The sequence below is a fragment of the Amycolatopsis sp. WAC 01375 genome, assembly GCF_003947325.1.
In the GTDB taxonomy this organism is placed as follows: Bacteria; Actinomycetota; Actinomycetes; order Mycobacteriales; family Pseudonocardiaceae; genus Amycolatopsis.
The window spans coordinates 1-56812 of record NZ_QHHW01000017.1 but is presented as its reverse complement, the minus strand read 5'-3'; the positions used below and the strand labels follow the sequence as shown (position 1 = coordinate 56812).

Here is a 56812-nt window from a genome sequence, read left to right as displayed (position 1 = left end):
GCGTAGACGATCTCGTCGTGCTCAGGCCACCACACCTGATGGTAGGTGGCCTCCGTGACCATCCGGATGACTTCGTGGGAGATGGAGCCACGGAGGGCGGTGTGCAGGTGTGGCGCCGCCCGCCGTTGGGGTTCCACGGTGGCGAAGTACTGCACATCCCAGCCGACCACGCGCCGCAGGTTCTGCCACCACCTGTCCACCAGCGCCGAGAAGTGCACCGCGTCCCGAGCCGCCCGCCGGTAGTCATACGTCGACGGGTTCACCGGCGAGCCGTCCGACCGCACCGGGCCGTAGGTGTCGCAGGTGAGCGTGACGAACATCGACGGCCGGAACTTTCCCGCGTACTCGCGGCCCACGGTGGTCTTGGTGACCTTGCGGCGTGGCAGGTTCGGCGCGTCCTGCCGCCGTTTGGTCGACCGCTTCACCGGACGCTTCTCCGGGACGTCGAGGGCAGGCAGGCGACCTGTCATCCCGGACGCCCGCAGCTCCTCGTCCACCGAGGCGACCTCCGCGCGCAGCTCCTCAGCCTCGACCTCGTCACCGGCCGCTGTCACGTCCCGGTACTGCGCCGCCAGATCAGCCCGGAACGTCAGCAACTCCGTTTGAGTCTCGGACGGGGTTTCCCGTTCGAGGACGGGTTCCTCGGTCAGGTGCCAGCCCTCACGGCATTGCGCCTGCCGTAGCGCCTTTGCCTTGCGGGCACAGGAAAGGCAGACCGATTCCACTGTGGACCCACAGGGCACGGGGACGTAGCGGATCTCGCCGGTTTCGGTGTCGCCAACCTCCATCGTGAACGGCCGGACACAGACGCCGTGCTTCTCCGCGGTGGCCTTCACGACCTCCGCCGACAGCGCCCCGCGGATTCGTCCATTCGTGGCCGGCGGGGCGACCGCACCTGCTTCTACCTGGGGATCTGCCGTGTTCGACTCGGCCATCACGCCGCCACCTCCCCGGTTGCGGCCCAGCCGCGCAAAACGGCGATGGGCAGATCCTGACGGACGCGCGCCGGGAGATCCAGGAACACGTCAGGGTCGTATTCCGCGACGCCGTACACCTTCACCGGGACACCACATGGGGTCCGGCCCGCCACCGACAGCACGACACTGTCACCGGGTGCGCGCACGATCGATCCGGTCACGGTGTCCAACGTGGACACCCACCGCAGCAACGCCGACGCCACCGCGTCCAGCTTGGTCACGTCGAGCTGTACCGAGATCGGATCGAGGTGCGAAGACACCGACACCAGCGCCGCCGGAGGCAGCACGTGTTCGTCCAGGTGGTCCCGGATCGCGTCCAGGAAAACCAACAGCCGATTCATGCCGTCCCCCTCTCGCCGCCACGTCGGTCGGAAAGGTGGATCACCGACGCGCCGCCGTTGGTGACGTAGTGCTCCAGGGCCTTGACCGTCGCGTCCGACACCCAGCCCGCCCGGACGCGCAGCGGTTCGCGGATGCCTTCACCCCACACGTAGCCGACACCGGCCGAGCCCTCAGGGACTCGGTTCGCCCACGCACCGCGTTCGTAGGCGCCCTCTCCGAGGACCATCGGGACCTGAGTTTTCGACGTCAGCCGCAGCGCCACCCGCCGGGGAAGCAGCTCCCGCACGGGAACGGTGTCCTTCGTCGGCTCCTGCACATACCCGCGCACCGTGAACAGCAGCGCCCGCCCTTGCGTGGCCAGGACCGCCACCCGCTCCACAATGGCCTCACGGGTCTTGCGGTCGGTGTAGCGGGTCAGAGCGCCGATCTCGTCGAACTCCAGTAGCTCCAACGGAAACTCCGTCGAGAGCGGTACCTCACGGGTGCGTCCGGCGAAGACGCGCTTACGGTTCTCCAGCTCATCGATCAGCGCGTCAAGGATCTCCAGGGCCTCCTTGCCCGACTGGCCGTAGCGGGTGAAGATCCCGCGCCCATAGGACAGTTCCATCGCTTTCGGGTCGATCCCCGACATGCGCACCAGACCGGCGCGGATGGCCGGGGCAGCAGACACCAGCGGGGACCACATCACCGACCCCTTACCGGCACCCGTCGCACCAGCCACCAACGTGTGTGCGCCACGGCCCATGAGCGGCACCGTCCAGGGCGTGCCGTACTCGGTCGACCCCGCATAAACCGCCCGCAGATCCACCCCAGTGCCGTCCACGGACACCATCTCCGGTACCGGCAGGCACGTCACCGCCGAGTCGAGCAAGTCACGGCACATGAAGTCGATGGACACCACATTGGGCTCCAGCTCCCGCACCTGGCACCGCTGGACCTTGCGCGCTACCGCCAGCTCCCGCGCGACCTCGTCGAAGTCTTCCGGCTTCTGGCCCGGAACCAGCCGCACGCGGACCTCGTCCCACGACGGGCCGGAGCGGACCGACAGCAGTTTCGGCACCGCCACCCCAGACTCCTGACGGGCCTTCGCGACCGCCTCACGCTTGCGCCGCCGAGAAACCAGGTTCACCGTCACGTCGACCGGGATCGCGTCATCCCGCACCGTCAGCCCGCAGGCGTGCAGCCAACCGGCGAGCTTGCGCCCGTAGAGCGCCCAGCGCAGCCACCACGCCCGCAGCCACCGCCCGCACCACTGGTCATAGCCGACCTCGTCCAGCCGCCACCACACCAGCAGCACCGCCGCCAGCACGCCGACCGTGACGACGAGGGATACCCAGCCCAACAGCGTGCACCAGGCCCACAACGCCACCAGGGCGAGGCAGGTACGCCAGTGCGTGACCAGTTGCCGAATAATCCAGCCGACCGCCCGCAGCAGGCCCCACAGCGCTACGCCGAGGACCGCCAACGCGGCCAGCGCCTCGAACACACTTGCCAGCACACGGCCGACCTTGGCCAGCACCCACAACACCACCGCCAGACCACCGCCGACCGCGAGCGTGGTCATGATCTCCTGGGTGTTCATCGCCGATCACCCCGCTCACCAGCAGCGGGAACCACTATCGGCAGCGGCAGCATCCCCAAGCACGGGGAGCACTTCTCCTCACCCGGCAGCAACCGAGCGAACCGCTTGCATTCCGTACAGCGCGTTCGGGTGACCCCCGTTGACGCGCACTGTGTGCCGTCATTTATCTTCGTCATTGTTCACTGCTCCAGTGGACAGGCGCAGAACCGGTTTAGGTTGGTAGCCAGACGGCCGGTTCTGCGTTTTATAGGGACATTTTTAGCCACGTGGGGACGTGTTTATCCACCACACGTCCCCACGTGTGGAAATTGTCGATATTCAGTTTTCTTCTAAATAATCAGCTACGTGGGCGCGCACGCTCCGGGCGCGCGGACGCGTACTTCGCGTATCGACTGCTCGCGGTTTCGACGTGACGGGCAGACCACTCGAAGAGCTGCACTCGCGGAATGTCCAGCGCGTCCGCGAGACGCAGAATCATCGGAACGCGCTCGATGCCGTAGATTCCTCGTTCGATCGCGGACACGGTCTGCGCCTTCATGCCAGCCCGGTCCGCTACCACGACCTGCGATAGACCGCGCAGAGCCCGAACCCGAGCCAGCAACGCCCCAAGGGGCACATACTTTCCGGCCTCTACATCCGGAAAGGTCACCCACTTCGGGGTCGCGTCGCCGTTCTTCACGTTAATTCCCACCACTTTCCAGCCTTGCATCCGAGCCACTTAGATCCTTTTTCAGTTCACTGATCTTCGCCGCCAGCGCCTCCGCTTCGTTGTCCTCACGTGAGGCCCAGTATCGAATCTCGTGATGATGGAACCTGTCCACATCGGACAACACGTGGTACATCTTCGCGTTGGCCCGACGCCATTTCAGCCAGGTCGCGAGGTTCGCACCCGGCAGCGGGCGAGTAGTCGCCGCGACATGGTGCGCATCTTTCAATGTCTGCGGCTCATTCCTGCCGGGAGTTGTCATCACAAGCCCCGTTCGCCGCGCGGCTTTCGAGCAGTGCGGCCAGTTCGTCCGCGCAATCGCGGAGTCGGCGAAGGAAGACGGCCCGATCCGGCCAGGTGCCCCGATTGTCCGGCGGCCTGATCATCAGCAGGCCAGCGGTGCCCGACAGGACCAGCGCCGGGGGTGCCCCCGGACTCGAACCAGTCTCCTCCACCGTCACCTCGTCCCACGGGCTGATCACCCATGTCGGACCGAGTCGCTCCCGCATGCTCGTCACCTCCCGCCCTGCGTTCCCACTCCCGTGCTTGTTCCTCGAAGGCTTGCGCAGCCGAGCCCACGGCAGCGACCACCCACCACGGCTGACCACGGTCACCGGCCAGAGCGCGCCAGGCCTGCGCGACCGACCGCGACGCCGCCGCCATCTCCCGCGCAACTTCCGGGTTCGCGCCCCGCGACCGAGCCACCGCGTCCGACGCGTCCCGATAGGCGCGGTACGCCGCCTCCCACGCCGACACCTGCTTGTTCGGCATCACGACACCGCTTCCCCGTAGAAGTCAGTGCCGTCACGCGGCCTTGGCCGAGGACTCACCAGCCGTCGACCGAGGCGCCTTCCCGCCCGAGGCCGAGCCCGTGCCACTCGCCGCCGCCTTGAACCCCGTCGCACGGAACACGTAGGACAAGTACTTGAACTCACCCTGCCCGGTCACCTTCGGCTCAGCGGTCAAACCGTCCAGCCCCACCGGCCGCATTCCCGGCATCACTTCCGCCGTCGTCGGCACCGGCTGCACATCAGCCAACAGCGTGATCTCAAACGATGCCCGCTTCGCTTTCGTCTCACCAAGATCGGTCGCCGTGAACTTCCACTGCCGCTTTCCGGTCGCCTCGTCGATCCGCTGCCTCGTCGGCCGCCCCTGCGCCCGCTCCTCACGCGATTGGTATTCGTTGTCCGGCGACACTTCGCCCACCATCACGAGTCCCTGCGGAAACGCATCGTCGTGCTCAACGCTGAATCGGATGCCCTTTTCGATCGCCATGTCGTGTTGAACCTTCCCGCTTGTCGGATACGCCTTTACCGGCGTACCTACAACAATCGGCCAAATGAGTGTCCCGTCACGACACCGTCTCGGTCTCGCCTCACAGCGTCTCGCACTCACCTTGTCTCGTCTTGTCTCGTCTCGCGTGCTACGTTGGTCTCATGAGCCCCGACACCGCAGCTCAGGCAGCCCGGCCGATCGTCCTCAAAGTCCTGCTTCGGGGACGGCACTTGCAGAGCTACCGCGCGTTCTGTCGCGAATACGACAAGGTGGCCGAGAAGGTCGACAAGGGACTCAGGGGCACCTATCCCAGCAAAGCGCAGTTCTACCGATGGCTCTCCGGCGAACTCGTCGGCCTGCCCTATGCCGACCACTGCCGAATCCTTGAAGCGATGCTTCCGGGATGGCAGGCCGAACAACTCTTTGAGCTACACGATGGCGGGATCGAGTTCGTACCCGAGCCTCATACGTCTCCGGCGACCGAAGCCGCGACCCCGCCAAGCTCCGCAATGGAGCCGAACAGCAACCCGGAAGTCGTCGAAGTCTTCCCGCACCGCAGTGCAATCCCGGCCGACCTATGGACTCGACTACTAGACGACTGCGGTGAACGCGTCGACATTCTGTGCCTAGCCGCCCTGTTCCTCGTCGAGCGACCCACTTTTGCCAAGCAGATCAAGCAGAAAGCCAGCGATGGAGCCAAGATTCGGCTCCTATTCGGCGATCCCGAAGCGGACGAGGCCACGAAACGCAGCAAAGAGGAACAGCTTGACGCGCGCACCGTGTCCGCCCGCATCCGCAACGCCCTAGCGTTCCTGCGTCCGCTCGATGGCGTGCCCGGCGTAGAGGCACGGCTGCACACGACCACGCTGTACAACTCGGTGTTCCGGTTCGACGACGAAATGGTCATCAACACCCACGTGTACGGGCTCCCCGGCGCGCATGCCCCCGCGCTGCACGTCCGACACACGCCGAAGGGCGACATGTTCGAGACCTACATGGAGAGCTTCGAGACCGTCTGGACTGCCGCCACACCGCTGACCTGGTAAGCAAGGAGCTATGGCACGCCGAGACCACTACCACAAACCGAACGCGCCCAAAGCGAACTCCCTACGGGTCGCCGTCAGCGCGTTTGTCCTGGACGAGGCTGGCCGGCTGCTGATGATCCGGCGCACCGACAACGACAGGTACGCCATCCCCGGTGGCGGGCAGGAGTTCGGCGAGTCGGTGACACAGGCCGTGGTCCGCGAGGTCGAGGAAGAGACAGGCCTGATCGTCGAGGTCACCAGCTTCATCGGGATCTTCTCCGACCCCGACTACGTCATCGAGTACGACGACGGTGAGGTCCGCCAGGAGTTCTCACTCTGCTTCCGCGCCCGCCCGGTCTCCGGCGAGCTACGCACGAGCAGCGAGAGCAAAGAGGTTCTGTGGGTCGAACCAGCCAAGCTGGACGGCCTCAACATCCACCTCGCCATCCGGCTCAGGATCGCCCGCGGCTTCGAGGGTGCTGACCAGCCGTTCTACACGTAGTCGATGCCTGCCGCCCGCAGCCGAGCCTCTGTTCGGTCAACAGCACTCGCCAACTCTGGCCGCGCTACCTGGATGAACGTCGACACGACATCATCGGGTCCGTAACGCTGCTGAATCTCCTTCGCCCGCTCGTCGAAGGTCACGACTTCGCCGTCCGGCGAGGTCGTCATGTCAGCCCACCACAGAGCGTCCCTCAGCGGCGTCCGCTCGTCCATCCAGGCTGCCAGCTCATCGACCAAGCCCCGTAGCTCCGCCTCTAGGTACGCCGCCGAATGGTGCGCCACCAACGCACACAACCGCTCAGGGGCACCTACTTGTTGTAGGTACCGGGCACCGTCCAGTGCGTGCAACCCAGTGACCGACAGCTCCGGTGCGTACCCAATGTCATGGACCAGGCCAGCCGCAGCGAGCAGGTCCACGTCGTCGGTGTCGAACATTCGATCCACGACTCGCGCCCGCCTGTAAACCCCATGAACATGGGCCCAACGACGCGGCAACTGCCTACCGAGCCAGCTGGCAGACAGCTCCCTGCCCCACCTAGTCAACTCCACTTGCTAACGATATCGGTTGGATGGAGCTACGCACGAGGGTCAACGCGCACCGGTGCCCGGCGGGGGGCTAGCCGGTATCAATACAGTCGGCTATGGAAGATCAATCCTTTGGCCTCGGCCCCTTCCAGCTTGAACGCCTGGCCTGCCGCTCGGCATCTTCGATTCGCTTCCTCGCACTCGCCGAGAGGGTCAGTACGTCAGAAATGCCTAACGCGCGCGCCGCCGATCGGAGCTGACTTCTGTGCATTTTTTCCTCGTCTATGAAGTCAAAGGCGCGGCCCGCCCAGACAAGTGAAAAAGCCAGAAAGTGCACCCACATGTTCGCATCTAATTGCGCAGGCTCTTGCCGCAGAGCATCGACGGTCTGCCCGTCTTCTCCCAGATGTATGTATGAGTCCACGATATGCGCGCTCGGATGCGTATACCAGCACATTAACCTGTAGTACGTGTACGCATCTGCGCCGCCGGGCTCCAGATCCTCGCATAGTTTTTCAAAGTACTTCGCTTGACTGGACGAAGAAGTCTCCAGAAGCGTCTTGTCGATATCAAGAAGCCCTTTCGCGCCAGCGCGCAAGACTGCAGATTTAGCTCTTTCCAAAGTCAAAGCCACCGCCCGCCTATTACTAATGGCACGGTTTGCTAGCGCTTCAGCGCCATCTCTATTTTGCGCAATCCAGTGAGCCATAAGCGCTGATTCATACGTGGTACGCATCAACGGAAGAGCTTCCATCACCAAGCCAGACTCATACATACTAAGAGTATGTTCCCCTACCCTGTAAGCGTGAGCCACTAAGCCATGCACAGAGCAGAACTTAATTAGGTTCGGACGCTCACCACGCTCACGAAACCTAGTTTCACGGTCCCGACGTGTCTTCCACAGCGCGATCAGAGTTTTGCAGATCTCAGCGGCACTTGCTTCACTGAACGTGTCGACCATGCGCATGGTTGTACCACCTGGCAGTGCCATCACAGCTCGGTCGCACCGTTCCACCCACCATCTTTGCCGAATTTGGCTCTATGGGATCAAGGCGCCGCCGTTGGCGGCGCGCGGGTCACCACCCGTCCGGCGGGCTCCGCCCAAGAGGCGACGCCGGCCTCCCGCTCCGCTCCGGCAGGCGCCGCCGGGCGAGCCCGCCGCAGGGCAGCTCCCGCAGCGCGCCGCCGCTACAACGTTGATGCGCACCTCATGCGAGCACCTATCCCCCGCGTGTCTTCCCGGTTGCCGCACCGTCGAGCTTCTACTCTGGCTCCGAAGCCTGCTCCAGTCGCTTCCTCGGACGGCCGTCGAGGAAGCGCCCTGACTCTCGACGCTGCCGGGTGCAACGCCTGCGCGGTGCCTCAGGGGATGAGGTAGGTGAAGGCCCATGTCTCGACGGGGCCGGAAGAACTGGTTCACCGTCAGCATCACCGGCAAGGTGACACTGACGGTGAACCAGGCATTAACCGTGGTCGTGCTGGTCCTGCTAGGCCTGGGAACCTGGTACCAGCGCTGACCTGCGGTGTTCGTCGCCGGGGCTGTTTTCTGAACAGCTCCGGCGATGAGCTTCCGAAGTCCGTATACAGACTCGACCGTGCGAACGTACCCACAAATGTCCCCACGCCGGGGACGTTGCTCGGCATGTTCTGCACCAATCTGCTGAAACCTGCTGAAACCTGCTGTGCAAGTCTGCTGAAACCTGCTGTGCAAGCCAGGCCGTCGCGACACGGAGCCGAGCACGACCGAGTGGCCAGCTCCTCGCTGCGCGATCGTTTAACACCAGTCCGCCAGCATCAAGGGCGCCTACGGCGTCGCTGCGCGATGAGCTGCGCTCCCCCTTGACCCCGGCAGCCCGGCGCTAACAGCGGCAGGGGCGAGGAAGACAGGGACAGCCTGCCACCGCGTAAAGGCCAGGTTCCGGAAGTTGGCCAAGAACGGACAACGTCGACCGATAACCAGTCAGTCGGGAGCGGATCGGCGATCAGCCAGCAACTGGACGCCGGACCGAGGAAGGCGTACTGCGTCTGATCGACACGAGTCAGCCAGGCAGTTCGCACGCTCGGAGACCGCCCAGCTCATGACGGCTCGTACCCTGGACCAGAGCCGATCTCGGTCCGGCACGGAACAGGTACGGAACAGAGGACGTGACCAGGGCGTCGTGTGACGTTGGGAAACCTTGTTTGACCTGCGCCGGAATGCCCCGGTACCGTGTTGTGTTAGCACTCTTGTCGGCTGAGTGCCAGTGCACGAAGGAGCAGCAGTGCCCACCTACCAATACGCCTGCAAGGAATGCGACCACGCTTTCGAGGCCGTGCAGTCGTTCTCCGACGCGAGCTTGACCGTGTGCCCGCAGTGCTCGGGCCCGCTTCGCAAGGTCTTCAGCTCGGTCGGTGTGGTCTTCAAGGGCAGCGGTTTCTACCGCAATGATTCACGCGACTCGAAGGCCAACACGACCACGGCTCCGGCCAAGACCGAGACCAAGTCGGAGTCGAAGACCGAGTCGAAGTCGGAGACCAAGAGCGCGGCATCCTCCTCCACGGGTACGACGAAAACGGCCGCCGCCGCTTCCTGACGCCCCGAGTTGTCCACAGGCCCCCGGTTATCCACAACCGGGGGTTTTCGTTCTTTCCAGGGCACCGCACCGCCCCTAGCGTCGTGATCATCACCGATCGACGAGGGGGAATCCCGTGCTCCACCATCTGCCCGTCCTGCGAAGACTCCACGGCAGGCCCGCGCGGCTGCTCCGCCGCTGGCTCGCCCTGTCCCTGCTGCTCAGTGGCGTGGTCACGCTGTTCCTGCCCGCCTCCGCCCGCGGCACGCCCGGCACCGCGACCGTGGCCTCCGCGCGTGACCTCCCGGCCGGAACGATGCTGCGCGCCGGGGATCTCAAGCTCGTCGACCTCCCGGACGACGTCCGTCCACAGGGCGCCCTTGGCCGGTCCGACTCCGCGGAAGGGCGGATGCTCGTCGGTGCGGCACGGGCGGGTGAACCGCTGACGGACGTCCGCTTGGTGGACGCGGCCATCCCCGGATCGGGTGATCCGGAGAGTTCGACTGTCCCGGTGAGGCTCGCCGACGCCGGGGTCGCGGAACTGCTCAGGCCGGGTCAGCGGGTCGACGTCGTCGCGGCCGCCGAAGCCGGGCGAGAGGCGTCTGTGCTGGCCAGCATGGCTGTCGTGGCGGCGGTCGGCGAGCAGGGCGACCGCGAGGCGAAGACCTCCGGTGCCGGGAGCAAGGGACCTTTGGTGCTGCTTTCCCTGCCCTCCGCGATCGCGACACGGGTCGCTGCCACTTCGCTGGAGCGGTCCATAGCGGTTACCCTCCGCTAGCTCGCGCCCTGCCCTGTGGAGGCGGGCGCCTGCGTCCCCCCGGTATGGAAAGGGACGGTCGGCCAACCGTCCCAGGTGAAGAGGAGAGCGTCTTGATCAAGGGCTTCAAGGACTTCCTGATGCGCGGGAACGTCGTCGACCTGGCGGTCGCGGTGGTCATCGGCGCCGCGTTCACAGCGATCGTCACGGCCTTCACGAACGGCCTGATCAAACCACTGATCAACGCCATCGGCGGTTCGGACGCCGCCAAGGGGCTGGGGTTCAACATCCTCAGCGCGAACGACTCGACGTTCATGGACTTCGGTGGCGTGATCAACGCGGCGATCAACTTCGTGATCGTCGCCGCCGTCGTCTACTTCGTGATCGTGCTGCCGGTCAAGCACATCCAGGAGCGGCGCAAGCGCGGTGAAGAGGCGGGCCCGGCGGAGCCGACCGACGTCGAACTGCTCACCGAGATCCGCGACCTGCTGCGCGCGCAGCAGAACCGCGCGAGCTGATCCGGATCACCGGTCGTGATGAGGCGGCCGGTTCTCCAGGAACCACGAGTCGGAGTCCGGGGGACGCTGCCCCGGCTCTCGCTCGTCGGAGGTGGTGTCCGGCAGGACGTCGCCGAAGATCTCGTCGACCCGGCGCTGTTTCTCCGCGCGAGAGGCCGTCGCGGCGGGGCGCTTGTCTTCGTCTTCACCTGGCATGACGTCCATTTTCGCACCGGTCGCGGGGTAGGCCGCCCGGTGGGACCATCAGCGCATGAGCATTGTCGACAAAGCGAAGGGGCTGGCCGCGCAGGCCATCCACAAAGCGGAAGAGGTCGCGGGCGAAGTCCGCGAGAAGGCCGGTCCGCTGGCCGAGAAGGCCGGCGACGTCGCGGCCAAGGGTGTCTCGGCGGCGTCGGCCGGGGCGAACAAGGTCACCGGCGGCCGGTTCGAGGACAAGATCGGCCACGTCACCGAGAAGGTGGAAGGGGTGTTGCATCAGGACAAAAAGGGCGAGCCCGGGACAGAGCCCGGACCCGCTCCCAAGAACTAGGCCCTCACAAGAACTAGGCCTCTTCGAGACCGGACAGCTCGTCGATCACGTACGGCACCAGCGACGAGAGCGTCGCCATGCCGTCGCGGACGGCCGCGCGTGAACCAGCCAGGTTGACCACCAGCGTGCTGCCGGAGACGCCGACGAGCCCGCGGGAGATGCCCGCGTCCACCGCGCCGGCGGCGAGACCGGAGGCGCGCAGTGCCTCACCGATGCCCGGGATCGGGCGGTCGAGCACACCGGCCGTCGCGTCCGGCGTGCGGTCGCGCGGGGAGACCCCGGTGCCGCCGACGGTGATCACCAGGTCGGCGCCGCCGATCACGGCGGTGTTGAGCGCGTTGCGGATCGCGGCCGTCTCGGCCTCGACCACCACGACACCGTCGACGATGAATCCGGCCTCTTCGAGCAGCTCTGTGACCAGCGGTCCCGTGTTGTCCTCGTGTTCGCCGTGGGCGACCCTGTCGTCCACGATGACCACCAGTGCGCGGCCCAGCCGTTGTGCGCTCCGTTCCATAGGCACACCGTATCCGGTTTCGGCTGATCTTCGCTCCCGTGGTGCCGCGGGCCACGAGTTGTGACGATTCCCTGACGTGAGCCGGGGATCCGGCACCGCCGTCGCGGATCGCCCCTAGCGTCGGGAAGGTGCGAACACTGGTAACCGGCGGGGCCGGGTTCATCGGCTCCCACATCGCCGATCTGCTGTCCGATCAAGGTCACGAGGTCGTCGTCCTCGACACCCTCCTGCGCACCGCCCACGCTTCGTCGCGTCCGCCCGCGTACACCGGCCGCCACCGGTTCCTACGTGGCGATGTCACCGACGCGGAGCTGGTCGCCGAGTCGCTGGACGGTGTCGAGGCGGTCTGTCACCAGGCTGCCGTCGTCGGGCACGGCATCGATCCGTCCGACGCGCCGTCGTACGCGCTGAACAACGACTACGGGACAGCCGTGCTGCTGGCCGGGATGCACCGCGCCGGGGTTCGGAAACTGGTGCTCGCCTCGTCGATGGTCGTCTACGGCGAGGGCCGCTACGAATGCCTCGGCCACGGGATCGTCCCGCCGTCGCCGCGGAAACAGTCCGATGTGGACGCCGGACGCTTCGAGCCGACGTGCGCGACGTGCGGCGCGGAACTCGAGTGGCGGCTCGTCCCCGAGGACGCGCCACTTCGGCCGCGAAGCACCTACGCGGCCACCAAACTCGCGCAGGAACATCTGGCGGCGGCGTGGGCCCGGCAGACCGGCGGGACGGTCTGGGCGATGCGCTATCACAACGTCTACGGGCCCCGGATGCCGCAGAACACCCCGTACGCGGGCGTCGCGTCGCTGTTCCGGTCCTCGCTCCTGCGCGGTGAGGCGCCGATCGTGCTGGAGGACGGGAAACAGCAGCGCGACTTCGTGCACGTCCATGACGTGGCTAGGGCGAACGTCCTGGCGCTGCGAACTGACGGGCCCGAAGGTGACCTGACCCCGTTGAACATCTGTTCCGGGCAACCGCACTCGGTCGGTGAACTCGCCGAAGTACTCGCGAAGGCCTGCGACGGACCGGCTCCGAAGGTCGCCGGCGGCGCCCGTCCCGCCGACGTCCGGCACGTCGTCGCCGATCCCGCCCGCGCCGAACGGCTGCTCGGCTTCACCGCGCGAACCGGTTTCGCCGAAGGCATCGCCGGTTTCGCCACCGCTGAGCTGCGGGAACCGGTCGGTCTCTGAAACCGGGAACAGACCCGGCCCCCACCGGGTTGTCGTTCCCGGCAACGGAAATCGACTTTTTTGGGGGTTTTGGTGGGCATCACCATCGGAGACATCGAGATCGAAGCGCTCGGGGACGGCCTGATCAGGTTGCCGCTCGCCTTCTTCCCGGGTCTCGACCCCGAAGCCCACCCGGACGTCTTCGACGAGGACGGCACCGTGCACGTCCCCACCGGCGCGTACCTGATCCGAGGCAACGGCCGCACGATCCTCGTCGACACCGGCCTCGGCCCGCGCGAATTCGCCTTCCCGCCGGGGATGACGCCCGCCAAGGGCGACCCCACCCCGCCGATGGGCACGGGTGGCGACCTCGCGGCCGCGCTGGACAAGGCAGGCTGCCCCATCGACGAGATCGACACCGTCTTCCTCACCCACCTGCACAACGACCACATCGGCTGGATCGCCCCCGAAGGCGACCTGACCTTCCCTGGTGCTCAGGTCGTCTTCGGGCAACTGGACTGGGACGCCCTCATCGCGCCCGCCGGGACGGCCGAATGGAGCCGTGTCGGCATGGAGACCGCTCGCGCCGCGGGGCTGACCGAGGCGATCAGCGGCGACGACGTCGAGATCGCGCCAGGGATCGTGGCGCGGCACGCCCCCGGTCACACGCCCGGCCACTACGTCCTCGACATCACCGCGGACGACGAGCGCCTGCTGCTGCTCGGCGACGTCCTGCACACGCCCGCCCAGCTGACGGACACGCGGGTGAGCTTCCTCGGCGACGTCGACCCGGATCTCGCGCTCCGCACGCGGCAGCGTTTCCTCGCCGAAGCGGAAGAGACCGGCGCGATCATCGCGCCTGCCCACTTCCCGGACATGGGTTTCCTGCGGCTCTGAACTACTTTCCGCAGAGCACCTTGTCGGTGAGCAGCTGATCCGCCTTGAAGTAAGCCTGCCCAAGGTCGGCCGCGGAGTCCCCGTAGGTCATGGACAACTCGTATGTCCTGCTGCCATCCGGGGTACTGGCCATCAGCGTCCCGTAGCCGTGGAAGCCGCCCATGCCCTTGAGGACGGTGCCGCAGCTCGCTTCCTGGACGTACACGCCCAGGCCGTAGCCGCCCTTCGGGTGCGGTTTGCGCATCTCGGCGAGCAGCGGGGCAGGCAGGAGCTTTCCGCCCAGCAGCGCGGAGAAGAACGTGTGGAGGTCCTTCGTGGTCGAGATCAGTTCACCGGCGCTGGACGCCCATGAGGGGTTCTGGTTCGTGATGTCGACCGTCTTCCACTGACCGGGCTTCTCCTCGTAGCGGTAGTAGCCGTGCGCGTGCGGCCCGGGGATCCCCGGCCACGTGCCCGGTACGACGGTGTCCCGCAGTCCGAGCGGCCGCAGGATCCGACGCTGGAGTTCGTCGCCGTAGGGGCGGCCGGCGACCTTCTCGATCACCAGTCCGGCCAGGACGTAGTTGATGTTCGTGTAGGTCCAGTCCGTTCCCGGCTCGAACAGCGGCGTCTTGGACAGCCCGAACCGCACCAGCTCCTCCGGCCGGTACGTGTGATAGCGGTTGTCCAGGAATTCCTTGCCCACCAGGGGAATTCCCGGTACGACGGTGCCGTCCGGCCGGATCGCGCCGGTGTAGTCCACCAGACCGCTGGTGTGCTGCAACAGCATCCGCACCGTGATCCGCCGGTCGAGGCCGAACTCGGGCAGGTAGCCCGCCACCGGCGCGTCCAGGCCCACCTTGCCCTCCCCCACCAGCTGCAGGACGACGGTGGACACGAAGGTCTTGGTGTTGCTGCCGATCCGGAACCGCCCGTTCGTCGGCGGCTTGGCGGCCGAGCCCAGCTCGCGCACCCCCGCGCTGCCGGTCCAGTCGCCTCGCGCGTCGTGCACCCGCAGCTGCGCCCCGGCGAACCCGGAGGCGGCGATCTCCTGGACCATCGCCCGCAGATCCGGGCGATCCCGTCCGCTGTCCGCGGCGGCCACTCCCGGGATGGCCCCGGCCAGTAGCGCGGCCGCCACCGCGGTGATCCCGGCCCGCCGGAAGAATGTGCTCGCTGAAGTCGTCATGGCGGCAACGATCGCCGTCCGCGCTGACACCGCGGTGACACGCCGCTGACACGGTCAGGGCATGGACAGCGGCAGCCGGACTTCGAACCGGCAGCCGGGACCGTGGTTGCGGACGCCGATGCGGCCGCGATGGGCTTCGACGAGGCCTTTCGCGATCGCCAGCCCGAGTCCGCCGCCGCTCGCCAGTCCGCCGCGTTCGGGGGTGCGCGCCGTCGTCCCGCGGAACGCGACGTCGAAGACCCGGCCGATCTCGTCGTCGGGGATCCCGCCGCAACCGTCGGAGACCGCCAGCAGCGCCTCGCCGCCTTCGATGCCGATCTGGACCGCGACCGTTCCGTCCGGCGGGGTGTGCCGCACGGCGTTGGACACCAGGTTGCGCACGATCCGCGCCAGTTCCGGGTCGCTGCCGGAGACGACGGGCCACACGTCGGCGTATTCGATCATCCGCACGCGTTTCTGCTCGGCGAGCGGCACCTGTGCGGCGACGGCGTCGCTCACGACGTCGCGCAGCGGCACGGCGGCCATGGTCAGCCGCAGCGCGCCCGCGGTGATCCGCGACAGTTCGAACAGGTCGCCGACCATGCCGGACAGCCGCATGGTCTCGCCGCTGATCCGCCGCGCGTAGCCGGTGATTTCGACCGGTTCGGCGACGACGCCGTCCGCGACCGCCTCGGCCATCGCCTGGATCCCGGCCAACGGGCTCCGCAGATCGTGGCTGATCCAGGCGACCAGTTCGCGCCGCGACGCCTCGGCCGCGCGCTCCCGTTCCCGCGCTTCCCGTTCCCAGACGCTGCGGCGCGCGATCGCGCGGCCGAGCACGAGCGCCGCGGGCACGGTCACCAGCGCGACCAGCAGGCAGACCAGTGTCATCGTGGTCAGCGCGGGGGTGAACATGAACCCGCTGATCCCGAGGACCGCGATCAGCGTCGCGAGTACCGGGATCAGCACGAGGATCGTCATGGTGCTGGCCAGCGAACCGCGCCTGAGCAGGTACAGCGCCAGAACGCCGAGCAGCACCACCGGCACCGCGAACATCAGCGCGAACGGCAGGATGTGCCAGGCGTGCGCCAGCATCTCGCCGAAGGACTCACCGGAGCCGATCATCGCCGCACCGGGTCGTATCGGTAGCCGACGCCCCATACGGTGGCGACGCGGACGGGTTTCGCGGGGTTCTTCTCGATCTTCTCGCGCAACCGTCTCACGTGGACGGTCACTGTGGACTGATCGCCGAAGTCCCAGCCCCAGACCTTCTCCAGGAGATCGGCGCGGGAGAACGCCACGCCGGGGTGGGTGAGGAAGAACGCGAGCAGGTCGAATTCCCGGCTCGTCAACGGAAGTTCCACGCCACCGATGGCCGCCTGCCGGGCGCTCATCTGCAACGCGAGGTCGCCGTCGGTGATCACACGTGCCGCCGGTTCGGGCCTCGGCATCCGTGCCCGCCGCAGGACCGACGCCACGCGCAACGCGAGTTCCTTGGGGCTGAACGGTTTCGTGACGTAGTCGTCGGCGCCGAGCTGGAGCCCGGCGATGCGGTTCTCCTCCTCGCCGAGCGCGGTCAGCATCACGACCGGCACCTGGCTCACCTGCCGCAGGCGGCGGCACACCTCGAGTCCGTTGAGGCCGGGCATCATGACGTCGAGGACCACGAGATCGGGCCCGGTCGCGGAGAACAGCCGCAACCCCTCGGTGCCGTCACCGGCGACGTCGACGTCGAAGCCCGCGACCTCCAGGTACCGCCGGACGACGTCCCGCACGGTCTCGTCGTCGTCGACCACGAGTACGCGGCCCTGCTCTGTCATGTCGTCCACCTCATTGTCTGTCAGTGAACCCGCGGCCGCGATCGACGTCGGCAGGACGCTGCCTGGTCGACCGACTCACGTCGGGTCGCAAGGGCGCCCTGCCACCGCGATAGCGGGGCCTTCGGCCGGGCGGGTTCACGCGTATCGTCACCTTTCCGAATTCGTCGCAGCTCCGCCACCAGGTACTCACCAGCTCGTCAGCACCAGATGGTTCACCACCAGCGCCGTCGCCGCCGACGCGGCGAGCCACCACCGCCGTCCCTTCGGCGGCAGCAGCGCCACCGCGGGCAGCAGCCACACCTCGAACGGTAGCCAGATGCGTTCGACCTCCGCCTTCGACAGGCCGGACAGGTCGGCGAAAGCGATCGTGAGCACCGCGGCCGACACGATCAGGGCGACCGGCTCGCGGAACGACCGTCTCGGCTCGGCGAGGAACTCCGCGCCCGCCCGCCTTGTCCCGGCGATCACGGCCGGGCCGACCGCGATCAGCACGGCCGCGATATCCGCCCACACCCAGTAGGAGTACGGGCGCAGTGTCGCGATCCCCTGGTAGTAGCGCTCGACCACCAGGTGATAGCCGTCGAGCCACCAGAACCCGGCCAGCGCGAACGCCACGACGACCATGGTCACGCCTGCCGTGGCGAGCAGCAGGATCCGCCACTGACGGGTCAGCAGGACGACAGCGAGCACGATCACGCCCAGCAGCACGAGGCCATAGGAGAGAAACAGGCCGAACCCGAGCAGCAGACCGCCGGGGAGCGCGAGGATCCGCCGCCGTGTGGCGAGCGCAAGCAGCGCGATGCCGGTCGCGGTGACACCCGCGAAGAGACCGTCGGCGGACACGCCGATCCAGATCGCGCCCGGGGTCAGGACGGCGAACGGCAGGACCGTCCTCGCGGCGTCCTGCCTGCCCAGCGCGGAGAGCGTCACCGGCACCGCGACCACGGCCAGGCAGCCGATCAGCACGACCAGCGTCGACGCCCATGCCCCGCCGTGCAGGCCGAGCCGGTCGAGCCAGACGAAGACCAGCGTCGCGCCCGGCGGATGCCCGGAGACGTGCGTCGTCCACGAATCCGGCTGGAAGTCCAGGATGCGCGAGGAGAACTCGTTCAGCATCTTCGGGATGTCGGTGATCCCGGGAACCTCGTGCAGGTACTCGTGTTCCGTGGTGAGCCTGCCGGTGAACCCCCGCGTCCAGCCGTCGACCATCGCCAGCGAGAACGTCCAGAGCAGCGCCGTCACGTAGCCGAGCGCGAGCAGCGGACGCCAGCGCAGCCGCGCGGCGAGCAAGGGACCTTTGGTGACGACCAGGAGTGCGAGGACGACCGCCGCGACCGAACCCGGCCCCACATGCGGCAGCCACAAGCCGAACAGCGGAGGCGCGAAGGCATAGATCACCACCCCGGAACCGGGACGGTTGTAGTGGAGGCCGACCGCGATCGCGGCGGCGACCACGAGCATCGCCAGCCCGACGGCGATCAGATCGGCCCGGCGGCCGGTACGGGAAGGGGCGGTGACGGTGGACATCACCGGCACCATAACCGCGTTCCCACTCTCCGGCGGACCGGAAAAAGATACCGTCAGAACTCGGTAAGAACTCCGCCGACGTCAGAATTCGGTAAGCAGCACAAGGGTTTTCGCCCGTCCAACCCGGACTTAACGTGCTGTGCGTGAACGATGACCAGGTTGACGTCGTGCTCCCCTGTCTCGACGAGGCCGGTGCCCTCCCCGGCGTACTGGCAACCCTGCCCGAGCGATATCGGGCGATCGTGGTCGACAACGGCTCCGCGGACGGTTCCGCCGAAATCGCGGCCGGGCTCGGGGCGAAGGTCGTCTACGAACCCCGGCGCGGCTACGGCGCCGCGGTGCACACCGGGCTGGAGGCGGCCACGGCGGACGTCGTCTGTTTCGCCGACGCCGACGGTTCCCTCGACCTAGCCGAACTCCCGAAGCTGGTCGACGGCCTCGCTGACGCCGAACTGACGGTCGGCCGGCGCGTGCCGACCGGCCCCGGCGTCTGGCCGTGGCACGCGAGAGCCGGCAACGTGCTGATCTCGTCCCTCTTGCGGCACAAGGGATTGCCGGTCCGCGACATCGCGCCGCTGCGCGCCGTCCGGCGGCAGGCGCTGCTCGATCTCGACGTCACCGATCGCGCCTTCGGCTACCCGCTCGAACTCCTGATCAAGGCGAACCGCGCGGGCTGGCGGGTCGCCGAGTTCGACGTGTCCTACCGCGAACGCGCCAAGGGCACGAAGTCGAAGGTCTCCGGCTCGCTGCGGGGAACCCTGCGGGCGGCCCGGGATTTCGGGCGGGTGCTGAGCCGATGACCTTCTGCCTGTTGATCGTCGCCAAAGCACCCGTGCCCGGTTTCGCGAAGACGCGGCTCTGCCCGCCCGCGACGCCGGAGCAGGCCGCCGAGATCGCGGCCGCCTCGCTGCTCGACACCCTCGAAGCAGCCCTGCTGACCCCGAAAGCGCGAGTGGTCGTCGCCATGACCGGCGAACTCGCCCACGCCGCCCGCGGCACGGAAGTCGCCGCCGTACTCCGGAAAACGGAGGTGCTCCCCCAACGCGGGGAAGGTTTCGACCTGCGGCTCGTCAACGCCCACGCCGACGCGCCCCGTCCCGGCGAGCCGGTGCTGCAAATCGGGATGGACACCCCGCAGGTCACCCCGGCGCTCCTGGCCGAAGCCGCGAACCGGCCCGAAGATTCCGTCCTCGGACCTGCCGAGGACGGCGGCTGGTGGGCGCTGGGACTCAAGGACCCGTTACACGCCAAGGCACTCGCCGGGGTCCCGATGTCGCGCGACGACACCGGACGGCAGACCCTGCGCGCGTTGACCGAGGTGGGCCTGCGTCCCGGAATCCTGCCCGAGCTGTCCGATGTGGACACGATCACGGACGCGCGCCGGGTCGCTTTGGCGGCACCCCGCGGCCGGTTCGCCCGAGCGGTGGCCGAAGTCCGGTGACCGCCTTCGACCGCGGCCTGCTCGGCCACCGCTGCTGGCTGGAACTGGCGACCGGTGAACGTGTCGACCTGCCGGTGGACCGCTGGACGGCCATCCCCTGCGACGGCGACGACGTCCTCCTCGGTGCCTGTGACGGTCCGACGCTGGACGTCGGCTGCGGCCCCGGCAGGCTCACCGCCGCGCTGTCCGAACGCGGTGTCGCGTCGCTCGGCGTCGACATTTCGGCCACCGCCGTACGGCTCACCCACGCCAGGGGCGCCGCCGCGCTCCACCGGGACGTCTTCGACCGGCTCCCCGGCGAAGGGCGCTGGCGGCATGTCCTGCTCGCCGACGGGAACATCGGCATCGGCGGCGATCCGCACCGCCTCCTCACGCGGATGGCGGAACTGATCGGTGACGGCGGGACGGTGCTCGTCGAACTCGACCCGCCGGGCCGCGGCCTCCGCCAGGACCGGGTCCGGCTGCGCCCCGACGACGGCGCCTGGTTCACCTGGGCTTGGGTCGGCGTCGAAGCGATCGCGGACCTCGCCGCCCGCACCGCGTTCCGGGTCGCGTGGGCCACCAGCCACGGCCACCGCTGGTTCGCCTGCCTGGAGAAAGCATGAACACACCTTCGGAGCGCGTGACGTCCCGGATCGGCCTCGCGCTCGCCGTCACGTTCACCCTGTGCTTCGTCACCGGCCTGATCAGCCATCTCATCCAGCATCCGCCGTCGTGGTTCGGCTGGCCGAGCCGCCCCGTCTGGCTGTACCGGGTCACGCAGGGCACGCACGTGCTCTCCGGGATCGCGTCGATTCCCTTGCTGCTGGCGAAACTCTGGAGCGTCTACCCGAAACTGTTCGAGCGCCCGGTGCTCCGTTCGCTGCCGCACGCGCTCGAACGCCTGTCGATCCTGGTGCTGTCCGCGGCCGCCTTCTTCGAACTCGTCACCGGCCTGTTCAACGTCGCCCAGAACTATCCGTGGATGTTCTACTTCCCGCAGCTGCACTACGCGGTCGCGTGGGTGGCGATCGGCTCGATCCTGGTGCACATCGCGGTGAAACTCCCGATCGTCCGCCGCTCCGTCACCAGGCCACCCGAACCTTCACGCCGCGCCTTCCTCCGCACGACCTGGCTGGCCGCGGGCGTCGCCGTCGTCGCGACGGCCGGGGCGACGGTTCCGTTGCTGCGTACCGTTTCCGGCCTGTCCTGGCGGAGCGGCAAGGGACCGCAGGGGCTGCCGGTGAACCGGACAGCCGCGGCGGCAGGCGTACTGGACACGGCGAACGACCCGGCCTGGCGGCTTTCAGTGGTGACCCCGAACGGCACGAAGACCTATTCGCTGGAAGAACTCCGCGCGCTGCCGAGGATTTCGGCCGAGCTGCCGATCGCCTGCGTCGAAGGCTGGAGCGAGTCCGCGCGGTGGAGCGGCGTCTCGCTGCCGGAGTTGCTGCGGCACGCCGGAAGCACACCGGGCACGCCGGTCCGCGTGTTCTCACTGGAGAAGGCCGGCCCGTACGGGATCAGCGAACTCCCCGGCGAGCACACCGCGGACGAGCTCACCCTGCTGGCGCTGGAACTCAACGGCGAAGTCCTCGACGCCGACCACGGCTTCCCGTGCCGGATCATCGCCCCGAACCGGCCAGGCGTCCTGCAGACGAAATGGGTCGCCCGGTTGGAGACGCTGTGAAGACGTTGCGACTGCTGCTGTTCCTGCCCGGCCTCGGCGCCCTCGCGTGGGGCGCGGTGCTGTTCTCCGAGTACGCCTTCCCGTTGCGCCCGGACGTTTTCGGGACGCTCGGCTGGCTCGTCGGCGGCCCGCTGGTGCACGACGTGCTGCTCGCGCCAGTGGTCGGTGCCGTGGGATTCGCGCTGAGCAGGTTCCTCCCGGAACGCGCACAGACTCCGGTGAAGACGGGCGCGGTGCTCACGGGAGTACTGACACTGGTCGCGCTTCCGTTGCTGTGGCGGCCTTTCGGCGGAGCCGCGAACCCCGGCCTGCACGACGCCGACACCGTCACCGGCCTGCTTGTCAGTCTCGCGGTCGTCTGGCTCGGCGTACTCGTGGCTGTGCTCCTCCGCCGAAAAGCGCGTTATTGAGGGAGTAACGCAAAGGTACCGGGTCGCGGGTATTCACTCGCGGCCGTGGGGCGACCGTGCCGCGAAAGCCCCCTCCTCGCCACCGCACCCCTGCACCCGACGTTGCGAAAGCCACTTTCGCAACGTTGAACGTTGCCAACGTGGCTTTCGCAACCTCCCAACTTTGCCCCTACCCCTCAAAAACTCGCGTGTTTGGACGCCGGACACCCGAGTGCGGCATCCAATCACGCGAGTTACGTGTCCGAGCACGCGAGTCACGGCCTAGCTCCGCCCGCCCCCGGGACGAACGGGCTCGCACCGCAGACCAAGAGCGAAGGCGTCCTTCACCTCACCGCCGGCCCCACCCCACGACCACGCCATATTTGCCTTACCCCTCGATAAAAGGGCCACGCGCGACCGGGATTGGCAGCCGGTCGCGCGTGGCCTCTGGTTCCGGCCCGCTGGGGGTTCGAGCCGGGGTTTGGTCTCGGCCGCGCACTGCGGCCGAGCGTTGGGGAGTCCTAGTTCGGCGTGACCGGCTGGCCGCCGAGGGTCACCTCGATCACCTTGCCGTCGGCGAGGGTGAACTTGACCTTGTCGTTCGGTGCCCTGGTGCGGATCTCGGCGACGAGCGCGTCCGCGTTGGGGATCGACCGGTCGTCCAGCTTCGTCACGACGTCACCGGATTTGAGGCCCGCCTTCTCCGCGGGGCTGCCCGGCGTGATCTCACCGAGCTGCGCGCCGCCGGTCGGCGCGGTCTGCACTCGGGCGCCGATGAAGGTCTGCTTCGCCTGGCCGGTGTTGATGATGTCGTCGGCGGTGCGGCGTGCCTGGTCGATCGGGATCGCGAAACCGATGCCGACGTTGCCGCCGCTCTCGCCGCCCTGGCCCTGCGCGGACTTCGGGCTGTAGATCGCCGAGTTGATGCCGATGACCTGGCCCGCCATATTCGCGAGCGGGCCGCCGGAGTTACCCGGGTTGATCGCCGCGTCGGTCTGCACCGCCGACATCACCGTGGTCTGGTCGCCACCGCCACCGGCGCTCACCGGCCGGTTCAGCGCGCTGACGATGCCCGACGTGACCGTGCCCGTCAGTTCGAACGGCGATCCGATGGCCACCACCGGCTGCCCGACCCGGAGGTCGTCGGACCGGCCGAGCTCCACCGGGGTCAGCCCGCTGACGCCGCTGACCTTCACCACGGCGATGTCCGTCGTGGGGTCGCGGCCGACGACGGTCGCCGTGCCCTTCTTGCCGTCCTGGAAAACCGCCTGGATCTGCCCGCCACCGGCGGCGACCTCGACGACGTGGTTGTTGGTCAGCACGTAGCCGTCGGTGCTGAGCACGAAGCCGGAGCCCTCGCCAGCACCCGACCGCCCGGACACCTGGAGCTCGACGACGCTCGGCGACAGCTTCTGCGCCACCGCCTCGACCGAACCGGCGGGCAGATTGCCCGTCTGCTGGGCGGGCTTCGGCGCGTCGAGCGCGTTCACGGAAGAGCCGCCGGACGCGTCACCGGTCAGATAGCCGACCGTGCCGCCCGCGACCCCGCCGACGACCAGCGCGATCGCCGCGACACCGGCGAGCAGCTTGCCCGAAGTGGACTTCGAGGCCTGGCGCTGCTGCGGCACCGCGTACACCGACGGACCCGGCTGCGTGTACGGCGTCTGGTGGCCCGGCACCTGCTGGCCCTGGGTGTACTGGCCCTGCGCCTGGTGCTCCTGTGCGGGCGCCTGCTGCGCCTGGGTGTGGGGCGACCACGGGTGGTACTGCTGTTCCGGGGTGTAGGCCTGCTGCGCTCCGGTGTGCGGAGTGGCATGGCCGCCGAGCCCGGTCGCGTCAGTCTGCTGCGGGGCGGGCTGCGCCGCCCAGCTCGCGCTCTGCTCCGCGTCCGGCTGAGCGCCGGCGGGCCGCGCCTTCTCGGCGTCGTGGCCGCTGGGGTCGTTCTCGGTCATGTCTTCACCTTGCGGGATGGTCCTGAGAAGTTCCTGAGCCAAAGCTGTGCATCGCACATGAGTATGGCCCTGTCAGCGGGTGGCGCGCAGTCTGTCGGCGGCCGGCTTCACGCTTCTTCGGCCTCAGCCGTCTCCGCCGTTTCGGCGATCATCAGCTCACCCGCCTGCTCGGTGAGCGTTTCCCTTGCGCTGTCGGACAAACCGTCGTCCGAGACGACGACGTCGGCCTCTTCGAGCCCGGCGATGGTGGAGATGCCGACAATGCCCCACTTGGTGTGATCGGCGAGCACCACCAGTTTGCGGCCCGCTTCGACGAGCGCGCGGTCGGTCTCGGATTCGGTGAGGTTCGGCGTGGTGAAACCGGGACCGTCGGCCATTCCGTGCACGCCGAGGAAGACGACGTCCAGGTGCAGCGATCGCAGGCTCTGCACGGCGACCGGCCCGACCAGCGCGTCCGACGGGGTGCGGACGCCGCCGGTGAGGACCACCGTCCGATCGGGCTGGTTCGCGCCGCGCAGCACGTCGGCGACCTGGATGGAGTTCGTGACGATCGTCAGGCCGGGGACCTCGTCGAGCGCCCTGGCCAGCGTCCACGTGGTGGTGCCCGCGGAGATGCCGATCGCGGTGCCCGGCCGGACCAGTCCGGCGGCGAGGGCGGCGATGGCCTCCTTCTGCGCTCGCTGGCGCACGGATTTGGCTTCGAAACCGGGTTCGTCGGTGCTCTTGCCCACGACGGAAGTGGCTCCGCCGTAGACCTTCTCGACCAGTCCTCGGCCCGCGAGCACGTCGAGGTCGCGGCGCACCGTCATATCCGAAACGCCGAGCCTCGCGACGAGATCGCTGACCCGGACCGCCCCGGTACGGCGCGCCTCCTCGAGGATCACCGCCTGTCGCTGCCGCGCGAGCACGAAGCCTCCGATAACCACACTGGATCAACTACACAAAATCCTACACGATCAAACATGGCGCGACGAGCGAATCAGCCTGCCGCCATGAGGCGTCGTGCTCGCGGATCCGGAAGGGAACGAGTTCTGCCTCGTTACTCCGACGCCGTCTCCTTGACGCCGTCGATCGGGACGCCGCGGAAACTCAGCACGAAAAGCGAGACAGCACCGAAGAACAGCGCGATGTCGGCGACGTTCCCGACGAACCAGCCGTTGTAGTCGATGAAATCCACGACATGACCGCGCGCGAAACCGGGCTCGCGGAACAGGCGATCTCCCAGATGCGTCGTCGCGCCGCCGAGGAGCAGCCCGAGCGAGATCGCCCAGCCCGCCGAACGGACCTTGCGCGAGATCCACAGCAGCGCGACCACCGCGGCCGCGGCCAGGATCGCGAAGATCCAGGTGGAGCCGGCGCCCAGCGAGAACGCCGCGCCCGGGTTGTAGAGCAGCCGGAACCGGATGAAGTCGCCGATCACCGGGATCGGCGCGCGGTCGGTGAGGGCGTCGACCGCCCACCATTTGGTCAGCTGGTCGGCCACCAGCAGCACCGCGGCCACCAGCAGTGTCCACAGCAGACGACGGGGCGGCAGCTCAGGCTCGTTCTCGGTGCTCATCACCCGTCAGAGTAATCACCTGTCAGGCAGGGGCTCCCGGGAGCCGCAGGGTCATCAGCGCGCCGCCTTCGGGAGCTCGTCCCGCGTAGACGTCTCCGCCGTGCCGCTGCGCCGCGTGCTGGACGATGGCCAGGCCGAGCCCCGAACCGGGCAGTGTCCGCGCCTCCGACGAACGGTAGAAGCGGTCGAACACCTTCGGCAGGTCCTCGTCGGCGATCCCCGGCCCCGCGTCCTCGACCTCGAGCACCGCGGTGCCGTCGCCGACCGGGTACAGCCGGACCCCGACCGTCGAACCCTCCGGCGAGAACTTCACCGCGTTGTCCAGCAGGTTCAGCACCGCGCGTTCCAGCGCGGTGGTGTCACCGGTCAGCACCCACGGCTGGAGCGAGACGTCGAACTCGATCTCGCCCGCGCGACGGCGCGCCCTGTCGAGCGCGCGCTCGACGACGTCGACCATCTCGACCCGTTCGTGCTCGATCCGCGGCTCGTCCTGGCGCGCGAGTTCGACGAGGTCGCCGATCAGCTGGGTCAGCTCGTCGAGCTGGCCGCGGATGTCGGCCTCGATGTCACTGCGGTCCTCGTCGGACAGCGTCCGCGCCCCCGGCCTGCTCGCCGAAAGCAGCAGCTCCAGGTTCGTGCGGAGCGACGTCAGCGGGGTCCGGAGTTCGTGCCCGGCGTCCGCGACGAGCTGCCGCTGCCGTTCCTGCGATTCGGCGACCGTGCCCAGCATCGTGTTGAAACTCTGGGTGAGGCGGGCGAGTTCGTCGTCGCCGCTGACCGGGATCGGCCGCAGGTCACCCGTGGTGGCGACGCGTTCCGCCGCCGACGTCAGCCTGTCGACCGGCCGCAAGCCGGCTCTCGCGACGGCCGTCCCCGCGGCAGCGGCGACCAGGATCCCGGCGCCACCGATCAGGAACAAGACCACGGAAAGCTCGTTCAGGGTGCGCTTGGTCGGGCCGAGCGACTGGGCGAGCACCATCGCCTGCCCCGCCCCCTGCGGGAGGGCGACGACCCGGCTGTCGGTCTTCGGGTCGGTGCGCAGGGAGAACGGCGACTCCCCGGTGGCGACCGCGATCTCGTCATGGCCGTAGGGCGGGCGGCTGCCGGACTGCGGGAAGGTCAGCCGGATCTTCTCCCCGACCGTCAGCTGGCCGATCTGCAGGTCCGCGCTGGCCAGGAAGGCGCCGGGCACCTGCTGCAGCTCGGTCTGCACCTGCGGCGAGTCGACCGCGGCCTGCGCGCGGGCGAGCAGATTGTCGTCCACCTGCTGATAGAGGTTGTCCTTCACGACGAGATACGCGCCGAGGGACACCAGCGCCACCGCGCCCGCCACCGAAGCGGCCGCGAGCAGCGTCACCCGGCCGCGGAGCGAGAAGCGCCGCGTGCTCCAGCGGTCGCCGCGCGGATCCTTTTCGGACACGTCGACGACCGGGACCGCGTCCGTCACGGCGGGGTTTCCCTCAGCACGTAGCCCACTCCCCGGACCGTGTGGATCAGCCTCGGTTCGTTCCCAGCCTCGGTCTTTCGGCGCAAGTAACCGACGTAGACCTCCAGCGCGTTGCCCGACGTCGGGAAGTCGTATCCCCACACTTCCTCCAGGATCCGGCTGCGGGTCAGAACGTGCTTCGGGTACGAGAGGAACAGCTCCAGCAACGCGAATTCGGTCCTGGTGAGACTGATCTCCCGGCCCGCCCGGCGCACCTCGCGCGTCCCCGGGTCCAAGGTGAGGTCCGCGAACGAGAGGACCTCGGCGTTCTGTCCGGCCTGCGGATCCGGGATGGCCCGGCGCAGAAGCGCGCGAAGGCGAGCGAGAAGCTCTTCGAGCGCGAAGGGCTTCGGCAGGTAATCGTCGGCGCCGGCGTCGAGACCGGACACCCGGTCGGAAACGGTGTCCCGCGCCGTCAGCACGAGAATGGGCAGGTCGTCACCGGTGCTTCGCAGGCGTCGAGCGACCTCCAGGCCGTCGAGCCGCGGCATCATCACGTCGAGGACCATCGCGTCGGGTCTGTTGGCGATGATCGCTTCCAGGGCCTGCGCGCCGTCCCCGGCCAGTTCCACCTGGTAGCCGTTGAACTCAAGGGATCGCCTGAGTGATTCACGGACGGCCCTGTCGTCGTCCACTACGAGGATGCGCATGGCGACAGTCTTACGCAGAGTGCTGAGACTCGCCTAAGAACACACACAGAACCAACAAAGGAAATCCGGCAGTCCAGAAGACGTTTCAGCCGGTCTCGGGCCCTTTCGCAACGGGTGCGTTCCATCTGCGCCACAAAGCGAGCATCCGGACCCCCACCACCGCCGCGGCTGCTACGGCGGTCACCGGCCCCGGCGGCAGTCGCAGAGCGTGACCGAGCACGACGAGCACGGCCCCCGCGAGCGCAGCGACCGCGTAGATCTCCTTCCGCAGCACGAGCGGGATTTCCCGGAGGAGGAGGTCACGCACCGCGCCGCCACCGATACCCGTCGTCATCCCGATCAGGCACGCCGCGTAGGGAGTCGCCCCCGCGTTCAACGCGATAGTGGTCCCCGCCGTCGCGAACACCCCGAGCCCGAGCGCGTCGGCCAGCAGCACGGCGCGCCGCAATTTCGCGATCTGCGGATGGAAGACGAACACGACCAGCGCCGTCCCGCCGCAGACCGCGAGATACGGCCAGGTCCGCAGGCTCGTGGGCGGCGTGATCCCGAGCAGGACGTCACGGATGATCCCGCCGCCGAGCGCGGTCGTGAGCCCGACGACGACCACCCCGAAGACGTCCAACCTGGACCGAACCGCCGCGAGCGCCCCAGAAGCCGCGAACGCGATCAAGCCGAGGAACTCGAGCGCGGTGAGGATCATTACTGGTCGAGCAGGCCACCGCGGTAGGCCAGCAGCGCGGCCTGCACCCGGTTCGCCGCGCCGATCTTGGACAGGACGGCCGAGACGTAACCCTTGACCGTGGCCTCGGACAGGTGCAGGCGTCCGCCGATCTCCGCGTTGGACAGCCCCTGCCCGATCAACCCGACGACCTCGCGCTCCCGATCGGACAGCGACGCGAGCAGCTTGCGCGCCGGCTGCGCGGCCCGCTGCTCGTCCCGGTGCGACTGGACCATGCGCGCCGCGACCCCAGGGTCGAGCACCGCGCCTCCCCTGGCGAGGTCTCTCACTGCCCGGAGGAGAGCCGCCGGGTCGATATCCTTGAGCAGGAAGCCGTTGGCCCCGAGCCTGAGCGCGAGGCTGACGTAGTCGTCGATGTCGAACGTGGTCAACATGGCCACGGTCGGCGGATCCGGCAGGGCGAGAATGGCCCTCAGCGCGCGAATACCGTCGTCAGGCGCCCGCATCTTGATGTCGAGCAACGCGACGTCAGGGTGGTACCGCCGGGCGACCTCGACCGCTGATCTCCCGTCGCTCGCCTCGCCCACGATCTCGATGTCGGCAGCGCCCGACATCATGGCACGCAGGCCCGAACGGACCAGTTCCTCGTCGTCGGCGAACATGAGCTTGATCAACGAAGCCCTCCGGCAGCCGGGGGAGCGGCGTCTCGCGTCCCGTTAACGAAGATTACCTACTGTTGTTCAGGGTTTCGAAACCAGACACGTACGAGTGACCCTCGCGGGTCATCTGTGTCGATCTAGGCGTCGATTCAGACCCTGGTTTGCTGGTGCAGAGTGTGGCTGCTCCTGGGCGGATCCGCAGGTCGAGTGTCACTGGACGGCCAGTGGCGCTGTCCGGCCACATCCTCCTGCTCGCGCTTGCACGCAACCGCCGTTCGGGGGTTTCGCGGTGTTCACCTCGCCGGCCGCTCGGCGCGCTCCGATGTGACGACGCCCTCCCGTGCTCGTTCGTGTGGCTACACGGTAGGCTGCGCGTGGCAGTACATGCCCTCGTAGCTCAGGGGATAGAGCACCGCTCTCCTAAAGCGGGTGTCGCAGGTTCGAATCCTGCCGGGGGCACTCACAAGTAGACAGCGTGGCCATGCCGTCGCGACAAGCCAGGCGCGGCCGAAGCCTCTGCCGCACACACCAGCTGATCCGACTACGTCAAGTCAACTGGTCTCCCCAGGACCCGATGAGACTACGCCGATCACCATAGCCCAATCGCGATCATTCGGCTGAACCGGTTTTATCTTCATCGGTCAATTCTTCACATGAGTACGAGGGGGAATCTTCGATTACCGATCCAGATCGATAGTAACGACATGCGCTCTTATATTCTGCCGGAGATTCCGGATACATGATCACATACCCCATAAGAGCCGTTATCTGCCACGGCTCAGGAGTTGCTTCGGCCACAATTCTAAAAGCTTCGTCGGCCGACAAGTGAACCTTCGGAACGTTCACCGTTACAAGCTGGGACATCGGCGGATCCATATAGCGGAATACATAAGGAAGCCCACCCTTAAGCATCTTGAGGAACTCATGCAGACTATGATCACCTACGACAACGCCTTCGACAGGCCTACCCAAGTCGATCTGATACATGGCATCGAAATGATTCTGTTTCAGAATTGTAGCATCTCGTCGGCGCCCAGGGTCGTTATTGCCAAACCCGTTATTATTCCATGGAATTCCTCCCTTTTCTTTATAGTGACTGATAAGTAATTTCTCCGGAGCCAGGGCGGAAAAATCCTCGTCAACATAGAGGCATGAGAAGGTGACGTCTGATAGCTCAATTGCGCGTCGCCCTGACAGCTTGCGAAGATGATTGCGGAGGCGACCGGGTAGAGTCCTGTCCGCTTTGCCGACATAGACGAAATCGCCCATAAAGTACAGTTGATAGACCCCCGGCCGTTCGTCGAGGGCAGCGAGACTAACTCCGGTCAGGGGAGCTCGACCCAGCCCATCGAGCGCCACGGCCAGCTGATCACCGAGCGCCTTGGTGATACTAAGCCGGAAGTCGTCGTGGTAAGCGCCTCGACCGCTTGACCTGGCCGCCTGAGTCATCCACCAGCTCCTTCTGTAACATCGATCGACTCGAAGCCTATGCTTGTCAGCTCACGCGTAGGCGACTCGCCCGGTGCGATCGAGCAGCTTCCGAGACGCCCGCGGTATGGTTCTCTCATGGTTGACCAGCTTGAAGGCAAGAGAGAGCCGCGCACCAGTGTCGAGCTTTTTGCTGGCGGGGGCGGCCTCGCCATGGCGGTCCACCAGGCGGGCTTCCGGCCTCTCCTCTTCAACGAATTCAACAACCGCGCGTGCGAGACCCTGGTGGCCAGCGCGAAGAAGACGCTGGGGGCAGACGGCCTGTTGCCGGTCGAGGATGCGAGACCCGAGCCTCCGGAGCCGGGCCGCCCTGCGCCTCTCTACCGAGGCGACGTGCGCGACCTTGATCTGAGCGCTCTTGAGAACAAGGTGGACGTTCTCGCGGGAGGGCCGCCCTGTCAGCCGTTCAGCGCCGGTGGCGTGGCCAAGGGTGACGAGGACAAGCGCAACATGTTTCCCGCCATGTTCAAGGCCGTCCGTGAAATCAGGCCGAAGGCCGTCATCTGCGAGAACGTCCGGGGTCTGCTTCGCCCGTCTTTCGCTGAGTACTTCCGGTACATCCAGAACGAACTTCGCCTGCCGTTCGAGAAGCGCGAGAGTGAGGCGAAGTGGCAGGACCATGACGCGCATCTGACCGGGATCCTCGAACAGTTACCTGAGGAGGACGATGATCCCGATCACTACAAAGTCGTGATGGTGCCCGTGAACGCTGCTGATTACGGCGTCCCACAGGTTCGCAACCGCGTCGTAATCGTGGCTTTCCGCGCTGACCTCGGCGTCGACATCGAAGCTTTCACGAAATACGTCTCGACACCGAAGTTCTCCGAAGCCGCGTTATTGCGCTCCATGCGAGACGAAGACGGCCCGTATTGGAAGCGCCACCAGGTGCCGGAGCACGTGCGCGCTCGGGTCATAGCACGCCTACCCAAGGCGATAAAGGAAGACGACTGCAAGCCATGGCGTACGTTGCGTGACGCCATCACGGGATTCGGTACCGATACGAAGCTTCCCGCCCTTCCGCCAGTCGACCTGAACCGACTCGAGGAGAAGCATGACTTCGGAACGGGAGCCGGGATCGTGGGTCATATCGGATGGCCGGGTGCGCGAATCTATAAGGGTCATACGCCAAATGTGCTCGATCAACCCGCGAAGACAGTAAAGGCTGGCGTCCACGGCGTACCAGGTGGCGAATCAGTAATGCTGCTCGATGATCGACACTTTGACCCAGGATCGGCCGACGGCTGGACCTACCGACACCGCTACATGACTGTACGTGAGACGGCTCGGGTGATGACGTTCCCTGACGAATGGCACGGTTCCGGCCCCCGCGGCGAGCAGATGCGACAGTTGGGTAACGCTGTGCCGGTGGTGCTCGGCGAGTTCTTCGCCAAGGCCGTCGCCGACGCGCTTACAGCGGCGGGACGTTGACAGATGCCGCGAGCGGAGAAGCAGAGCCATTGGAAGGCGCGGCTGCCCCCGACTCGGGCCTACAAGCGGCGCGTGGGTGGCGTGGCGCCAACGATCGAACAAGACCGGGCGGCGAGAGGCCATAGCCGACGGAGTGTCGCCTTGGGAGACGGCCACTTCGCACGAGCTTCAATCAGTTTGCGACTGTACCGGAGAACGCGGCGAATCAGGGCCTACCTACGCTGGTCGTGCGATGGCAAGACTCAGGAGCGATATGTCTGCGAGGTCGGACATGAGTCCCGAGCCAAAAACTTGGCAGCGGCGTGGGAGCACGCCTGGGAAATGGGGCTTCTGACCGAGAACCCACTGCCTCCTGAGTCCACTGCCTCCTCGTCGGCAGTCCGCGCATCCATGCGGGCTAATCGAGGTAAGGACACCAGGCCCGAACTGGCATTGCGCAAGCTGCTCTACCAGCGCGGACTCCGCTACAGGGTTGACATGAGACCGCTTACTGGCATCCGACGCAAAGCTGATGTGGTGTTCCCAGGTGATCGGCTAGCGGTCTTCGTGGACGGTTGCTTCTGGCATGGGTGTCCGGACCACTACCGTCCTGCGATCAAGCGGGGAGAGTTCTGGCGCGAGAAGATCGATGGCAATCGCGCCAGAGACAGCGAGACCAATGAGCTACTGCGCGAGGCCGGCTGGCACGTGATCCGAGTCTGGGAACACGAGAATCTTGAAGTGGCGGCCGAGTGCGTCGAACGGCGGCTCACCGAGCTTCGCGCTAGCCAGCTACGGCGGACGGCCGCGTCGCGCTAATTGTCGGTGCCGTGGTGTACACCTGACATGATCGGATTGAAGCAAGAACTACCATCTCAGACGGGAGCAGCGTCTTGTCGATCGATGCCGAGGAGCCCTTGTTCGAGGAGATTGACCTCACGCCTTCTCCGCAGCTGTTGGAGGCTTTGGGTGACATCCCGTTCAAGCCCTGGCAATGCCTTGCGGAACTGATCGACAACTCATTCGATGACTTCCTCGCGGACCCAGACCCCAGCGACCAGCAGGAGGTGTGGATCACACTGCCCAAGCCTGCCGATGATGACCCAATCGTAAGCTTGCTGGACAATGGTCGCGGTATGAGCCTGAAGATGCTGCAAAGCGCGCTGAAAGCTGGGTACAGCGGCAAGGGCCGCTACGGCAGTCTTGGGTTGTTCGGCATGGGCTTCAACATCGCCACCGCCCGGTTGGGCAATCGAACCGAGGTGAGGACTACGCGGGCGGGTGACCCCGACTGGCTTGTTGTCGAGATCGACCTACGTCGCCTGCAGCAAAACGACACCTTCATGACACCGCTTCGCCGCGAGCCCAAGCAGGATCCGACCGAACACGGCACCGAAGTAATTGTACGGCGTCTTCGCACGGAGATCGCCGACGATCTGAAAAAAACTAACCGGCACACCCAGATCCGAACAGACCTCGGCCGCGTCTATTCATACCTGCTCCGCGGAGAGAACCCTGTACCGGGGATCCCTGACGGGCCAATGGCCGGGCGTGGCTTTCGCCTAAAGGTGAACGGTAAATCGATCCTGCCGAGGCTTCCCTGTGTATGGTCCGCCTCGCGGACGGTCACAAAACAGGGACGAGAGATCCCAGCTGTCAGGACTGTAAACCTTCGACTGGCGCCCGCATTGGCCTGTATGAAATGTGGCCATTGGCAAAACCCCGATCTTAACTTGGATCGATGTGCACAGTGCGACAGCGAAGACATGCAGATGAGCGAGCGGCGCATCCATGGCTGGATTGGTGTCCAACGCTACCTCGACGAGACCGACTATGGGATCGATTTTCTTCGAAATGGCCGAAAAATCCGGATCGGAGATCGCTCTCTCTTTTCCTGGGAAAACCCCGATGATGGCACACAGACTCCCGAGTACCCTGTGGACATCCCCGCCACCCATGGCCGCATAGTGGGCGAAATTCATCTCGATCACGTCCCTGTGGGATACCAAAAGACGGACTTCAATCGAGAGACTCGCGACTGGCGTCAGGCAGTCATAGCGCTACGAGGCGAGGGGCCAATGCGCCCCAAAAAAGCTGCTGCCCTGTCATATCCGCCGAACTCCTCTCCACTTGGGGAAATATTCAAAGGTTACCAGGAGAACCGCCCTGGCGCCGCATGCCTTATTCCAGGCAACGGAAGTACGGCTATCCACGAAACTGCTCGCGAATGGGGTGCCAAGTTCCACTCCGGACGCCATCCGGAGTTTCTGTCTGACGAAATCTGGTACCAGGCAGTCCTAGCTCACGATGAGAGCAGAGATAACGCCGGAACACCCACGACTACTACGAGAGGCGGTAAGCCTCACGATCCCTCACTAGGCGGGCGCACGGGGTTGGCTCCGTCTGGAGACTCGAGTGGGGACAGTCAGACTGGCCTCGCGCCGCCCGAAACTCCTCCTCCCCCGTCGCCAGTCGAGACCGAGGACCAACGCTTCGCGCGATACCGGGCTTCTGCCCGCCGCATCTTCGACTTGACCGGAGAAGTAACACTCCCCCGTCTCGGCCGCAGGGTTGTGACAGTATTCGACACACGGGTTCCCCTTCAGGACGATGCGGAACGCGAGGTCCCGTCTCTGACTCGTATGGGTAAAGGCATAAACCTAGAGGTTTTTGTCAATGGCGAGCATCCGGTCTTCCGGGAGTACGGTCGCGATCCACGCGACTACGCTCTATTGGAGATCGCCCAGACGCTCAATGCTTTCGATCCAGGGATCCAGAAGATCACTGCCGCTCTGGCCGAGGTCACGCGGCAGTTCCCTGAACAGCGGGTAACTGAATCAGCTTTGCGCGACCGCGCAGATGTCCTGCTAAGCCGAGTGCGTGAGCTTATGGCGCCGATCGTTAAATCGATCACTGACGAACTGTGGATCTTACTTCCCGAAGAGGTCAAACTCTGTGCTGAGCGCGACGCCGGGCGAGCGGACCCCTCCCTTGATTGGCCAGCGGTAATCAAGGAAGGAGGCTTCGTCTCCCATCTTGACGCTGTCGGAATCGCGGCGGTCATCGAAGCGCGGCCAGCGGAATTTCTGGACGGGAAGGTCTTCAAAACATCGTGGAGCGGATGGTCAGACACCGCAGTCAAGGATCGGCAAGTCACTCAGATCTTACGGCCACTTGAGGTCGTAGGAGAGTTCCTGGCCGATCCCGGAACGAAGACACGACTGGAGTTGTCCCTGGCACGTATCACCTTTGACATGCTAGACCAACACATCGCCTGGTCGGTGTAAGAGTTGATCACTTCGTTCACGGCCCCAGGATTCCTCCGCGCGGTGGGGCCATTCGGCTTCACCCGCCAAATGGAGCGTCTCCTTCTGCATCTAGGCTTCATCGATGTCGTTAATATCGATGGTGCGAACGACCAAGGAGGTGACATCCTTGCCACTCGCGAAGGCCGCCTTTGGGTGTTCCAGGCTAAATGGAAAGCGGGGGCGGCAGTATCACCGGCCGCGATCGACGAAGTACTCGAAGCGAAAGCCCACTACGACGCTGACCACGCTGTCGTAGTCACCAATAGCCGATTCGGGCCGGTCGCTTACAAACGCCGCGACAGTCTCGCCGCAGTCGGAATGCGCGTGGAACTGTGGTCAGCTCAGGAATTAACCGATCTCTATGCCGATAGTTGCTTCACGACCGATCGACTCCCCACCCGTGCGCTACGCCCTTACCAAAGTCAGGCCCTGCTGGAGGTTCTCAGCGACTTGAAAAGCGCCGACCGTGCGCTGCTTGTCTTGGCCACGGGCCTCGGAAAGACTGTGATCAGCGGCGAGGTTATCGATCACCACTTGCGAGAAAAACCACAGGACAAGGTACTTGTGGTGGCTCCGACGAAGGACTTGGTGGAGCAGCTTGAACGAGCCCTGTGGCACCATCTGCCCAAGACCGTACGCACCCAGCTGTTGACCGGGGAAAACCGACCAGATGACCTGCGGGGCGTCACATGTGCGACAGTCGCTAGCGCGATCTCCTACACTCGAGCTGGCTATAGTCCAGCCCTCGTGGTGGTCGACGAGGCGCATCACGTTGCCGAGGATGGCCAACTGGCTGAACTGCTCGACACTCTTAAGGCCAGTCGCCAGCTCGGAGTCACCGCCACTCCGTGGCGCGGTGACCGCTTCGATATCCGCAAACGTTTTGGAGAACCAAGCTATACGCTCGGCATCGAGGACGGCATGCGCCTGGGTTATCTTTCCGAGGTTCGCTACCTACTTTACTCGGATAACATCGATTGGGACTTTGTTCGCAGCGCGAGCGATCACGCCTACTCAATCAAGGATCTTAACGCGCGACTATTTTTGCCTGAGCGAGACGAAGCTGTACGCGAGCAACTAAAGAAAGTATGGGCGCGCACCCAACGACCTCGCGCGGTGGTCTTCTGCCGCACTATCGAGCATTCTGAACGACTCGCCGCACTCCTCTCCGAAGTACCACAGTGGCGAGGTGCGTTAGCCGTACACGCAGGGTTAGGCAAACGAGAGCGGCAATCCCGACTGATGGCCTTTCGCAGTGGGAAGACACCTATTTTGACCGCTGTCGATATCCTCAACGAGGGCGTAGATGTCCCGGACGTGAACATTCTCTGCTTTGCTCGCGTTACGCACAGCCGCAGGATTTTCGTCCAGCAGCTCGGCCGCGGCCTACGTCTGCGCGACGGGAAGTCACACGTGGAGGTCCTAGATTTTGTCAGCGACATTCGCCGCGTTGCTGCTATCCTGAATATCCGGCAGCAGATCGCCGAAGACGAAGTCGAAACCTTACGCCTTGCAGAACGCGGTACCACGTTCGAGTTCGCTGACCAGCGCGCCGAGAGTTTGATGCGCGAATGGATCAAAGACGCTGCCAGCCTGGAGACTTCTCTGGAAGACAGCCGACTCCAGTTCCCCGACCCAGCCGCCTTTGGAGGGTGAGCTATATGAGCAACATCGATGAGGACGTCCGCCGAGAAGTTATCGCCGAAATATACCGCCAAGTCGACGAACTCGATTGGGACGGCATGTCAGCGCGCGAACGCTCAGATTATTATGTTCGCTGGATCGATGACCCAATGATCGGCGGCAAACTGATGCGCTACATCGAACGTGACCGCGTTCGCGTGTGGATCAAGGACGGTCCAATTAAAGAACTCCCTCGAGCACGCCACGGCATCGGCTCATATGCACAGTTTGCAATGAGCCGCTATCCCGGGATGGAGGAAATCGCACGGCAAGCTATTGGATCTGACTGGCAGGCAAATCCTGAAACGTTAGTAGTCAAACCTAACCGCTGCCTGGTCGAGGGGCCAGGCCATGATATTTTGATGATCTGGGGGCCAGCGACGAAGCTAGCCGATCTAGTGTGGGCCGGCATTAATGCCCGAGTTGATGGCGACGCCGATCCGGTAATAGTTGTTGCCTCACCGCAAGGAACTCGAATCAGCGAAGGTGAGATGGAGCGACATAAGCTTCTTGCCAAGGTGGCGGGCATCGAGCTTCGACATACCACCCTGCGGCTTGCACGTGCCTGAGTCACCCTCTTCCGCGCCGACTCCGCGCGGAAGTAGGGTTTCAGCGAGCTTCAACCGTCGAGTTGCCCACAGCACTGCCAGACGATCGGACACTAACTAAACTCGATATGAAACCGAACATGGTACGAACACGTCCGCTCTCACAGAGTCATTTACAGCTAGCCGCCGTATCTAGCGATATCGATTCGGCTACCGTGCGTACTTCCGGAAGAAGGCGTTGGTCTCGGCGTCCGTGGAAAAGACGCACAGTCCTTGCATGCCACGCGTCATGAGCACCTTGTAGGTGTTGCGGACCAACCGGTCGAAGTCCGCGGGATCGGCGGCCTTCACGGATTTGTCGAAGGAGAAGTCGCGCCTGGCGAGCCATTCGCCGTCTCGGATCACGAGGTCGTCACCGAAGATCGCGCCCGCCCAGTCGTATTCGAAGCCCTGCGCGGTATAGATACAACCGACCTGTCCGAAGCCTTCCGGCTCCGACGCCCACAGCGAAGCCGATGGAACGCCTGGTACGTCGAAACCCTGCTTGGCGTTCCACGGACGGCGCCAGCCGCCGACCTCCACGTCCTCGAGCAACTTCAAGCTTCCCCCGACTTTGGCCGGGTCGTGCCACTCCCAGCAGAACCCGGCCGCCATCCGCGCCGTTCCCGAGAAGTGGTTGGCCTGCCGGAGAAGCCAGCTTTCCAGCTCATGTGGAGACCCGGCGCAGTCCACCACGTATTCGTCCTCGGTGCCGTCCACGAGTTCGGACCAGGCCACTGGCGGTTCCGAACCGAGTCCCAGAAGGCGGACCACCCACTCGTCGAACTTCGCCGAGCCACCGCATCGGTACTGGCCGTCGAGACTGATCTCGATGACCTCACAGCCTTTCATTTCGGCGATGGAGACGATATCGGTCTTGGTGCCGATCTCCGTCGGACGCACGACCTGATGCTCGTCCAAGAGAAAGAGCGGTACTTTGGCGACGTCGATCAACTCGTCGATCTGGCTCCGCACCCTGCCGTGCAGATGTGAAGGCATACCCCGGACGCGGTGCGCCTCGTCGCAGATCAGAACGTCGAGAGCGTCAGCCGGGGCTCTGCGGAACTCGTTGAAGTACTTGAAGATCTCGCCGGACCGGGCGTCGCCACCGGACACCTTCTGCCGCAAGGTTTCGGTGAAGGCCTTCGAGCCGGTCGCGTGTAGCGCTTTTCGCTTCTGTCTCGCGAGGGCGGCGAGGAGCGTCACCGCGATTGCGCTCTTGCCGGAACCCGGTCCGCCGTTGACGACGACGACCTTCTTTTTCCCGCCACCCGAATCGGCCTCGGCCACTGCGTCGAGCACGGTTTTGTAGGCGACTTGCTGTTCGTCGAGAAGGACGAAATCGTCCCTGTCACCAAAAGCGTCCGCAGCGGTCTTCAACAGGTTCCGAGCGGGTGCCGGCGGAGCCGAAATCAATTCGTGTGCGGCGGCCACCGCCGCGCCGGCGGTGACCGGGTCCGTGTCGAGCAAGGACCACAGATCGGCGACCAGGTCCGCCTGGAGATCCGACGTGTAGAGCTGGCCGAAGTCGTCGAACTCGAACTCGTCCAGCGTCCAGTCGGCTCCGCGCACGGCGTTGTGCATGTACGCGATTCCCTTGACTTGCCCTGGAATCCGGGCGAACGCGGGGATGAAGTCGAGCAGCTGTCGACAGTACCGCCTGACCTGTTCCGCCGGATGCAGGTCAGGTTGCTTTCTGCCGTAGGGAGTCAGCACCAGACCAGCCCCGGCGGCCTTCGCCTTTTCCCACTGTTTCAGCTCGACAAGTACATAGGACGGCTTTCCGGTCTCCGGATGAACGCCGCAGAGGATGGCATCGACCCGCTTCGGGCTATAAGGAAGCCGGTACTCGAGCAACACCTGCACGTGTCCGAGCCCGGCGGAGCACAACGTGTTGGCGAGTACCGGAAGACTGCGCTTCCAGGAACCGATTTCACCACGTTCCTCGGACGCCGTGTAGGTGACGCCCACATGCTTGGCCAACTCGATGAGAATACGTTCGTGCTGAAGTTCTTCGCGCAGGTCATACGCGGTCTTGCTGACCGGCAAGCCACCCTCCCCAGGGCCGTTCCCGTCTCTTGCCCTTCCGCGCTCTTGCGTGAAGGCAAGGATCACTCTAGCGGGTTATGATCGACGGCTGGGGAGCATTCTGGCGACCCACGCCCAGGGGAGGGACGAGTGGCTCTTGCGCGCGGCAGCGCGGCCGATCTCTTGATCGAAGCCCGTGCGGGACACCTGCACAGCCGGTTGAAGGAACAAGCCGGATTCGTTCTCGGCGGCCGGGTCGGAACCAGCGAGGTGGCCTCCTGGCAAAGGAGCCTGCCCATCGTGTTGACGGATCTCGTGGACGCGGGTCTCGGCGACGTCGAAGTCCTCCTCGAACATCAGTTGCCGCACAGCAAGCAACGGATCGACGTCGTGCTGTGCGGCGTTCACCCTCGCGACGGGCAGAGTTCGTTCGTCTTCCTCGAGCTCAAGCAGTGGTCCAAGGCCGAGTCCTACCTGTCCGAGGTGATCAACATTCCCGGCCTCCCGGGGAAACACCTCCACCCCGCCGAACAGGTGCACGGATATCGCCAGTACTTCGTGGACCACACTCCCGCGCTGGCGGAACGGCCGCAGGCCGTGCACGCGGTGGCGTACCTGCACAACGCACGTCGGACGGACGTGTCCGGTCTCCTCCAGGACAACCCTCGCCCGACCTGCCGGCTGTTCACCATGGACGACAAGGCGGCGATGAGCGAGCACCTCGACTCCGTGCTCGACTCCGCGGCCACCAGACAGTCCAATATCGCGGTCGGGGACGAACTGAGCGGTTTCGCCCACCGTCCCACCAAGCCGTTGCTCGATCTGGCCGCGGCCGAGATCAAGGACCGCGAGCAGTTCGTTCTCCTGGACGAGCAGAAGGTCGCGTACGAACTCGTACTGCAGGCTGTCGAGCGGTCTCGGGCGGCGCAGACACGCACGGTCGTCATCGTCGAGGGCGGACCGGGATCGGGCAAGAGCGTCATCGCGTTGAGTCTTCTCGGTGAACTGGCCCGCCGAGGCCGAGCTGTTCACCACGCGACCGGTTCGAAGTCGTTCACCTCGACCATGCGCAAGTACGCGGGTCGCGGCAACGCCCGGGTCCAGGGATTGTTCAAGTACTTCAACGCCTACGTGGGCTGTCAGCCTCGCGAGCTGGACGTCCTGATCTGCGACGAAGCACATCGCATCCGGGAGAAAGGCGTCGACAGGTTCACGAAGAAGGAGAAGCGCGAACGCGCCGATCGCCAAGTCAACGAGCTCATCAACGTGGCGACCGTGCCCGTGTTCCTCCTCGACGAGCACCAGGTCGTGCGGCCGGGTGAGATGGGCTCCCTCAAGGAGATCACCACGGCCGCCCGCGCTCTCGGCTGTGAAGTCGAGATCGTCCGCCTGCACGACCAGTTGCGCTGCGGTGGCTCGGTTTCCTACGACACTTGGGTTGCCAGGCTGCTGGGACTCGGTTCCGCCGAGCCACCCATTCCTTGGAGCAAGCTCGCGGGTCCTCTCGACGAAGGCATCACCTTGACTACCGCCGCGTCACCCGAGGCCCTCGAATCGTGGGTGCTGCGGCAGCGGTCTCAGAATGGCGGGGTCAGCCGGCTGGCGGCTGGTTTCTGCTGGCCGTGGAGCGATCCCGTCAAGACTCCAGACGGTCTCCGTCTCGTGGACGACGTCCAGCTCGGCGAGTGGAAACGGCCCTGGAACGCGAAGGGCGAGAAGGCGGTGCCCGACGTGCCCGGATCGAGTTACTGGGCGACGGACGACCGCGGATTCGGTCAGGTTGGTTGTATCTACACCGCCCAGGGCTTCGAATACGACTGGTCGGGCGTGATCTTCGGGAAGGATCTGGTCCGTCGCGACGGCATGTGGTGCGCGGTTCGCGCGAACTCCAAGGACTCCGAGGTCAAGAAGGCGGACGAGCTGCATTTCAGCGCGCTGGTCAAGAACACCTACAAGGTCCTGCTCACTCGCGGGATGCGGGGGACGGCCATCTTCTCGGAAGACCCTGAAACCCAGGAATTCCTGGAAGAGATGACCAGGTAGCCCCTTCGAACCTCAGGCCTCGTGGAAGTCGTCGAGCCGATGCGCCTCGACGGACGACTCCGTGGCGGCCAGCCAATGCGGATAGGTGACATAGACCAGTTCCGTGTCCTCATCGGCCACGTAGACGAGCTCGGTCCCTGCCCGCAGGTAGATCACCTCACCCGCCCGAGCCGTCACCGACCCCGAGGGGCCTTCGACGGTGAAAGTGCCGGAAGTGATGACGAGGGCCTCGTCGTAGGTCATCTTCCACGGGTTCTTCTCGCCCTTCCCGTAGCGGCCGAAGCCGACGGACATCGCCGCGCCGCTGTCTTGCGCGAGGACGTCGGCGAGGAAGATCTGCTGGTCGAGGCGTTGGAACCAGGTCGAAGCGTCGTCGCTCGTGAAGTGTTCGACAGACATCCGAGTCTCCTTAAGTGGAAGTTTCTCCGCTTAGTTAACTGGAGAAAGTTCCACTTGTCCACCGGTTAGGCTCACCGAGTGCTTCCCATCGCAGGAGCCGGGACTCCAGAGCGGGCGGACGCGGCTCGCAACCGGCAGAAGATCGTCCAGGCGGCGGCCAGGCTTGTGGCGGCCAAAGGGATCGACGGGCTCGCGTTGGACGAGGTCGCGGCGGAGGCGGGCGTCGGGATCGGAACCGTGTATCGGCGGTTCCCGGACAAGGGCGCGTTGGCGCAGGCGTTGCTCGACGAGAACGAGCGCGAGTTCCAGGAGGCGTTCATCAGCGGGCCGCCACCGCTCGGGCCCGGAGCGCCACCAAAAGAACGACTCAGGGCGTTCCTGGAAGCGTACGTCGATAGGCTTGAGACGCATGGCGAGTTGCTCATGGTCGCGGAGACGGAGACGCCGATGGCGCGGTTCGTCACGGGCGCGTACCGGCTGCACCACAGTCATCTGGTCGCGCTGATCAGCGAGATCGAGCCGGAAGCGAACGCGCATTTCAAGGCCGACGCGCTGCTCGCGCCACTGGCGGCTGCGCAGTATGGCTATCAGCGGCGAGGCATGACGCCGGAGCAGATCAAAGCGGGTTTGAGCGACCTGTGCCGGCTGGATGACTAAGCCTGGAAGGGGTGGCATGGATCTCGCGGTGAAGTCCGAACTGGTCGAGCAGGTGCGCGCGTTCACCGAATGGGTGGGCGCGGGGCGCAAACTCACTCAGACCGGGCGGCTTACCATGGCTGACGCCAGGGCACTGGTGCCCTTACTGGGCGCTGGCGACGTGCTCGACCAGGCCATCGGCGACCGCGTGTGCAAACCAGGTCGAGCGAGGAGCTGCTCGTCGTGGAGTGCGCCAAGGTGGCGCGGCTGGTCCGCAAGACGGGCCAACGACTGGTGCAGGTGAAGAAGAACCAGGCACTCCTCGGGGACCCACAAAAGCTGTGGCTCGCGCTGTTCACCGGGTTCGACAAGCTGGGCGAGGCGTTCCTGCACTCGGGATTCGGCGAGTCACTGCTGCGCCCGGAGTTCGCGCACGGCAGCCGCGCCGCGTTGGCGGCGTTGTACAACACCGACGGTGCCGTCGGCATCGGGAGCTTGCGCGCGATCGTGTGGGATGTCGTCGGCGCGCCTTGGGTCTTGGACGATCTCACCGAACTGCAGTTCGAGATGTTGCGACGCTCGAATCACCGCGACACCAAGGAGACGCTCGAGGTCCTACAGCGATTGGGAGCGGTGACCCTCCGGGGCGAATCGGCTGAGCTGACCGAACTCGGCCGGTTCGGCATGCGGCGGATCTTGGGCGAGCCGGAAGCAGGCGATCCGATCTACCAGGTGAAGATCACCTTGCTGGAGATCGAAGGCCTTCCGGTGTGGCGACGGGTATTGGTTCCGGCGGCCATCCCGCTCGACCGGCTGCACGTCGTCATCCAGGCCGCGATGGGCTGGGAGAACTACCACCTGCACTACTTCCTCGACGGGCAGACCTACTACGGCGAGGCCGAGCCTGAGCTGCAATACCGCGACGAACGGGAAGTGCGGCTCGATGACTTGGTGAAGCCAGGTGACCGCCTCGAGTACAACTACGACTTCGGCGACAGCTGGGACCACGAGATTCTGATCGAGGAAGCCACGGTCGCCACGTCCGATGAGCGTTATACGCGGTGTATCGCGGGTCAAGCGGCGTGCCCGCCGGAGGACGTCGGCGGTACCGGCGGTTACGCGAGGTTGATCCAGATACTCGGCGAGCCCGGCCACGAGGGACACCGCGACATACTCGGCTGGCTCGGCCTCGATGACCCTGGCCGGTTCGACGCCGCGCGCTTTGACCTCGACGAAGCCAACCAGCGTCTCGCCGCAAGGGCATAGGCATGCTCGGCTTGGAGAAACCCGGCGTCCTGAAGGGGCCCTTTGAGACCTTCAACGTCTCAAAGGGACCCTTCAGGACACGCCACGTCTCATGTTCGCCTACCGCCACCTTAAGATCCCGACCTGCCCTGAGGCCGGCTCAAGGCTGGTCGGGTCCGGTATCAGCGCTCGCCCAGTTGCCATTCCGGCCGCACGTAGTGGCAGGTGTAGCCGTTGGGGATGCGCTCCAGGTAGTCCTGGTGTTCGGGCTCGGCTTCCCAGAAGTCACCGGCCTGGGTCACCTCGGTGACGACCTTGCCGGGCCATTTGCCGGAGGCGTCGACGTCGGCGATCGTCTGTTCGGCGACCTGCTTCTGCGTGTCGTCGGTGTAGTAGATCGCCGACCGGTAGCTGGTGCCGATGTCGTTGCCCTGGCGGTCGCGCGTCGTCGGGTCGTGGATCTGGAAGAAGAATTCCAGGATCTGGCGGTACGAGAGCTGCGCCGGGTCGAAGACGATCTCGATGCCTTCGGCGTGCGAGCCGTGGTTGCGGTAGGTCGCGTTCGGCACGTCGCCGCCGGTGTAGCCGACCCTGGTGGAGACGACCCCGGGGTGCCGGCGGAACAGGTCCTGCATGCCCCAGAAGCAGCCGCCCGCGAGAACAGCTTTTTCCGTCACGATTGATCTCCTCTGGTCGTTGACATCCAGTACAACGTGCCGGACCGCGCCTGTCATCCCCGTCCGGGTGTGACGGAACGCTTACGTCCGCCGTGCGTCTCACGCTAGGTGAAAACCCTGCTGGCAGTCCTCGCCCTCCTCCTGGCCGGTTGCGCGGCGACACCGGATACCCCGAAACCCGAGGACGCCTTCCGGTTCGGCGGGATCTCGATGCCGGCGAGCGGGAAGGTGCTGGAGACGAAGTACGACCGGGGCATCGACTCGAGGTACCAGGTCGTCCTCACCCTTCCGGCGGAGGACGTGCCCAAGCTGCTCGAGGCCTCGAACTTCGCTCCCGGAGTGATGAACGACGACCGGATGGTCGACGGCCGCCGCGTGGTCCGGAAGGTCACCGTCGAGGGGACCACCGTGCGCCTTGAGCTGTTCACGACCTGAGCACTCTGCGTGAAAAAAGACGGTCCGTTCGGACTCGTCTGGGTGACCCCCTAACGTGTAGCCCCACGCACCATCCGCCGGAGGACGCATGGATCCGCTCCGTGTTCCGCCCGAGCTGTTCCGTTTCACCGACGGCAGCAGATCAGGGCTTCCCCTGGCGATCCTGCACGCCTTCGGTGAGGCGAACGAGCGGCTCGTGACGGCGCTCGGCATCGACGACGTCCGCACGAGGCTGCGGGAAGTCGGCTGGCTGGAGACGCTCGACGACGAAGACCTGGTCAAGGCGCTGGATCAGCTGAGGAGCCAAGGCCACCTCGACGTCGTCCAGAACCACGCGGGCGACTACCGGACGGCGTCCGAGTACGAGCGCCGCAATCTCCAGTACTCGCTCACTCGGCAGGGTGAAGCGGCGTACGCGGGTGTGGTCCGCGCGAACGAGGTGCTCAACGCGACCGGCGCCCTCCAGACCGCGACGCTCGAAGCGCTGGGTGAGCGGCTCGGTGAGCTCGCGAAGCAGCTCGAAGACGGCACCGACAGGCGCGTGTTCAGCACGCTCGCCGAAGTCGAGAGCCACCTCGAGGCGTTCCGAGACAACACGAAGCGCTTCAACGGCGACCTCCAGCGCCTGTTGCACGCCGAAGCCGACCTCGCGACGTTCCACGAGGTCAAGGCATCGACGGTCGCGTATCTGCAGGAGTTCCTGAACGACCTCGAGCATCACACCCACACCATCGCCACCCGCATCAAGGAGATCGACGACCACGGCGTGGAGCGGGTGCACCGGCGCGCGCTCAACGGCGCCGCCCTGCCGAGCCCGGATCAGCGGTGGCTGGAGCTCCGCAAAGCCCGCTGGGACGGGCTTCGCGCGTGGTTCCTGCCCGAAGACGGGGCGACGCCGCGGGTCGAGGAGCTCCACAAGGTCGCGCGGCGGGCGATCATCACGTTGCTCCAGGTGCTGGACCGGATCACCGAATCCCGGCGGCGCGCGAGCAGCGCGGTCGCCGATTTCCGTGAGCTGGCGCGGTGGTTCACCGTCGTCCCGGCGCAGGAGGACCTGCATCGCCTGTGGTCCACGATGTTCGGGCTCAGTTCCGCGCGGCACGCGCACCTCGCCCACGCGGATCCGGAAGTGGTCAGTACGACGGCGTCGTGGCTCGACGCGCCGCCCGTCGAAGTGTCGGAGCTGCTCCGGTCGGCGGGCCGCACCGAGCGGTTCACCCGGACCGGGCGCGTTCGCGACGTCACCGAGATCCGGGCGGCACGGGTCCGGCAGGCGATCGCGGAACGCGCCGAACTCGAGTCGGCGTGGAGCATGCTCGACACCGGCGGGGTCGTGCGGCTTTCGGCGTTCGAGAAGCTCGACCACACCGTTTTCGAGCGGCTGCTGGACCTGCTGGGCCAGGCGCTGGGAAGCAGCCCCGGCACGGACGGCACCCGGCGGAGCACGACGTCCGACGGACAGATCGAGATCGTCCTGAGGCCGTCGCGAAACGGCGCTGTCGCACGACTGACCACCACGAGCGGTGTCTTCCGCGGCCCCGACTACGAGATCGAGATCAGTACGGCCGGAGGCGGTGCGTGAGCCTCACGAACCAACTGGTGATCGCGGAGCGCGAAGAAGTCGCGCGCGGGATCCGGGCGCTGCTGGCCACCCCGCTGATCGGCGAGCGCGGCTCCCCCGAGACCTTCGACCTCATCCGGCGCCGCCGCGAACCCATCCGGCAGTGGTTCGACTACTACTGCGGCTGGACGCTCACCGTCGAACCGCGGCTCGGCTACGCCCGGCTGGTCAAGATCCGCGCGGCCGCCGATCCCACCCGCCCGGCGCGACGGGTCCGTTCCGGGCGCGCGGCGTTCGACCGCCGTCGCTATGTCCTGCTGTGCGTGGTGGCGGCCGAACTGCTCACGGTGCCGGTGACCACGATCGGCCTGCTCGCCGGCCGGGTCGCGAAAGCGAGCGCCGCCGATGACCTCGTGACCACCTTCGACGTCGCCACCAGGGCGGAACGTCTCGCGTTCGTGGACGTCCTGAAACTACTGGAGTCCTTCGGCGTCCTCGAAACCGCCGACGGCGACCCGGAGTCCTTTGTGGACGAAACCACCGCGAAGGTGCTGTTCCGGGTCGACGCGACCCTGTTGCTGCGGATGCTCGCCGCGCCGGTCGGGCCGTCGCAGCTGGCTGTGCTCACCGACGACGTCGCGCTGCGGTTCGAGGAGCTGCTGGAGGCGGTGTCGTACGAGCAGCGCTACGGCCTCTCGTCGGGCCGCCACGAGGACACGCCGAGCGCGTCGGACGTCCAGCGGAACCTGTGGCTGCGCCATACGGTCTTCCGCCGTCTCGTGGACGATCCGGTGCTGTACTTCGCCGAACTGACCGCGGAGGAGCGCGCGTACCTCGGTTCGCCGACCGGGCGCCAGCTGCTGCGGCGTGCCGCGGAGCAGGGCGGTTTCGTCCTCGAAGAACGCGCGGAGGGCGTGCTGCTCGTCGACGTCGACGGGCTGGCCACCGACGAGCGCTTCCCGGACGACGGCAGCAACGCCAAGGTCGCCGCGCTCCTGCTGCTCGACGCGCTCGACGAGCCGCGGACGACCGACTACCTGCGCAACGCCACCGCGAAACTGCTGAAACGGTTCCCGCGCTGGGCCAAGACGTACCGGGGCAAGGACGGCGTGCGACGGCTGACCGTCGACGCGCTCGCGGTGCTGACCGGCTTCGGCCTGATCCGCACCGAAGGCGAACTCGTCCGGCCACTCCCGGCCGCCGCGAGGTACACCGACCGAAACGAGGAGGCGCCGTGACCGTGACGAGGTGGATCCCGTCCCGTGCGGGCATCCTCAACATCTGGCGCTACTACGACGAGATCTTCGAGTTCCACGACGGGCGGCTGCTGCTGCGCGGCCCCAACGGGAGCGGGAAGTCGAAGGCGCTGGAGCTGCTGCTTCCGTTCCTGTTCGACGCGAGCCTGCGCGCCAACCGGCTGTCGACATTCGGCACCAGCGAACGCAGCATGCACTGGAACCTGATGGGCGAAGGCGCTTCCGGCGCCACGCGCGTCGGATACGTGTGGCTCGAATTCGGTATGGCCGGGGACAAGTGGTTCACCTGCGGCGCGCGGCTTCAGGCGAGTACGCACACCAGCACGGTGCACGCCGACTTCTTCACCACCGGCCTGCGGGTGGGCGACGGCTTGCCGCTGGTCAACGAGGCAGGCCAGCCGCTGACCAAGAACGCGCTGGAGGAAGCCCTCGGCGAGCACGGGACGGTGCACGCCGGCGCGGCCGAATACCGCGCGGAGATCCGCGCGAAGCTGTTCCCCACCTTGAGCGAACAGCGGTACGACGCGCTGATCACCGCGCTGCTCCAGCTGCGGATGCCGAAACTCTCGCAGCGGCTCGACCCGAGCCTGCTGTCCAACCTGCTCTCCCGCGCGCTTCCGCCGTTGGGGCAGCAGGAGATCGCGGACCTCGCCGAGGGATTCGAGCGGCTCGACGCGCAGCGCGAACGGCTTGGCTCGTTGGAGACCGAGGTCGACGCGACCCGCGCGCTGGCCGCGCGGCAGAAGACCTACGCCCAGCGTGTGCTGCGCGCGGGCGCCGCGAACCTCATCGCCGCGACCACCGAACTCGACGAACTCGCCGCGGCCGCCCGTCGTTCGGCCGAGGAGTACGACGAGGTCGCCGCGAAGAAGGAGGCCGCCGAGACACGGGCGGCGAAGCTCGAAAAGGACGTCGAAGAGACCGAAGCCCGCCTCGCCGGGCTGACCGAGTCCGACTCGTACCGAAAAGGCCAGGAACTCGACAAGCTGCGGCAGCGGACGCTGTCCACGCGCGAAAAGGCGGAAACGCTGCGCGCGGACGCGGATCGGCTCCGCGCCGAGGCGGACGCCGACGAGGAGCGGTCGCGGGCGGCGAAGCAGGTCGCGAAACGGCAGGCCGACCTCGTCCGCTCGATGGAGACCGAGGTCCGTGCCGCCGCGACCCGCGCGAATCTGGCCGGGGTGCACGACGAACTCGTCTCCGGGCTGAAGGAATCGGAACCCGCCCGGCTCCGTCCGTTGCTGCAGGCCGCCGTCCGCGGCAAACGTGACCAGGTCGAGAGCGTCGGCCGGGCGCTGGACACCCGCGATCGCGCCGTCGGCCGCCGTCACCAGGCGGAAGCGGATCTCGACCGGGCGAGGTCGGATTTCTCGGCCGCGCGGGAAAGGGTGGACCTCACGACGGCGACCCGGGAGCTCGCGCTGAGCGATCTGCGCACCCGGCTCGCCGAATGGGCCATCGGTTGCCGTGAGCTGCGGTTCCCCGACGTGGAGGCGCTCGTCCGGGACGCCGAGGCGGAAGTCTCGTTGCTGGGCAGGATCAGCGCGGTCGCCGAGACCGTGCTGGAGGACATCATCCGGCGGGAGGCGGCGACCGGTGCCGCGCTGGCCGCGGCGCGCGCCGAGCACGACGCGCTCCTCGTCGAGGCCGGCGTGCTCGAAACGGAGGACGTCCTCGTGCCCGAGGCGCCGCGCACCCGCACGGCGGACCGGGCGGAGATGAGCGGCGCGCCGCTGTGGCGGCTGGTCGATTTCGCCGGCTCGGTCCCGGAAAGCACGCACGCGGGGATCGAGGCGGCCCTCGAAGGCGCAGGGCTGCTGGACGCCTGGGTGAACTCCCACGGTGTCGTCGAAGGACACGACGTCCTCGCGGAGACCGGGACGCTGCCGGTGGTGGCCTCCGGCCGTTCGCTCGCCGACGTCCTCGTGCCGGAGCCCGACGCGGAACTCTCCCCGGCGAAGATCCGCCGGATCCTCGAAGTGATCGCCTTCGACGACGTGCTTCCCGCCGGCCCCGCCGCGATCGGCGCGGACGGCGCCTGGCGGATGGGCGGCCTGTCGGGCAGCTGGACGAAGGAAGCCCCGGCGTACATCGGTGCCGCCGCCCGCCTGCGCGCCAGGGAGCGCCGGATCGCCGAGCTGCGGGACGAGATTTCCCTCCGTGAAAAGACGATCGCCGAACTGGACGGCGAGCTGGCCGCGTCGCGCGGCAGGCGCGAGCTGATCAAGATCGAACGCGCCGCCCGCCCCGGCCACGATGATCTCCTTGCCGCGACCGGGGAATCGACCGCGGCCGAGGCGGAGCTGACCGCCGCCGACGCGGCCGTCCGGCACGGGGAGACAGCCGTCTCCGCGCTGGAGATCGAGGCCAAGACCTCCCTGCACGAGCTGACCGCGCAGGCTTCGGAGAGCGGGCTGCCGACCGAACGGGCGCCGCTGACCGCGCTCGCCACGGCCCTGCGCACCTACTCCGACCAGGGCGAGAACTGGTTGTACGAGCACGGAAACCTGGTCACCGCGCAGCAGCGGGCGGAGCTGTGCGCCGAGCAGGCGGACCGGTCGGAGGCGAACGCCGCCCGGCGTGAGGACGAGGCTTCCGAAGCCGAGGCCGAACGCACCAAGCTCACCGCGATGCTCGACGCGATCGAGGGCAGCGTCGGCACCGGCCAGCGCGAGGTGCTCGCCGAAATCGACGGCCTGCGCACGAAACTGCGCGAACTCGCCGTCGAACTCCGCGCCGCGAATGCCGAAGCCAAGGAACTCGCGGTCCGCCTCGGCGCGCTCGGGGTCCGGCGCACGACCGACGCGGCCGCCCGCGAGGACGCCACCAAGAAGCAGGACGCCGCCGCGCTCCGGTTCCGGAAGCTCGCCACCGGCGTCTTCCCCGCGGACGGCGGGATCGAGGACCTGCCGAAGTTCCAGGCAACCCTGTCCGCCTCCGACGGCGTGCGGTCGGCGCTCGACACGGCCCGGCTGGTGGCCGCGGCGTGGCCGTCCGTGCCGCATGCGCCGAGCAACCTCGGCGAGGCGCTGCACCGGCTGTCCGAGGCCGTGCACACCTGCCGGAACACGCTCAGCTCGCGGGCGGAACTCGATCTGGAGACCGACGAGGACGTCCAGATCTTCACCGCCGTCGTCGACGGGCTGCGGGTCGGCGCGGCAGAACTGCTGAAGATCCTTTACGCCGAAGCGGAACAGAGCAGGCACGAGATCACCGACCGCGAAAGCGACCTGTTCGACAAGACGCTGACCGGTGACACCCGCCGTCATCTGGCGGCGCGTATCCGGCAGGCCAACGACCTTGTCGACGGCATGAACGCGCGCCTCGAACGCGTGCGGACCGCGTCGAGGGTCGCCGTCCGGCTGGTCTGGCAGGTCTCCCCCGATCTGCCGCCGGGTACCAAGACCGCGCGGGACCTGCTGTTGAAGGATCCGGACCAGCTGACCGCCGAAGACCGCGTGTCACTGCACAAGTTCTTCCGCGAGCGCGTCGAACAGGCGAAGGCGGACGACACGGCGACCAGCTGGGAACAGCAGCTCGCGCAGGTCTTCGACTACACGTCCTGGCACCGGTTCGTGGTCAAGGTCGACCGCGCGAACGGGGCGGGCTGGCAGCTGCTGACCAAGAAGCTGCACGGCGCGCTTTCCGGTGGGGAGAAGGCGATCGCGTTGCATCTGCCGCTGTTCGCCGCCGTCGCCGCGCACTACCAGGCCGCGCCCGAGGCGCCGAGGGTGATCCTGCTCGACGAGGTGTTCGTCGGTGTCGACACCACCAACCGGGGGCAGGTGTTCGGCCTGCTGTCCGCGCTCGACCTCGACCTGATGCTGACGTCGGACCACGAATGGTGCACCTACGCCGAACTCGGCGGCGTCGGCATCCACCAGCTCATCACCGGCGGTGACGGCGACGACGCGGTGACCACGGCGCGGTTCACCTGGAACGGGCACGACCTCCTGCCCGCCGAACCGCGTTAGCCTGAGCGGACCCAAAGCCGGGCGCAGCGGGGCCCTTTCCGGCGTTCGTCCTTGTGCGACGGCGGAAGGTGCGATTACGTTCCCACCGGTGGCGCCGACGGCCGTACGGATCCAGGTGCTGGGGTCGCTGCGCGTATGGCTCGACGGGACGGAAGTCGACCTCGGCCCGCCGGGCCGCCGCGCCGTGCTGGGACTGCTGGCGCTCGCCGGCGGCGAGGCGATGGCCAAGCAGGACCTGGTGGACGCGCTCTGGGGCGAACGGCCGCCACGCAGCGCGGTGAACGTCCTCCAGACCCACGTCAAACATCTGCGGCGGCTGCTGGAACCCGGCCGCCCGCCACGGTCCGGCAGCGAGGTCCTGCCGCATGTCGGCGGCGGTTACGCCTTGCGCTGGGACGCCGTCGAGATCGACCTGCCGCACGTCCGGGGTCTCGTCGCCGAAGGCACCGACGCCCAGCGTGACGGCGAGACGGGCCGCGCCGCCGCCTTGTTCGGCGAGGCCCTGCGCTGGTGGCACGGTAAACCGCTGGCCGATATCCCTTTGCTGGCAACGCATCCGAAGGTCGTGTCACTGGTCGCGGAACGCCGTTCGCTGCTCGCCCGGTACGGCGACGCGATGCTCGCCCTCGGCGCCGCGGAAGAGGTGCTGACGGAGCTCGTCGAGGCCGCCGCGGACCAGCCGCTGGACGAACCCGCGCAAGCGCGGCTGATCCGCGCCTATCATGGTTCCGGGCAGCGGGCCACGGCTTTCCTTCTGTACCAACGGGTTCGCGAACGGCTCATCGAGGAACTGGGCGTCGAACCCGGGCCCGAACTGCTCGCCGCGCACGCCGCCCTCCTCGACGACGGCGAGCCGATCGGGATCGTCGAGGCCGGCCCGGCGAAGCGGATCCCCCGGCAGCTACCCGCCGAACCGCACTGGTTCACCGGCCGGACCACCGAACTGTCCATTTTAGACGAACTGCTGCCGCGTCCCGGCGGACACGGCGGCACAGTGGCGATCGCGGCCGTCTCGGGGAGCGCGGGGGCCGGAAAGACCGCGCTGGCCGTGCACTGGGCGCACCGCGTCTCCGACCGGTTCCCCGACGGGCAGTTCTACGCGAATCTACGCGGCCATTCGGCGGGCCCGCCCGCGTCCGCGCTCGAAGTACTCAGCCGGTTCCTGTCCGCGCTGGAGATCCCCGCCGAACGCGTACCCGCCGACACGGAAACCGCGTCGGCGCTGTACCGGACGCTGATGACCGACCGGAAAGCCTTGGTAGTACTGGACAACGTCGCCGGTGCCGATCAGGTCCGGCCACTGCTGCCTGCCGGCCCCGGCTGTCTGGTGCTGGTGACCGGCCGCGACCGGATGACCGGGCTGATCGCCCTGCACGGCGCCCGGCGGCTCACGCTGGACATGCTCGATCCCGGTGCGGCACTGGAGTTGCTGGGCCGGGTCATCGGCACGGAACGAATCCGGGCCGAACACGAGGCGGCCGCCGAAGTCGCCGGACTCTGCGCGTATCTGCCACTGGCGCTGCGGATCGCGGCGGCCAATCTCGCCGACAACCCCGGTTACGGCCTGGAGGACTACGCCATCGAGTTGCGCAAGGGCAATCTTCTCGCCGCGCTCAGTGTGCCGGGCGACGAACAGATCGCGGTCCGGACCGCCTTCGACCTCTCTTATGCGGCCCTGCCCGCCGAAACGCGGCGTCTGTTCCGGTTGCTGAGCCTGATACCGGGCAACGACATCGGCGTCGAACCGGTCGAAGTCCTCACCGGTCTGCGTGAAGCACGACCGATGCTGGACACACTCGCGGGGGCGCATCTGGTCGAGCAGCATGCTCCGGATCGGTATCACTTCCATGACCTGCTTCGCCGCTATGCCGCAGATCGCCTGGAGGCGGAGGAAACCCGGGCCGAACGTGAAGCCGCCCGGCGGCGGTTGCACGAGTGGTACCTGCGTGCGGTCGACCGCGCGGCCCGGCTGGTGTACCCGCACATGTTCCGCGGCCATCCGGTCGTACCCGACGGCCGGATCCCCGGCACCGTCACGGAAACACCGGCGGCCTGGCTGGAGACGGAACTGGGCGCCATCGTCGCCGTCGTCCAGGATGCCGCCAGGTCCGGGCCACCCGCGGTGGCCTGGTCGCTGTCCGACGCCCTGCGCGGCTATTTCTGGATGTCGTTGCGCCAGGTGGAATGGCGGGCCGCCGCCGAAGCCGCGCTGTCCGCCGCCGACGAGGACGGCGATCTCCACGCTCGCGCGTCCGCCAGGTTCAGCCTGGCCGACCTGAGTTTCCGCCAGGGCCGGTACCGGCAGGCCGTCCGGCGCTACACGGGCGCGCTCGCCCTGGCCCGGCGGGCGAAATGGGTGGAGGCGCAGGCGGCGGTGCTGGGCAATCTCGGCTGCGTGTATTGGCAGTCCGGACGGCTTCCCGCCGCCGCGGCGCGGTTCTCGCGAGGCCTGGAACTGAGCAGGAGCAGCGGCAGGCCTGCCGGTGAGGCGGTCGCGCTCGGCAATCTCGGGCTCGTCCAGTGGGAGATGGGCGATCTGCCGCGTGCGGCCGAGCATTACGCGCAGGCGCTGCGCCGGTATCGGCGGCTCGGCTCACGCTACGGCGTGGCGATCAACCTGAGCAATCTCGGGCAGGTGCAGCACGCTCGCGGCTTCATCACCGAGGCGGGAGGGCTGCTCGCGAAGGCGCTCACCCTGCATCGCGACGCCGGGAACCGGGCGGGAGAAGCGGAAACGCTCGGCAGGCTCGCGTCCGTGTACCGCGATCTCGGCAGGCTCACCGACGCCCTCGACCACGCGCGCGACGGCCTGCGGCTGGCGCGGGAGACCGGCGAACCGCGTGGCGAAGGCGAAGCCCTCGTCGCGCTCGCCGGCGTGCATCACCGCGCGGGGCGGCACCAGGACGCCGCGCGCCGCTATCGGCAGGCTTTGGCCCTGCTGAGGGAAACCGGCGACCGGTATCCCGAGGTCGACGCGCTCATCGGCCTCGCGACCGCCACCGGGGACATCGGCAAGGCCCGGCAAGCACTCGCGCTGGCCGAGCGGGCGGGTTACCAGGCGCTGCGAAGACGGGCGGCGCTCGTCGTCGACGCCATCCTCCGAGCCTGAGTCACGTCGCTTCGATGCCGCTTCGAGTGTCGTACGCGCCGACCGGGGCGAACGTGACGACGACCCACGGATTCACGCCGTGTTCCTTGCCGTCACTGGCCAAGCAGGAGAACTCGCTCATGTCGAACGCGCTCCACCCCGGACCGCCCGGCACCGGGTTCACCGCTTCCTCGATCCGGCCGGCCCACCGGCAAGCGGTATCGAGCACCCGAGGGGTCACCGACGCCTCGGCCCAGCCGATCGTCCCGCCGTCCGCGCACCAGGAAAGCCCGTAGGTGTAGGTCCACCTCCCGGGGTCTTCGAGGACGACGGGCTTGATGGTCTTGACGCCGGAAGCGCAGTCGCGCGCCGCGTTCGCCTCACCTTCGGCGACGAACGTGAGCCCCGCGCAGAGGAGCACCGAACCGGCCACGGCATTCCTGATCGTCATCGTTCCCCCTCGTTCCGTTGTCCTCCCACTGTTCCGCCGGCCCCGCCCGTCCGCAATCCGCCGTACGCCGGGTCCAATCGACGTCCAATCGGTGTCCAGTGCCGCCGATTAGCTTGTGGCCGCACAGTTTCCGTTGAGGGGAGCAGGAGATGAAGACAGGACTCAAGAAGGCCATGGTCGCGGCGGCCACCACGGTGACCGTCGCGGCGGCGCTCGTCGTCGGGACCGCCGGCGGGAGTTCGGCACAGGTCGCCGGGCTGAAGACGTACGCGATCTCCACGGACGGCAGGCTCATGGCGATGTTCTCCACCGACAGACCCGACGTGCTCGACTGGGTGCGGCTCGTCAACGGACTCGTCTGCGGGGAGACGAACCTGATCGGGATCGACTTCCGCGTCCAGAACGGCGTGATGTACGGGGTGGGGAACAAGGGCTGCATCTACACGATCCAGACCCCGCCCGCGACCCCCGACGTCGTCGTCACGAAGGTCTCGCAACTGAGCGTTCCGTTGTACGGCACGTACTTCGGCGTCGACTTCAACCCGGCGGCCGACCGGCTGCGCGTCATCAGCGACAACGGCCAGAACCTCCGCCACAACCTCGCCACCCACAGCACCACCGAAGACTCGACCCTGACCACCCCGCCGCTCACGGCCCCGGCCAAGGGCGTCACGGCCGCCGCGTACACCAACAACGACCTCAACCCCGACAGCGCGACCACGCTGTTCGACATCGGCACCGGCAGCGACCAGGTGCTCATCCAGTCGCCCGCCAACAACGGGCTGCTGGCCCCGACCGGCGCGCTCGGCGTCGACGCCGGCCCGAACGCGGGCTTCGACATCTACAGCGACCTGAACGGCGGCAAGGCGACGGCGGTAACCGGGTTCGCCGTGCTGAACCCGGCGAGCGGCGGCTCGGCGTTCTACACCGTCAACCTGCTGAACGGAGCGGCGACCAAGGTGGGTGACTTCCCACTGCCACTGGGCGACATCGCGGTCGCGCTCGACACCAACTGAGCGAAAACCCGGCTGTTCGGTTGTTCGGTGTTCGGTGTTCGGTCAGGACCGAACACCGAACAACCGCGAAGGCATGTTGCCGGAAATCGTCGATGCCGACGTCGATGCGACGAGGACCCGATGAGTCGCGCGGTGGAGGCGGCTATCGGGCGTGCTTCGGAACGGTCGGTCGTCCGCGATGCGATGTGCGGCGGGCTTGCTTTGGGCCGCTGTCGCCGAGATGTGACGACAGCGGTCTGGGCTTCATTGCCGGAAATCGGCAACGCCCCAGAGTGGTTTCATGATCCGGATTGTCGGTGGCCGGTCGTATGGTCGTGGGGTGGACATACACAGATCCGCGCCGGTGGCGCTACTCGGGAAACTCGCCGATCGGAGCGCTTTGGAGTCGGTGAACGCTTCGATAGGTTTGTTGGACGACAATGATTCCGTCGCTGTCGCGCGAGCGGCGTCGGTGGGGATCGCCCGGCTTGAGGCGGTCCGGTTCCGGGCGCTGGCCCGGCTGAACCGGCATCGTGAGGGCGCGCGTGGTGTCACGCAGGAAGTCGCCTTCGCCCTGTCTCTTGTGGACAATCATGCCGGTGCGATGGTCGCTGCCGCTGAAGCGTTGACCGCCCGGCTGCCGCGCACGTTGACTCTGATGGACGAGGGAAAAGTGAGTGGTTTCGGCGCGATGAAGGTCGC

Annotated in this window: 55 protein-coding genes, 1 tRNA gene and 1 pseudogene (1 of these 57 cut by a window edge); 30 read left to right on the top strand and 27 right to left on the bottom strand. The window is 66.7% G+C overall.

Going from position 1 to position 56812, the window contains the following annotated elements; translation table 11 throughout:
• From DL991_RS07615 to DL991_RS07585, 7 genes are all read right to left on the bottom strand, one after another.
• On the bottom strand, window positions 1-935 hold the 5' portion of the coding sequence (locus tag DL991_RS07615; RefSeq protein ID WP_233598706.1) for a replication initiator. 724 nt of this gene lie to the left of the window's left edge; 935 of the gene's 1659 nt are visible here — the first part of the coding sequence; it begins with the start codon at window positions 933-935; the stop codon falls past the left edge of the window.
• On the bottom strand, window positions 935-1318 hold the full coding sequence (locus DL991_RS07610; protein ID WP_125782384.1) for a hypothetical protein: 384 nt from the start codon (window positions 1316-1318) through the stop codon (window positions 935-937). Before DL991_RS07610 ends, DL991_RS07615 begins: the two co-directional genes overlap by 1 nt.
• On the bottom strand, window positions 1315-2901 hold the full coding sequence (locus tag DL991_RS07605) for an FtsK/SpoIIIE domain-containing protein (protein WP_233598705.1): 1587 nt from the start codon (window positions 2899-2901) through the stop codon (window positions 1315-1317). Before DL991_RS07605 ends, DL991_RS07610 begins: the two co-directional genes overlap by 4 nt.
• A gap of 337 nt (window positions 2902-3238) precedes the next feature.
• Window positions 3239-3580: a helix-turn-helix domain-containing protein gene (locus tag DL991_RS07600; protein WP_158634392.1), complete on the bottom strand. Its 342-nt coding sequence runs from the start codon at window positions 3578-3580 to the stop codon at window positions 3239-3241.
• 1 nt (window position 3581) lies between these two features.
• On the bottom strand, window positions 3582-3869 hold the full coding sequence (locus DL991_RS07595) for an AMED_5909 family protein (RefSeq protein WP_125782380.1): 288 nt from the start codon (window positions 3867-3869) through the stop codon (window positions 3582-3584).
• Complete coding sequence (locus tag DL991_RS07590) at window positions 3847-4116, bottom strand: hypothetical protein (RefSeq protein ID WP_125782378.1); 270 nt, start codon at window positions 4114-4116, stop codon at window positions 3847-3849. Before DL991_RS07590 ends, DL991_RS07595 begins: the two co-directional genes overlap by 23 nt.
• Window positions 4117-4411: 295 nt before the next feature.
• A complete protein-coding gene (locus DL991_RS07585) occupies window positions 4412-4882 on the bottom strand; it encodes a hypothetical protein (protein ID WP_125782376.1) in 471 nt (156 codons plus the stop codon).
• A 161-nt stretch (window positions 4883-5043) separates the two neighbouring features.
• On the opposite strand from DL991_RS07585, the gene DL991_RS42895 reads away from it, so the two are divergent.
• Both DL991_RS42895 and DL991_RS07575 read left to right on the top strand, forming a co-directional pair.
• Complete coding sequence (locus tag DL991_RS42895) at window positions 5044-5928, top strand: hypothetical protein (RefSeq protein ID WP_199753858.1); 885 nt, start codon at window positions 5044-5046, stop codon at window positions 5926-5928.
• Window positions 5929-5938: 10 nt separating this feature from the next.
• Complete coding sequence (locus tag DL991_RS07575; protein WP_125782374.1) at window positions 5939-6409, top strand: NUDIX hydrolase; 471 nt, start codon at window positions 5939-5941, stop codon at window positions 6407-6409.
• Here the strand turns inward: DL991_RS07575 and DL991_RS07570 are convergent.
• Complete coding sequence (locus DL991_RS07570; RefSeq protein WP_125782372.1) at window positions 6400-6960, bottom strand: HD domain-containing protein; 561 nt, start codon at window positions 6958-6960, stop codon at window positions 6400-6402. The genes DL991_RS07575 and DL991_RS07570 overlap by 10 nt on opposite strands.
• Before the next feature lie 100 nt (window positions 6961-7060).
• Window positions 7061-7903, bottom strand: coding sequence for a DUF5677 domain-containing protein (locus DL991_RS07565; protein ID WP_125782370.1), 843 nt, complete (start codon window positions 7901-7903; stop codon window positions 7061-7063).
• 421 nt (window positions 7904-8324) lie between these two features.
• On the opposite strand from DL991_RS07565, the gene DL991_RS43710 reads away from it, so the two are divergent.
• From DL991_RS43710 to mscL, 4 genes are all read left to right on the top strand, one after another.
• Window positions 8325-8453, top strand: coding sequence for a hypothetical protein (locus DL991_RS43710; RefSeq protein WP_255433239.1), 129 nt, complete (start codon window positions 8325-8327; stop codon window positions 8451-8453).
• Between the two features lie 744 nt (window positions 8454-9197).
• Entirely contained in the window at window positions 9198-9509 is a 312-nt protein-coding gene (locus tag DL991_RS07560) for an FmdB family zinc ribbon protein (protein ID WP_125782368.1), read from the top strand.
• Window positions 9510-9624: 115 nt separating this feature from the next.
• A complete protein-coding gene (locus DL991_RS07555) occupies window positions 9625-10266 on the top strand; it encodes an SAF domain-containing protein (protein WP_125782367.1) in 642 nt (213 codons plus the stop codon).
• Between the two features lie 92 nt (window positions 10267-10358).
• The gene (gene mscL, locus DL991_RS07550) at window positions 10359-10763 is read left to right on the top strand and encodes a large-conductance mechanosensitive channel protein MscL (RefSeq protein WP_125782364.1); all 405 of its coding nucleotides are present in this window, start codon (window positions 10359-10361) and stop codon (window positions 10761-10763) included.
• Between the two features lie 6 nt (window positions 10764-10769).
• Here the strand turns inward: mscL and DL991_RS07545 are convergent, their stop codons facing one another.
• The gene (locus tag DL991_RS07545; RefSeq protein WP_199753857.1) at window positions 10770-10958 is read right to left on the bottom strand and encodes a hypothetical protein; all 189 of its coding nucleotides are present in this window, start codon (window positions 10956-10958) and stop codon (window positions 10770-10772) included.
• A gap of 55 nt (window positions 10959-11013) precedes the next feature.
• On the opposite strand from DL991_RS07545, the gene DL991_RS07540 reads away from it, so the two are divergent.
• The gene (locus tag DL991_RS07540) at window positions 11014-11292 is read left to right on the top strand and encodes a hypothetical protein (RefSeq protein ID WP_073846255.1); all 279 of its coding nucleotides are present in this window, start codon (window positions 11014-11016) and stop codon (window positions 11290-11292) included.
• Between the two features lie 13 nt (window positions 11293-11305).
• On the opposite strand, the gene DL991_RS07535 is transcribed toward DL991_RS07540, so the two are convergent.
• The gene (locus tag DL991_RS07535; protein WP_005155592.1) at window positions 11306-11806 is read right to left on the bottom strand and encodes a molybdenum cofactor biosynthesis protein B; all 501 of its coding nucleotides are present in this window, start codon (window positions 11804-11806) and stop codon (window positions 11306-11308) included.
• A 128-nt stretch (window positions 11807-11934) separates the two neighbouring features.
• On the opposite strand from DL991_RS07535, the gene DL991_RS07530 reads away from it, so the two are divergent.
• Window positions 11935-12996 (top strand): NAD-dependent epimerase/dehydratase family protein, encoded by a 1062-nt coding sequence (locus tag DL991_RS07530; RefSeq protein WP_125782360.1) that lies wholly within the window; start codon window positions 11935-11937, stop codon window positions 12994-12996.
• A gap of 72 nt (window positions 12997-13068) precedes the next feature.
• Window positions 13069-13872, top strand: a complete 804-nt coding sequence (locus DL991_RS07525) for an MBL fold metallo-hydrolase (protein WP_125782359.1) — start codon at window positions 13069-13071, stop codon at window positions 13870-13872.
• Window position 13873: 1 nt separating this feature from the next.
• Here DL991_RS07525 and DL991_RS07520 read toward each other — a convergent pair whose 3' ends face one another.
• From DL991_RS07520 to DL991_RS07505, 4 genes are all read right to left on the bottom strand, one after another.
• Window positions 13874-15040: a serine hydrolase gene (locus tag DL991_RS07520; RefSeq protein WP_125782357.1), complete on the bottom strand. Its 1167-nt coding sequence runs from the start codon at window positions 15038-15040 to the stop codon at window positions 13874-13876.
• A 54-nt stretch (window positions 15041-15094) separates the two neighbouring features.
• A complete protein-coding gene (locus tag DL991_RS07515) occupies window positions 15095-16144 on the bottom strand; it encodes a sensor histidine kinase KdpD (RefSeq protein ID WP_125782355.1) in 1050 nt (349 codons plus the stop codon).
• Complete coding sequence (locus DL991_RS07510; RefSeq protein ID WP_125782353.1) at window positions 16141-16839, bottom strand: response regulator transcription factor; 699 nt, start codon at window positions 16837-16839, stop codon at window positions 16141-16143. Before DL991_RS07510 ends, DL991_RS07515 begins: the two co-directional genes overlap by 4 nt.
• 186 nt (window positions 16840-17025) lie before the next feature.
• Window positions 17026-18378, bottom strand: a complete 1353-nt coding sequence (locus DL991_RS07505) for a hypothetical protein (protein ID WP_125782351.1) — start codon at window positions 18376-18378, stop codon at window positions 17026-17028.
• Between the two features lie 131 nt (window positions 18379-18509).
• Between DL991_RS07505 and DL991_RS07500 the strand changes: the two genes are divergently transcribed.
• Genes DL991_RS07500 through DL991_RS07480 form a run of 5 tightly spaced genes read left to right on the top strand, consistent with a single transcriptional unit; the run spans window position 18510 to window position 21886 of the window.
• Complete coding sequence (locus tag DL991_RS07500) at window positions 18510-19166, top strand: glycosyltransferase family 2 protein (protein ID WP_125782349.1); 657 nt, start codon at window positions 18510-18512, stop codon at window positions 19164-19166.
• Window positions 19163-19807, top strand: a complete 645-nt coding sequence (locus DL991_RS07495) for a DUF2064 domain-containing protein (protein ID WP_125782347.1) — start codon at window positions 19163-19165, stop codon at window positions 19805-19807. The genes DL991_RS07500 and DL991_RS07495 overlap by 4 nt, the downstream gene beginning before the upstream one ends.
• A complete protein-coding gene (locus DL991_RS07490) occupies window positions 19804-20412 on the top strand; it encodes a class I SAM-dependent methyltransferase (RefSeq protein ID WP_125782345.1) in 609 nt (202 codons plus the stop codon). The genes DL991_RS07495 and DL991_RS07490 overlap by 4 nt, the downstream gene beginning before the upstream one ends.
• A complete protein-coding gene (locus DL991_RS07485; RefSeq protein WP_125782343.1) occupies window positions 20409-21476 on the top strand; it encodes a molybdopterin-dependent oxidoreductase in 1068 nt (355 codons plus the stop codon). Before DL991_RS07490 ends, DL991_RS07485 begins: the two co-directional genes overlap by 4 nt.
• Window positions 21473-21886 (top strand): hypothetical protein, encoded by a 414-nt coding sequence (locus DL991_RS07480; RefSeq protein WP_125782341.1) that lies wholly within the window; start codon window positions 21473-21475, stop codon window positions 21884-21886. The genes DL991_RS07485 and DL991_RS07480 overlap by 4 nt, the downstream gene beginning before the upstream one ends.
• Window positions 21887-22386: 500 nt before the next feature.
• Here DL991_RS07480 and DL991_RS07475 read toward each other — a convergent pair whose 3' ends face one another.
• The 7 genes from DL991_RS07475 to DL991_RS07445 form a co-directional block, all read right to left on the bottom strand.
• A complete protein-coding gene (locus tag DL991_RS07475; RefSeq protein ID WP_125782339.1) occupies window positions 22387-23817 on the bottom strand; it encodes a S1C family serine protease in 1431 nt (476 codons plus the stop codon).
• Between the two features lie 107 nt (window positions 23818-23924).
• Window positions 23925-24725 (bottom strand): DeoR/GlpR family DNA-binding transcription regulator, encoded by an 801-nt coding sequence (locus tag DL991_RS07470; protein WP_125782669.1) that lies wholly within the window; start codon window positions 24723-24725, stop codon window positions 23925-23927.
• A 131-nt stretch (window positions 24726-24856) separates the two neighbouring features.
• Window positions 24857-25375 (bottom strand): signal peptidase II, encoded by a 519-nt coding sequence (gene lspA, locus DL991_RS07465; protein WP_125782337.1) that lies wholly within the window; start codon window positions 25373-25375, stop codon window positions 24857-24859.
• A gap of 22 nt (window positions 25376-25397) precedes the next feature.
• A complete protein-coding gene (locus DL991_RS07460; RefSeq protein WP_199746441.1) occupies window positions 25398-26822 on the bottom strand; it encodes a HAMP domain-containing sensor histidine kinase in 1425 nt (474 codons plus the stop codon).
• Window positions 26819-27511 carry a response regulator transcription factor gene (locus tag DL991_RS07455; RefSeq protein WP_037340466.1) on the bottom strand — a complete coding sequence of 231 codons (693 nt, stop codon included), beginning with the start codon at window positions 27509-27511 and terminating at the stop codon, window positions 26819-26821. Before DL991_RS07455 ends, DL991_RS07460 begins: the two co-directional genes overlap by 4 nt.
• A gap of 85 nt (window positions 27512-27596) precedes the next feature.
• Complete coding sequence (locus DL991_RS07450; RefSeq protein WP_125782335.1) at window positions 27597-28211, bottom strand: trimeric intracellular cation channel family protein; 615 nt, start codon at window positions 28209-28211, stop codon at window positions 27597-27599.
• Window positions 28211-28864: a response regulator transcription factor gene (locus tag DL991_RS07445; protein ID WP_034305786.1), complete on the bottom strand. Its 654-nt coding sequence runs from the start codon at window positions 28862-28864 to the stop codon at window positions 28211-28213. The genes DL991_RS07450 and DL991_RS07445 overlap by 1 nt, the downstream gene beginning before the upstream one ends.
• 371 nt (window positions 28865-29235) lie before the next feature.
• Between DL991_RS07445 and DL991_RS07440 the strand changes: the two genes are divergently transcribed.
• A tRNA-Arg gene (locus DL991_RS07440) sits at window positions 29236-29308 on the top strand.
• Between the two features lie 150 nt (window positions 29309-29458).
• Here DL991_RS07440 and DL991_RS07435 read toward each other — a convergent pair.
• Window positions 29459-30298 (bottom strand): GIY-YIG nuclease family protein, encoded by an 840-nt coding sequence (locus DL991_RS07435; RefSeq protein WP_125782333.1) that lies wholly within the window; start codon window positions 30296-30298, stop codon window positions 29459-29461.
• Between the two features lie 117 nt (window positions 30299-30415).
• Between DL991_RS07435 and DL991_RS07430 the strand changes: the two genes are divergently transcribed.
• The 5 genes from DL991_RS07430 (at window position 30416) to DL991_RS07410 (ending at window position 37304) form a co-directional block, all read left to right on the top strand.
• Complete coding sequence (locus DL991_RS07430) at window positions 30416-31765, top strand: DNA cytosine methyltransferase (protein WP_125782331.1); 1350 nt, start codon at window positions 30416-30418, stop codon at window positions 31763-31765.
• 3 nt (window positions 31766-31768) lie between these two features.
• A complete protein-coding gene (locus DL991_RS43945) occupies window positions 31769-32563 on the top strand; it encodes a very short patch repair endonuclease (protein ID WP_125782329.1) in 795 nt (264 codons plus the stop codon).
• A gap of 74 nt (window positions 32564-32637) precedes the next feature.
• Complete coding sequence (locus DL991_RS07420) at window positions 32638-35031, top strand: ATP-binding protein (RefSeq protein ID WP_158634391.1); 2394 nt, start codon at window positions 32638-32640, stop codon at window positions 35029-35031.
• Window positions 35032-35034: 3 nt separating this feature from the next.
• Window positions 35035-36708 (top strand): DEAD/DEAH box helicase family protein, encoded by a 1674-nt coding sequence (locus DL991_RS07415; RefSeq protein ID WP_125782325.1) that lies wholly within the window; start codon window positions 35035-35037, stop codon window positions 36706-36708.
• Between the two features lie 5 nt (window positions 36709-36713).
• Complete coding sequence (locus tag DL991_RS07410; protein WP_125782323.1) at window positions 36714-37304, top strand: hypothetical protein; 591 nt, start codon at window positions 36714-36716, stop codon at window positions 37302-37304.
• Between the two features lie 189 nt (window positions 37305-37493).
• On the opposite strand, the gene DL991_RS07405 is transcribed toward DL991_RS07410, so the two are convergent.
• Window positions 37494-39371 carry a DNA/RNA helicase domain-containing protein gene (locus DL991_RS07405; RefSeq protein WP_233598703.1) on the bottom strand — a complete coding sequence of 626 codons (1878 nt, stop codon included), beginning with the start codon at window positions 39369-39371 and terminating at the stop codon, window positions 37494-37496.
• 129 nt (window positions 39372-39500) lie between these two features.
• Here DL991_RS07405 and DL991_RS07400 point away from each other — a divergent pair, with 129 nt between their 5' ends.
• A complete protein-coding gene (locus DL991_RS07400; protein ID WP_199753856.1) occupies window positions 39501-41393 on the top strand; it encodes a DUF2075 domain-containing protein in 1893 nt (630 codons plus the stop codon).
• Window positions 41394-41405: 12 nt separating this feature from the next.
• On the opposite strand, the gene DL991_RS07395 is transcribed toward DL991_RS07400, so the two are convergent.
• The gene (locus DL991_RS07395) at window positions 41406-41792 is read right to left on the bottom strand and encodes a cupin (protein WP_125782321.1); all 387 of its coding nucleotides are present in this window, start codon (window positions 41790-41792) and stop codon (window positions 41406-41408) included.
• Window positions 41793-41870: 78 nt separating this feature from the next.
• Between DL991_RS07395 and DL991_RS07390 the strand changes: the two genes are divergently transcribed.
• The gene (locus tag DL991_RS07390) at window positions 41871-42449 is read left to right on the top strand and encodes a TetR/AcrR family transcriptional regulator (protein WP_125782319.1); all 579 of its coding nucleotides are present in this window, start codon (window positions 41871-41873) and stop codon (window positions 42447-42449) included.
• Between the two features lie 189 nt (window positions 42450-42638).
• Window positions 42639-43694, top strand: coding sequence for a plasmid pRiA4b ORF-3 family protein (locus tag DL991_RS07385; protein ID WP_233598702.1), 1056 nt, complete (start codon window positions 42639-42641; stop codon window positions 43692-43694).
• Window positions 43695-43855: 161 nt separating this feature from the next.
• On the opposite strand, the gene msrA is transcribed toward DL991_RS07385, so the two are convergent.
• On the bottom strand, window positions 43856-44350 hold the full coding sequence (gene msrA, locus DL991_RS07380) for a peptide-methionine (S)-S-oxide reductase MsrA (RefSeq protein WP_125782317.1): 495 nt from the start codon (window positions 44348-44350) through the stop codon (window positions 43856-43858).
• A 108-nt stretch (window positions 44351-44458) separates the two neighbouring features.
• On the opposite strand from msrA, the gene DL991_RS07375 reads away from it, so the two are divergent.
• The 5 genes from DL991_RS07375 (at window position 44459) to DL991_RS07355 (ending at window position 54685) form a co-directional block, all read left to right on the top strand.
• Window positions 44459-44785, top strand: coding sequence for a hypothetical protein (locus DL991_RS07375; protein ID WP_125782315.1), 327 nt, complete (start codon window positions 44459-44461; stop codon window positions 44783-44785).
• A gap of 88 nt (window positions 44786-44873) precedes the next feature.
• A complete protein-coding gene (locus DL991_RS07370; protein ID WP_125782313.1) occupies window positions 44874-46367 on the top strand; it encodes a TIGR02677 family protein in 1494 nt (497 codons plus the stop codon).
• Window positions 46364-47584, top strand: coding sequence for a TIGR02678 family protein (locus DL991_RS07365; RefSeq protein ID WP_125782311.1), 1221 nt, complete (start codon window positions 46364-46366; stop codon window positions 47582-47584). The genes DL991_RS07370 and DL991_RS07365 overlap by 4 nt, the downstream gene beginning before the upstream one ends.
• Entirely contained in the window at window positions 47581-51576 is a 3996-nt protein-coding gene (locus tag DL991_RS07360) for a TIGR02680 family protein (RefSeq protein ID WP_125782309.1), read from the top strand. The genes DL991_RS07365 and DL991_RS07360 overlap by 4 nt, the downstream gene beginning before the upstream one ends.
• A gap of 88 nt (window positions 51577-51664) precedes the next feature.
• On the top strand, window positions 51665-54685 hold the full coding sequence (locus DL991_RS07355) for a tetratricopeptide repeat protein (RefSeq protein ID WP_233598701.1): 3021 nt from the start codon (window positions 51665-51667) through the stop codon (window positions 54683-54685).
• A 1-nt stretch (window position 54686) separates the two neighbouring features.
• Here the strand turns inward: DL991_RS07355 and DL991_RS07350 are convergent, their stop codons facing one another.
• The gene (locus DL991_RS07350; RefSeq protein WP_125782307.1) at window positions 54687-55115 is read right to left on the bottom strand and encodes a hypothetical protein; all 429 of its coding nucleotides are present in this window, start codon (window positions 55113-55115) and stop codon (window positions 54687-54689) included.
• Between the two features lie 149 nt (window positions 55116-55264).
• Between DL991_RS07350 and DL991_RS07345 the strand changes: the two genes are divergently transcribed.
• The gene (locus DL991_RS07345) at window positions 55265-56131 is read left to right on the top strand and encodes a DUF4394 domain-containing protein (protein ID WP_199753855.1); all 867 of its coding nucleotides are present in this window, start codon (window positions 55265-55267) and stop codon (window positions 56129-56131) included.
• A 343-nt stretch (window positions 56132-56474) separates the two neighbouring features.
• Window positions 56475-56812 (top strand): annotated as a pseudogene (locus DL991_RS07340) (HNH endonuclease); the annotation flags it as partial.

What these genes read in the sequence shown, in the direction of transcription:
- DL991_RS07370 (WP_125782313.1), top strand. Translation starts at nt 44,874, where the DNA reads ATGGATCCGCTCCGTGTTCCGCCCGAGCTGTTCCGTTTCACCGACGGC.
- lspA (WP_125782337.1), bottom strand. Translation starts at nt 25,375, where the DNA reads ATGAGCACCGAGAACGAGCCTGAGCTGCCGCCCCGTCGTCTGCTGTGG.
- DL991_RS07610 (WP_125782384.1), bottom strand. Translation starts at nt 1,318, where the DNA reads ATGAATCGGCTGTTGGTTTTCCTGGACGCGATCCGGGACCACCTGGAC.
- DL991_RS07520 (WP_125782357.1), bottom strand. Translation starts at nt 15,040, where the DNA reads ATGACGACTTCAGCGAGCACATTCTTCCGGCGGGCCGGGATCACCGCG.
- DL991_RS07575 (WP_125782374.1), top strand. Translation starts at nt 5,939, where the DNA reads ATGGCACGCCGAGACCACTACCACAAACCGAACGCGCCCAAAGCGAAC.
- DL991_RS43945 (WP_125782329.1), top strand. Translation starts at nt 31,769, where the DNA reads ATGCCGCGAGCGGAGAAGCAGAGCCATTGGAAGGCGCGGCTGCCCCCG.
- DL991_RS07450 (WP_125782335.1), bottom strand. Translation starts at nt 28,211, where the DNA reads ATGATCCTCACCGCGCTCGAGTTCCTCGGCTTGATCGCGTTCGCGGCT.
- DL991_RS07540 (WP_073846255.1), top strand. Translation starts at nt 11,014, where the DNA reads ATGAGCATTGTCGACAAAGCGAAGGGGCTGGCCGCGCAGGCCATCCAC.
- DL991_RS07475 (WP_125782339.1), bottom strand. Translation starts at nt 23,817, where the DNA reads ATGACCGAGAACGACCCCAGCGGCCACGACGCCGAGAAGGCGCGGCCC.
- DL991_RS07435 (WP_125782333.1), bottom strand. Translation starts at nt 30,298, where the DNA reads ATGACTCAGGCGGCCAGGTCAAGCGGTCGAGGCGCTTACCACGACGAC.
- DL991_RS07495 (WP_125782347.1), top strand. Translation starts at nt 19,163, where the DNA reads ATGACCTTCTGCCTGTTGATCGTCGCCAAAGCACCCGTGCCCGGTTTC.
- DL991_RS07345 (WP_199753855.1), top strand. Translation starts at nt 55,265, where the DNA reads ATGAAGACAGGACTCAAGAAGGCCATGGTCGCGGCGGCCACCACGGTG.
- DL991_RS07430 (WP_125782331.1), top strand. Translation starts at nt 30,416, where the DNA reads ATGGTTGACCAGCTTGAAGGCAAGAGAGAGCCGCGCACCAGTGTCGAG.
- DL991_RS42895 (WP_199753858.1), top strand. Translation starts at nt 5,044, where the DNA reads ATGAGCCCCGACACCGCAGCTCAGGCAGCCCGGCCGATCGTCCTCAAA.
- DL991_RS07505 (WP_125782351.1), bottom strand. Translation starts at nt 18,378, where the DNA reads ATGGTGCCGGTGATGTCCACCGTCACCGCCCCTTCCCGTACCGGCCGC.
- DL991_RS07605 (WP_233598705.1), bottom strand. Translation starts at nt 2,901, where the DNA reads ATGAACACCCAGGAGATCATGACCACGCTCGCGGTCGGCGGTGGTCTG.
- DL991_RS07410 (WP_125782323.1), top strand. Translation starts at nt 36,714, where the DNA reads ATGAGCAACATCGATGAGGACGTCCGCCGAGAAGTTATCGCCGAAATA.
- DL991_RS07395 (WP_125782321.1), bottom strand. Translation starts at nt 41,792, where the DNA reads ATGTCTGTCGAACACTTCACGAGCGACGACGCTTCGACCTGGTTCCAA.
- DL991_RS07510 (WP_125782353.1), bottom strand. Translation starts at nt 16,839, where the DNA reads ATGACAGAGCAGGGCCGCGTACTCGTGGTCGACGACGACGAGACCGTG.
- DL991_RS07590 (WP_125782378.1), bottom strand. Translation starts at nt 4,116, where the DNA reads ATGCGGGAGCGACTCGGTCCGACATGGGTGATCAGCCCGTGGGACGAG.
- DL991_RS07515 (WP_125782355.1), bottom strand. Translation starts at nt 16,144, where the DNA reads ATGATCGGCTCCGGTGAGTCCTTCGGCGAGATGCTGGCGCACGCCTGG.
- DL991_RS07455 (WP_037340466.1), bottom strand. Translation starts at nt 27,511, where the DNA reads ATGCGCATCCTCGTAGTGGACGACGACAGGGCCGTCCGTGAATCACTC.
- DL991_RS07595 (WP_125782380.1), bottom strand. Translation starts at nt 3,869, where the DNA reads ATGACAACTCCCGGCAGGAATGAGCCGCAGACATTGAAAGATGCGCAC.
- DL991_RS07565 (WP_125782370.1), bottom strand. Translation starts at nt 7,903, where the DNA reads ATGCGCATGGTCGACACGTTCAGTGAAGCAAGTGCCGCTGAGATCTGC.
- DL991_RS07535 (WP_005155592.1), bottom strand. Translation starts at nt 11,806, where the DNA reads ATGGAACGGAGCGCACAACGGCTGGGCCGCGCACTGGTGGTCATCGTG.
- DL991_RS43710 (WP_255433239.1), top strand. Translation starts at nt 8,325, where the DNA reads ATGTCTCGACGGGGCCGGAAGAACTGGTTCACCGTCAGCATCACCGGC.
- DL991_RS07545 (WP_199753857.1), bottom strand. Translation starts at nt 10,958, where the DNA reads ATGCCAGGTGAAGACGAAGACAAGCGCCCCGCCGCGACGGCCTCTCGC.
- DL991_RS07585 (WP_125782376.1), bottom strand. Translation starts at nt 4,882, where the DNA reads ATGGCGATCGAAAAGGGCATCCGATTCAGCGTTGAGCACGACGATGCG.
- DL991_RS07350 (WP_125782307.1), bottom strand. Translation starts at nt 55,115, where the DNA reads ATGACGATCAGGAATGCCGTGGCCGGTTCGGTGCTCCTCTGCGCGGGG.
- DL991_RS07485 (WP_125782343.1), top strand. Translation starts at nt 20,409, where the DNA reads ATGAACACACCTTCGGAGCGCGTGACGTCCCGGATCGGCCTCGCGCTC.